Origin of the sequence: Arsenophonus nasoniae (assembly GCF_004768525.1) — a bacterium.
Lineage (GTDB): Bacteria > Pseudomonadota > Gammaproteobacteria > Enterobacterales > Enterobacteriaceae > Arsenophonus > Arsenophonus nasoniae.
This window is the reverse complement of sequence record NZ_CP038617.1, coordinates 57672-115342: the sequence shown is the minus strand read 5'-3', so window position 1 is coordinate 115342 and position 57671 is coordinate 57672. Positions and strand designations below refer to the sequence as shown.

Below are 57671 nucleotides of genomic sequence, written 5' to 3'. Positions count from 1 at the left end.
ATTAACCTACTGCAGAGTATAAAACAGTACTCAACTCATTAACATCCCCGAAGCAGCACCGCTGCGCCGCTCACGCGTAGCGTGCTACGTTCATTTAAATATATGTAGTGGTCTAATAAAACTGTAGAGATTTATAGCTTATAATTAAGCAAAATCTTATAGGTATAAATATGACCCGAAAAGTAAAAGTAACCTTTAGCGGAAAGCAAAAACTGGAATATGCAAAACTCATGGTTGAAGGTGGATATAGCAATATCCAAGTTGAAAAAATATCCGGTGCGGGTAAATCTGCCGTATCACGATGGAAGCAACAATATCTTGCCGAGTTAAATGGGAATACGCCTGTAAAATCAAAAGCGTTAACACCCGAGCAACAGCGCATACAAGAATTAGAAGTTCAACTTAAGCGTGCTCAGAGGGATAATGACATATTAAAAAAAGCCGCGGCTTACTTCATCCTCGACAATCAAAACTCAAAATCGTGAAGCAACTGAAAATCATGTACCCCAATTTTACGGTCACTGAGTTATGCCATCTTTTTGAAGTAAGCAGCAGTAGTTTTTATTATGAAACGAAAATACCGACAGTTGAAAATGAAAGACTGTGTGGCGAAATCAAACGTATTTTTTATACACCGGGTCAAATTTATGGCAAAAGACGTATTCAAGCCGAGTTAAAGGGTTTAGGGCACCAAATTGGCACTTATAAAATATCGAACATCATGAAATTAAATCAATTAGTTGCAATTAGACCAACGAAAAAGCACTACTATCACTCATCGGGTAACGAACATCGATATGCCCCTAATTTGCTTAAACGACAATTTTCCCCTGAACAGCATAATCACTATTATGTCGGGGATATCACGTATATTAGACATCACTATGGGTGGAGCTATTTAGCCTGTGTGTTGGATTTAGCCACCAAAGAAATTATTGGTTATGCCTTATCAACAAAACCGGATTCGAAATTAGTGAAAGAAGCCTTAGATAACGCAATTGAACGGCAATTACCGGATACGACAAGTTTGATGTTCCATTCAGATCAAGGTTGCCAATATTCATCGGAGGAGTTTAGGGCGCACCTCTTTGAACGGAAAATAACTCAAAGCATGAGTCGGCGAGGTAATTGCCTCGATAATGCCGTGATGGAAAGATTTTTTAGGAGTTTAAAGACAGAAAGACTTAACCGTTTATCGTTTATGAATCATCAATCTGTTGTCTGTGAAGTTGAAAATTATATTCAGTTTTACAATTATTATCGACGCCATTCAACGATTGGTTATTTAACGCCACATCAAAAATATCATGAACTAAAAAATGCCGCTTAGATCTTCTACAGAATTTGTTGACCATTACAACTGATCCACTTGGTATTATTCGCACATTTTTGTACGGATAATTTATGTTAACCAAGGAGATATTTGTGGATATTCATGTTCGCTTTGCACAAGGACAAAGCCTTCGAAAAATTGCCAGTGAGTTGGGTATATCCCGTAACACCGTAAAACATCATTTACAACAACAGACAATGCCAACTTATGCTAAAAGAAGTCAACAACCGACTAAATTATCCCCCTTTAAACCTTATTTGCTTCAGCGAATTGAACTGGCTAAACCTGATTGGATCCCTGCAACAGTCTTATTTGATGAGGTAGTTGAAAACGGCTATCAAGGTGGTATTGCTCAATTACGCCGATTTGTTTGTCAATTTAAACCAAGCATTGTTCCCGAAGTAGTCGTCCGTTTTGAAACACAGCCAGGTCAACAAATGCAAATCGACTTCACCAGCATCCGGCGAGGTAAAAAATCGCTGAAAGCGTTTGTTGCAACGCTAGGCTATTCGCGTGCGAGTTATGTAAAGTTCTTTGATAATGAACGAGCAGAATCGTGGCAGCAAGGTTTAAGAGAAGCTTTCGACTACTTTGGTGGTGTACCACAGGAAGTATTGTGTGATAACGCAAAATCCCTCATCATCGAACGGGATGCTTATGCAGAAGGTGATCATAAATTACATGTCGAAATGCTTCAAATGTCGAAAGATTACGGGTTTAAATTGAAGGCTTGCAAGCCCTACAGGGCAAAAACGAAAGGGAAAGTAGAGCGCTTTAACCACTATTTAAAAAATAGCTTTATCGTGCCATTAAACACCGACCTTCGTGCTCATAATCTTTGTAATGGTCAACAAATTCTGTAGAAGATCTAAGCGGCATTTTTTAGTTCATGATATTTTTGATGTGGCGTTAAATAACCAATCGTTGAATGGCGTCGATAATAATTGTAAAACTGAATATAATTTTCAACTTCACAGACAACAGATTGATGATTCATAAACGATAAACGGTTAAGTCTTTCTGTCTTTAAACTCCTAAAAAATCTTTCCATCACGGCATTATCGAGGCAATTACCTCGCCGACTCATGCTTTGAGTTATTTTCCGTTCAAAGAGGTGCGCCCTAAACTCCTCCGATGAATATTGGCAACCTTGATCTGAATGGAACATCAAACTTGTCGTATCCGGTAATTGCCGTTCAATTGCGTTATCTAAGGCTTCTTTCACTAATTTCGAATCCGGTTTTGTTGATAAGGCATAACCAATAATTTCTTTGGTGGCTAAATCCAACACACAGGCTAAATAGCTCCACCCATAGTGATGTCTAATATACGTGATATCCCCGACATAATAGTGATTATGCTGTTCAGGGGAAAATTGTCGTTTAAGCAAATTAGGGGCATATCGATGTTCGTTACCCAATGAGTGATAGTAGTGCTTTTTCGTTGGTCTAATTGCAACTAATTGATTTAATTTCATGATGTTCGATATTTTATAAGTGCCAATTTGGTGCCCTAAACCCTTTAACTCGGCTTGAATACGTCTTTTGCCATAAATTTGACCCGATGTATAAAAAATACGTTTGATTTCGCCACACAGTCTTTCATTTTCAACTGTCGGTATTTTCGTTTCATAATAAAAACTACTGCTGCTTACTTCAAAAAGATGGCATAACTCAGTGACCGTAAAATTGGGGTACATGATTTTCAGTTGCTTCACGATTTTGAGTTTTGATTGTCGAGGATGAAGTAAGCCGCGGCTTTTTTTAATATGTCATTATCCCTCTGAGCACGCTTAAGTTGAACTTCTAATTCTTGTATGCGCTGTTGCTCGGGTGTTAACGCTTTTGATTTTACAGGCGTATTCCCATTTAACTCGGCAAGATATTGTTGCTTCCATCGTGATACGGCAGATTTACCCGCACCGGATATTTTTTCAACTTGGATATTGCTATATCCACCTTCAACCATGAGTTTTGCATATTCCAGTTTTTGCTTTCCGCTAAAGGTTACTTTTACTTTTCGGGTCATATTTATACCTATAAGATTTTGCTTAATTATAAGCTATAAATCTCTACAGTTTTATTAGACCACTACACTTGAACTGGATATTGAAATAGCTAATGCAAAAGTGGGTCCATGGTTACAACGCGTTGCCCATCAGCGAATTCATGGAACAACGTTAGAGAAGCCAGCAGATAGATTAGCTAAGGAAGTTAAGTCTCTTCTACCCTTACCAGCAAGGGTTTGCCAATCTATCCCACAGACTAATACGCTTAATATCCCTATCGTACCGCCCCTTGAATCTGTCAGTTTGCAACACTCAATCAGCGTATACGAAGCATTACTGGGAGGTGAACATGTTATTGCATGAACAAATTGAACACCTGTGTGAGTCATTGAAATTAAATTCTATTCCGACTCATTGGTCATCACTTGCCGAAAAATGCATTGCCCAAGACAAAAGCTACGGAGAGTTTTTACTGTCCCTGTTAAAATGTGAGCAACAACAACGAGATGAACGAACTCGTAATCTTTTGAGTCGGATGGCAGGATTCCCAGCACATAAAGAACTTAATACGTTCGATTTTAAGTTTGCAACGGGGATCCCCAAACAACACATACAGGAATTAAGCGCATTAACGTTTATTGAACGTAATGAAAATGTCGTGTTGCTTGGCCCAAGCGGTGTAGGCAAAACGCATTTAGCTATTGGGTTAGGATTAAAAGCAGTACAGGCCAAGAAGAAAACCCGCTTTACCACGGCAGCTGAACTGATGTTGCAACTCTCAACTGCCAAACGACAAAATAAGCTCAAACAATATCTATCACGTTCGGTGATGGCCCCGAAGTTGTTGATTATCGATGAGATTGGATACCTGCCGTTTGGGCGAGAAGAAGCAAACCTGTTTTTCAATGTGATTGCCAAGCGTTATGAGCATGGCAGTGTCATATTGACGAGTAACCTATCATTTGGGCAATGGCCAAGTGCTTTTGCTGATGACGCAACATTAACTGCCGCTATGCTTGATCGTTTACTTCATCATTCGCATGTACTGCAATTAAGCGGTGAAAGCTACCGATTGAAAGATAAGCGGCGCTCAGGAGCAATAACTGAGTAAAACAGTGGATCAATTTTGATTGATCGGATTTAGATAAAAAGTGGATCAGTTTTCGGTGATCGTTGACAGCAATATCCAAGTTGAAAAAATATCCGGTGCGGGTAAATCTGCCGTATCACGATGGAAGCAACAATATCTTGCCGAGTTAAATGGGAATACGCCTGTAAAATCAAAAGCGTTAACACCCGAGCAACAGCGCATACAAGAATTAGAAGTTCAACTTAAGCGTGCTCAGAGGGATAATGACATATTAAAAAAAGCCGCGGCTTACTTCATCCTCGACAATCAAAACTCAAAATCGTGAAGCAACTGAAAATCATGTACCCCAATTTTACGGTCACTGAGTTATGCCATCTTTTTGAAGTAAGCAGCAGTAGTTTTTATTATGAAACGAAAATACCGACAGTTGAAAATGAAAGACTGTGTGGCGAAATCAAACGTATTTTTTATACATCGGGTCAAATTTATGGCAAAAGACGTATTCAAGCCGAGTTAAAGGGTTTAGGGCACCAAATTGGCACTTATAAAATATCGAACATCATGAAATTAAATCAATTAGTTGCAATTAGACCAACGAAAAAGCACTACTATCACTCATCGGGTAACGAACATCGATATGCCCCTAATTTGCTTAAACGACAATTTTCCCCTGAACAGCATAATCACTATTATGTCGGGGATATCACGTATATTAGACATCACTATGGGTGGAGCTATTTAGCCTGTGTGTTGGATTTAGCCACCAAAGAAATTATTGGTTATGCCTTATCAACAAAACCGGATTCGAAATTAGTGAAAGAAGCCTTAGATAACGCAATTGAACGGCAATTACCGGATACGACAAGTTTGATGTTCCATTCAGATCAAGGTTGCCAATATTCATCGGAGGAGTTTAGGGCGCACCTCTTTGAATGGAAAATAACTCAAAGCATGAGTCGGCGAGGTAATTGCCTCGATAATGCCGTGATGGAAAGATTTTTTAGGAGTTTAAAGACAGAAAGACTTAACCGTTTATCGTTTATGAATCATCAATCTGTTGTCTGTGAAGTTGAAAATTATATTCAGTTTTACAATTATTATCGACGCCATTCAACGATTGGTTATTTAACGCCACATCAAAAATATCATGAACTAAAAAATGCCGCTTAGATCTTCTACAGAATTTGTTGACCATTACAATAAAGGCCTGCTCAAATTGTGCTTCAGTTTTAAAGGTGGTCATACTTACTCCTAGACAAACATTTTGCTCAAGCAGGCCTGCTTGATATTATTGAGTTTAGTGATTTTCTGCTGGTGCTGGTTGATCAGCGCGTCGAGTTTTTGAAAATAATTGCCGATAGCGGCTTGTTCTTTTGAACTCTTTGGAAATATAACGCTTGTGTTCTGTATTGTCTTTTTTGAGATTGATAACACTTTTATACCCTGCATTAATGACAAAAGTTGATCATGGAATGAAGATGAATTTAAGTAGTAGCCTAGATATTTAGAGGCAAAAGACAAGGTAGGTCTAGCCGCAATCGTGTGCAATCCAGAAACAACTAACTGCTCATCTATATTAAGTAACTCTGTGCATTTTCCAACAGTACTATCTTCGGCTGCATCTGCAATGATAATGTCCCCATCCTGCAAGGCAGCATGATTTAGCTTATTGGCTACGCTATCGTTTGTAATAAATGGTAAGCGTTCATGACGTACATCCAGAACTTCACCAAATTTAATTAATACGTCGCCATAGTGAATATTTTTTACCGAGCCAGCGCTGTAATTTAAGTCGGCTCGAGAAAGGGTATTGATTGGTACATTAGCAAAGCAAACGCCAAATAGCTTCACCGTCCACTCCCCACTAAATCCTTTAAACCTGATTTCAGGCATGGTTTCGCCTTGCTTGGGAAACATTTTTTCCAGCATGGCTTTTTTAATGTTGTTGAGTTTGTCATGCTTTTGTTGGTGCTGATTGATTAGGCTATCGAGCTTTTGGAAGTAGTTCCCAACGGCGGCTTGTTCTTCTTTTAAAGGGAACAAAACAGATAAACATCTAAAGTCTTGAACGCCTAGTGATTTGCGTGTTGACCCTGATGTTTTGTTAGCTACAAGATCCTTAAAAACTTTCGTTTGTAGGTAATTTCTCAGATATGCAGGATATACACTTATAGGTTTAACTATTGCCATTGTCGGTGAGTATGTATATTCGCAACCAACATTGTTCGATAAATCAATTATTTTTCCAACAGAAGCGACCCTACCATAAGCAAAATCACCTTTTTCAATGGTATATCTTGCAGAGTGTTCATTATAAACACTGCTGGAGACAATTCTTACGTTTTTCAAATCCACAAGGCCTACATCTGAAATATCACCAATACCGATAAAAGGTATACCATTATCTACTGCATCGGGTGCTCTATGACTTGGATGTGGGTCAATGACGTTTGCAATTTCCGACAGCGTATTTTCCTCCCACTCCCCACCAAACCCCTTAAACCGAACCTCAGGCACTTTATTATCCATACTCATCTTATTCACCCTTCAATAAGTTGGTAAGTTCGGTTAAGCCCTGCATATCAAATTCGTTGCCAGTGAGTTCACTCATCATTTGTGCCAGTTCTTGCTCGGTGGTTTTTATTTCATTCGCCACTTGCGAATAGGTCACGGCGTATTTTTCGGCAAGGGCTTGCACTTGTCTGGTGAGCTGGGTAATTACTGTGTTTGGCATCGCCGCAAGTTCATTGCACAGCGGTGTAATCCATTTCAAGTGCAGTAGATTATTCACTTGTTCATCACTGAAGGCTTCAATGGTGGTTTTGGTTTTTAAGTGCAGGGCAGTAGTGGCATCTTTGATCGTTTTTTTCAGGGCTTTTTCTTCATCAATTAATGTGTTCGCGCGAATGACTTTTGCTTCATAGCTGTCTTCGGCAAATTTAGCTTTAAGATCTTTTTGCTCTTTTAAGAACACTTTGGCAGCTTTACCGACTTCGACATTAGCAAAGCCGTCTTTGCTTTCTTTAACCGTATCTTGTTCTTTTTCTTCTTCACTTAGTGATTCTAGAATTTCTTCCAACTCGTTGGCGATTTCCGCTAGGCGAGTTTCTTGATCTTTCAATGCCTGTAAGTCATCACTCAAATAGGTTTGTTGAACTAAATCAAACGGCAGTATGTGACCTTTCCAACCCTCCTGAACTTCTATGTCTTGGCCATTTTTCTTCTTAATAACCATGTTGGGGTCAACTTGTTTGGTGACGGCAAACTCTTCGGTTTGCATCATTTCTAGATCAGCGCTGATAATTTGCCATTGGTTACTCAAAAATTGATAAGCTTGGTATCTGTCGATTAAGGCTATGGGAGCTAAGCGAGTAAATAACTCGGTACTTAATACCTCCTCTTGCTGGTTACGTGGTACGTTTTCCCAATTTTGAATTAACTGGCGGTTTAGAAGGTCATCAAGGCCATTAAAAGCATGGTGATAGGCGCTGATAAACGCTAGCACTTGAGGGTGCTCACTAATACAGGTGTTAACAGCTTGTTTGTCAATGTGTAGTTCACTGTAAGCGGCGGATTTTGGTGTAAACAGAGCGCCGTGCAATTGCGGAAACGCTTGCCAAAAATTGTGTAGCTCGGCAATTTCGCTATTGGGAATACCGCCGAGCATGGTGGCGTGTAAATCCCAGCTTTCTGCTGTCGCAAAGGAATCCACATAGCGCGATATGTTGAGGTTGTAACCGTTGTCGCGCAGGGTTTGTTTGCTCACCAGTTGCGAGAACTTGTCGATACTTTCGCGGTTAATCACCGCATCAGTAATGCGCTTGATATCACTGGCTTGCAGTTTGTTGTTTTTGCTATCTTTTATAAAATGTTTAGAGGCATCGACCACCAATACATCGTTGTTTTGGCGTTTTTGCTTGAGTGTCAAAATCACCGTGGGAATGCCAGTACCAAAAAAGATATTAGCTGGCAAACCGATAATCGTGTCAATGTGATTCTGTTCAATGAGTTGCTTGCGAATTTCACCTTCTTCACCGCCACGGAACAAAACACCATGAGGTAGTACGATAGCCATAATGCCATCAGGTTTTAGATGGTAGAGATCGTGTAGCAAAAAAGCAAAATCGGCTTTGGTTTTAGGTGCCAGGCCAAAACGTGAATAGCGTGGATCGCTTTCTTTAAAGCTGGGGTCCCAGTTTTGTGAGTAAGGGGGGTTGGACACCACGGCATCGACATGCAAGGCGTAGTATGAGCCTTGCGGGTCGCTGTCATCAAAATAAGGCCAATCGTCTTCTAATGTGTCGCCATTACGGGTTTTAATGTTGCTAGCTTTAATACCACGCATGATGAGGTTCATACGGGTTAGGTTGTAGGTGTTGGCTTTTAACTCTTGAGCGTAATAGGTGATACAGTCTTTATTTTTCGCGTATTTCTCGAATGCCTCACCGATATTGATCAGCAACGATCCAGAGCCGGAAGTGGGGTCGTAAATTTTGATGGTATCTTTGTTTTTTAACTCATGAGCGATGATGTTCGACATAAGTACCGAAACTTCATGAGGCGTGTAAAACTCACCGGCTTTTTTACCTGCATTGGCAGCAAATTTTTCAATCAGGTATTCGTAAATGTAGCCCAGTACGTCATACCCTTGATTGCCATTCATGGGGATGCTTTTGATCAGGTGTAGTAAGTCGCTGACGGCTTTGGTGCGTTTGCCGGCACTTTCACCCAGTTTGCTTAAACCTGTTTCCAGTGTGGTAAAAATGCCTTCAAACAGTTTTTTGTAAGTTGGCGAAATCAAACGGCTAAAGGCCGAGAGCGCATCACGCACGTTAGATTCATCAAATTCGGATGTTGGATCAATCCATGTAGAAAACAGATTATCGTAGGCAATAAAGTAGCCCAAGTTGCTTTGTACGTATTTAACGGTGTCAGCGTCTTTTTCATTGAGCGCTTTGATGTCTTCGGGCGTCATTCCCTGTCTGGTGACAAACTGCACCAACTGGTCGCTTAGATACTTGTAGAAGATAAAGCCGAGTATGTAGTCTTTGTATTCGTTGGCTTCAATTTTAGAGCGCATCTGGTTGGCAGATTCCCATATTTTTTTCGCAAGCTGTTGTTTATTCACTATAATTCCTATTTAGAGCAATTCTTTTTGAAAAGGCTATTTTAGGGTTTGATTGTACGTTTGATAAAAGCTTCTTGCTAGGGTCTGTCAGATCATCGTCAATCCGGAGCAATTGTTAAAAAATTAATGTCATATAGTGAAAAGATTGCTCATTCAATATAGCGCTTTCGTTTGTTATGATGCAATTTGTTATGTAAACAGTGAAAATATGAGATGAGTAAAAACCGCAGTTTGAAAAAGTTAAACATCAAACGCAAAGACAATGCTTTTGTAGCTAAACCGTTTTTGGTATTTGATATTAAGAATCAGCATTCTTCACAATTTTTTGATACTTACGATGAAGCAGCCGATTACTGCATTGATAAGGGATTATCAACATTTCTGGAAGTCGGAGAAGTGAGTTACATTAATTCTAATGAGCTTTCGCTATCTCTCGTTAATTTTTATTTTGTGCCAAAGAATTCATCAACAATCTATGTAATTGATGTTGATGATTTTGAGGAAGTGAGCAAAGAGATAATGGAAGGTAAGGTCTTTTTACCTTGTCCTTCAAACTCTCTTCACTGATATTTTTCTAAGTTAAAAGCGAATATTAAAAGATGAATAAAAAATTCACCCCAACCCCACACGATGCTGTGTTTAAACAATTTCTAAGTGAAAAAGAGACAGCGAAAGATTTCTTTGACATATGGCTACCGGATGAGATTAAAGCACTATGCGACTTAGATAGCCTAAAAGTGGAATCTGGCTCATTTGTCGATAGCGAGATGAAAAACTACCAGAGTGACATTCTCTATTCTGTCAAGACCGGACAGGGGAAAGGCTATATCTACCTATTAATTGAGCACCAGTCTACACCGGATAAGCTCATGGCATGGCGATTGATGCGTTATAGCCTTGCTGCCATGCAGAAGCACCTAGAAGCCGGACACAGGCAATTACCGCTCGTTTTCCCCATTTTATTTTATTGTGGTGAACAAAGTCCTCACCCCTATAGTACGAATTGGTTAGACTGTTTTCACGACAGAAAACTGGCAGAAAGTATCTACACCAATCCCTTTAGGTTAGCCGATGTCACCACACTTGAAGACGGTGAGATTATGCAGCACAAGCGAATAGCATTACTTGAGTTACTCCAAAAGCACATTCGCAGACGGGATATGACGGAGCTTATGAATGAAATTGTGACGCTGTTGTCGTATAATTATTATACCGATAATCAGGTTATCACTATGTTTAACTATCTCATCCAAGAAGGTAACGCCAAAAAGCTAATGGAATTTATCACTGAGATAGCCAAACAATCAGAAAAACACGAAGGAGCACTTATGACTATTGCTCAAGCATTAAGACAGGAAGGTAAAATTGAAGGTCGTCAGGAAGGCTACCAGTTAGGAAAAAATGAAGGCGTTCAAGAAGGTAAACTTGAAGGGATTCAAGAAGGGATGCAAAAGGGTGAAAAACAGGCTTCGATGAAGATAGCGCGCCAAATGCTCGAAAGTGGCATGGACAGGCAATCTGTAATGAAATTTACGGGCTTGAATGATGATGAAATGATTAACCTGTTTAAAGATTAAACGATGACAGAACGCAAGAAATTAACCCTCAATTGCCCAAGAAAAGCTTCACAAGAAGAGCAGACTTCAAGTGCCCCTGTTTACGGTAAAAAGGTATTGGTCAATGCTGCGCCAAAAAAACAGGCAAAAAAGCCTCATCCTCCCAAAGTAGTAAAACAGCAGCCCAAGAAGGTGGTTGAAAAATCTAAACAGGCAGTGAAGGTTAAAACACCAAAACCACCGACACCGCCTAAAAAGCGATTGCCGTTAGAGGAAGCGATTTCCCAGATAACCACGTTTTGGCCTAATCTTTTTCCTGATAGCGGGTTGCGCCCAATGAAAATTGGTATCCAACAGGATATGTGGCAAGAAGTGAAGGAAAAGTCATTACCGATAGCGAGAAGGCGTTTAAGAGCCTGTTTAGGCAGTATTGGTCATCACGCTGATTATCGTGCACTTATCCAGTTAGGTGCTAATCGTTATGACAAATCCGGACAGATATCAGGAATTGTCACCCAAGCCGATGTTGAGGATAATCTGCAACGTTTAGCACGGCGAAATAAAAACAAATGAAAGAATCTGAATTAATTGCTCATGCTGAAAATGCCACTTTGTGGAAAAAATATCCGACACTAACAAATTGGGAAGTCCGTTTTTTAAATAATGTCATCACTTCGTATCGGCAATGGAATAACATTTCACCGAAACAAAAAGCCGCCACATTTAAAATCCTCCAAAGAGTGGGCGAAATCAAATAGGGGTTCTACGCCATATCAAAACTGCAACAGGCGATTTTCAAAAATCAGCCGATTAGTCGTACAATTGCTTTTACTCCTTATGACGGTAACTTCCATGCCTACGGCATAAAAACCATAAGGAGAATTGAGTGGATCAATTTTGATTGATCGTATTTAGCTAAAAAGTGGATCAGTTTTCGGTGATCGTTGACAACGGTAAGCGGGTTTTGCGTACAGCGATATAATGAGATTATTGGCGGTGTGCACCAAAAATAAAAAAAACACCCATAACGGTATATTTTATAAAAATAAAAACCCGATAAAAACCCAAAAAAATAATCGCTACCCATAAAGATCCGTAAAAATACAAATTAAATACTATTTAAGGCTTTTTTATTTATGTTTAACAATTAAAAATACCCATAAAAAGTATAATATTGGTTGAAATAAATCACTTCAGGTATATTATGGGTGTTATTAGTTAAAGGTTAATGCAATAAGGGTATCCTGTGAAAAAGCTATTTTGTGATGATGGTTCCACTGCGGTAAAACTGGCATGGTTCGATGATAACGGTGAACGGCATACGCTGGTCAGCCATAACTCCTTTAAAGAAGGCTGGAACACATCGGGTTTTGGTAGTGATAAAACCTATAACTATCTTGCCGATGGTGAAAAGTACGCTTTTGACACACACAATCCGTCTGCGATTGTGACCACCAATATTGAATATCAGTATGGCGTTGAAAACCGACTGTCAGTGCACCATGCGCTTTTGCAGACAGGACTGGAGCCACAGGACGTTGAGTTGTGGGTAACACTGCCCGTATCGGAATACTTCACCTCAGACATGCAGGAAAACACCGACAACATTCAGCGTAAGTCTGCGAATTTGCAAAAAGATATTACCTTGAATAAAGGACAGCTATTTTCGATAAAAAAAGTCCACGTCCTGCCGGAATCGTTACCTGCGGCGTTGACCTCGCTGGAAGCGGATAACGTTAGGGATCTGGAAACCTCGCTTGTTGTCGATTTAGGTGGAACCACGCTGGACTGCGGCGCGATTGCCGGACGTTACCGGAGCGTGTCACAAGTATCGGGCGAACCCGGATTAGGCGTTACGCTGGTCACAACCGCCTTGATGAATGCGTTAAAACAGGCCGGAAGTCATACTAGTTATTACATTGCCGATCAGTTGGTCAAAAACCGGAACACCAGAGAACTGTTTGAAACCGTGGTCAACGATGCCAGCAAAATTGATACAGTATGCAGCGTGATTGATAGTAGCATTGCTCGTTTATCCGAGCGGGTCATTCAACACCTGCAAGCCTATAAAGGCGTTAACCGAATTTACCTCACTGGTGGCGGTGCAGAACTGATCTATCCGGCGGTCAAAGCCGCTTTCCCGTTACTGAAAGAGAAGGTAAGTATTTTGCCAGATGCACAGCTTGCTCTTGTCACTTCCATTGCCGAAATTAATCGTTAAGGAGTACAGAAAATGAGCGAAGAACGCCGCAAACTCTGGCTGTACCTGTACCCCGATGAACCACACCAGAAAGCCGTCATTGATGCGATTGAGTCTGTCCCTCTGCGCCAGCGCCCTGATTATTTCAGGGACTGTCTGGTAGCTGGGGCTGCCCTGTCCACGCTGGATAAGCGGATTCCGGCATTACTGGCATTATTGCTGGACGGGAAACACGATGCACAGACGCTGAAAAATACCTTGTCTCTGGTTCTGCCTGAAATGGTTACAGATAACCACGGCACGGCATTACAGGCCGTGGCATGGCAGAAGCGTGTCAGGGATGAACTGGCAGCGGGGAACCCGTGGACGGCATGGATGGCTATCACCGAAGATGAATACCGGAAACGGGCGAATCAGCCGGAGGATAACGCCGAAGTTCGCGCCCTCTTAGCCCCTGTAGAGCAAGAAAGTGCAGAATTCGCGTCGTTCCCCGTACAGGAAGAAAAACCGGAGCAAAAAACGGCCTCAGAAACCCTGTCCAACGCAAAAAAAATGTTTGGCGGAGATAAAATTTAAATGAATAAAAAGGATGTCGCGCTAATGGCGGCTCCGCTTATGTTTCCCTACGGGATGTTAGAAGCATAGTGAAAAAAAAGCGTAGCGCTTAAATAAATTGAATTCCGCTTGGAAATAAAATTTATCCATCGTATTAATTTGAAATTTGAAGGACTTCCTTACTGCCCGATGCCAGCTTGCCATACGCCCATTTTTAGGGGACGGCAAGCCTTAAAGTGGCTTTCGCGGCATATCCTCGCCACAAGTGGCTCCGGTATTCCACGTTCCACTTGACCCCAAATGGTCAATGGCTTCGTGGCATCGGGCAGTAAGGGAACGGTGACACGGGGTCACCTCTGTAATGGTCAACAAATTCTGTAGAAGATCTAAGCGGCATTTTTTAGTTCATGATATTTTTGATGTGGCGTTAAATAACCAATCGTTGAATGGCGTCGATAATAATTGTAAAACTGAATATAATTTTCAACTTCACAGACAACAGATTGATGATTCATAAACGATAAACGGTTAAGTCTTTCTGTCTTTAAACTCCTAAAAAATCTTTCCATCACGGCATTATCGAGGCAATTACCTCGCCGACTCATGCTTTGAGTTATTTTCCGTTCAAAGAGGTGCGCCCTAAACTCCTCCGATGAATATTGGCAACCTTGATCTGAATGGAACATCAAACTTGTCGTATCCGGTAATTGCCGTTCAATTGCGTTATCTAAGGCTTCTTTCACTAATTTCGAATCCGGTTTTGTTGATAAGGCATAACCAATAATTTCTTTGGTGGCTAAATCCAACACACAGGCTAAATAGCTCCACCCATAGTGATGTCTAATATACGTGATATCCCCGACATAATAGTGATTATGCTGTTCAGGGGAAAATTGTCGTTTAAGCAAATTAGGGGCATATCGATGTTCGTTACCCGATGAGTGATAGTAGTGCTTTTTCGTTGGTCTAATTGCAACTAATTGATTTAATTTCATGATGTTCGATATTTTATAAGTGCCAATTTGGTGCCCTAAACCCTTTAACTCGGCTTGAATACGTCTTTTGCCATAAATTTGACCCGATGTATAAAAAATACGTTTGATTTCGCCACACAGTCTTTCATTTTCAACTGTCGGTATTTTCGTTTCATAATAAAAACTACTGCTGCTTACTTCAAAAAGATGGCATAACTCAGTGACCGTAAAATTGGGGTACATGATTTTCAGTTGCTTCACGATTTTGAGTTTTGATTGTCGAGGATGAAGTAAGCCGCGGCTTTTTTTAATATGTCATTATCCCTCTGAGCACGCTTAAGTTGAACTTCTAATTCTTGTATGCGCTGTTGCTCGGGTGTTAACGCTTTTGATTTTACAGGCGTATTCCCATTTAACTCGGCAAGATATTGTTGCTTCCATCGTGATACGGCAGATTTACCCGCACCGGATATTTTTTCAACTTGGATATTGCTATATCCACCTTCAACCATGAGTTTTGCATATTCCAGTTTTTGCTTTCCGCTAAAGGTTACTTTTACTTTTCGGGTCATATTTATACCTATAAGATTTTGCTTAATTATAAGCTATAAATCTCTACAGTTTTATTAGACCACTACAGCTGGAATCGGGTTGAAAAATTTGTTGATGCGTGGAAAAAATCCGGCTTCCGTATTGTTGGTCATCTCGTTTTCAAGAAACGTTATACGTCAAAAACTGGTTTTTTAGGGCACAGCCACGAAAATGCTTATCTGCTGGCGAAAGGCCGTCCTGTGATGCCCGTCAAGCCAATGAGAGACGTACAGTCATGGCAATATACAGGCAATCTTTATCATCCAACTCAAAAGCCTGTCAGTAGTTTACAGCCACTCATAGAATCTTTTACGCAACCTCACGCAATTGTACTCGATCCGTTTGCGGGTTCTGGCTCTACCTGTATTGCTGCTGCGCTTTCCGGACGGCGTTATATTGGTATTGAGCTTCTTGCTGAATATCATGCCATTGGTCAACAACGTATTGCTGCTTTGCGTACTCGTCGTGTTGCTTAAAGAGAAAATAAAGGGCGGTCTATCCGCCCAGTTATTTTATTATTTATCTTTTTTAAAATCCGCAAGGCTGATAACGGGTGCTTTCCTTCTTTTCTTTTTGCGTGGTTTTATAACCGGAATATTATTATCATAAATAAACATAACAGGATCATCATTTTTATTCTTAATTTCAATCTTCTCAAAATGAATATTTTCCCCATGAAAATAAAGATTAACGCCTGAAAGAAATTCAATGTCATAAAATTGCAATTCTTCAATCGCCTCACAAATTGCCTTCTTAAGACTTTGTTTATTCCAACGACCCGTAAATTTTATCCTCATTCATTTTTACCGATTTTATTTTCTGATAATGTCGATAAATTTTTCTGGCATAGTGGAAACGATTTTTAATTGAGGTATTGGTATTTCGCATTCCCGCGTTATACATACCAACGGCTAACCAATTTTTACCGTAAGTAGCAAAGTTACGACTTAAAATCATTACCCCAATATGAATATTTAAACAAGGATGATTGATTAAGTCATTTTCAGATAATGTAGGATATTCTTTTTTAATGGCGTTGAAGGTTTTGCTATTAATTTGCATCACCCCTAAATCAAACGAGCCATCTTTATTTTTGTTTTTTGCCTGGGGATTAAAGTTTGATTCTTGTCTGGCAATCGCTCTTAAATAATCGGGGTCAATTTGATAATAACTTCCTGCTTTATCAAAGCAATCGGCAAGCGATAATTTTGAGATAACAAGACAAAATAGCCACAGTAAATTTTTAATTTTCATCACGTCGCTCTTTATTCAAAAACAGAACAATTCGGCATATTGTCGCCCCTATAAAGCAAAAAGATTTTTTAAAGATATTCCAATTATCATTTTCAACTTTATCTCCCTCAATCCGCTTTTTCTACCACTAACTTACATACCACACGCAAAATATATATTTTGTTTTAATTATATGAAATATATTATTTTTTTATTGAATTATATATTTTTATTTATTAAATATAGAATCTATATAGATTCCAATAAGAATCTTTATAGCATCCTTATGTTTTATATAAATATTATATTAAAAGACTCTAATAAGAGTCCCTTGAGATTCTTAAATGATTCTTTTGTTTTTTTAATTAATATACTGATTTTACCGCATAATTAATTTATTTAAAAAGATAGATTCTATATAGACTCTTATTAGAATCTTAAAAGATTCTTTATTAAATTGTATTTTAATGTAAAATAATATTCATTATATAATCATTAAGGTTCTTTTTCATGGAAAAAGTTAAAAACAAATATCGCTTATCTTTACCCATACCTGATTCTATTCTGAAGCAAATAGACGAATTCGTTGAAGATAAACGCACCGATGGTGAACCTAATTCTACTTCAAATCGCACTGTTATTGCGATGGAGATGTTAAAAATTGGTTGCCTTGTTATGCAAAAAAGAAAGGCGAATAAAGACAATGAAGAACCACAAATTACGCTAGATGATAAACTTGCTTTAATTGCTCAATCCGTTTTAAAGATAGAATTTATGGAAAATCTTTTGTTTTATGCAACGAAGAAAAATCAAGAAAAAACTTCATTATATATGTCAGATGAAAATCATAAAAAGTATCTGGAAGAGATAGAATATAAGCTGAGTTATTTTTTTAAACGGAAATAATATCTTTGATAATTTGGATAAAAATTTAAAATAAGGGAGGGGTAAAAGAATGGAAAAATCTATTGAAAAAATCATCTATGCATCAAGATGGTTATTATTTCCTGTCTATATTGGGTTGTCATTTGGATTTATTTTACTCACTTTAAAATTTTTTCAGCAGATAAGTGATGTCATCCCAGAACTTTTTACTATTTCCGAATCTGGATTAATATTAAAAGTTTTATCACTGATTGATATTGCGTTAGTTGGTGGGCTTTTAGTTATGGTTATGTTTTCAGGTTATGAAAACTTTATTTTAAAAATGACCATCGATGATAAACATCAAAAATTAAGTTGGATGGGAAAAATGGATGTTAATTCCATTAAAAATAAAGTGGCCTCATCGATTGTCGCCATTTCTTCAGTTCATCTTTTACGACTTTTTATGGAAGCAGAAAAAGTGGCGGATAATAAAATAATGTGGTGTGTTATTATCCATTTAGCTTTTGTTGTCTCTGCATTTGGTATGGCTTATATTGATAGAATGAGTAAAAATTCTAAAGGCTAATTTTTAATTACAATTCCCCTTGAGATAGTTCATGCAAAATAGTCAATTTCAATCACCGCAATCCCTTGAAGGTGTTGTTGAACGCGTCACTTTTCATAGTGAAGCTTCTGGTTTTTTTGTCATTAGAGCTAAGGTTTCCGGACATAAAGATTTAATTACTGTAACGGGTAATACTGCTTCTATTACTGCAGGGGAATATATTGAATGTATGGGTATCTGGCTTAACGACGTTAATTATGGTCTACAATTTAAAACCAATCATATAAAAACTATTATTCCTACCACTCTGGAAGGCATGGAAAAATATTTAGGTTCAGGGATGGTCAAAGGGATAGGCCCCGTTTTTGCCAAACAACTTATCAAGTCCTTTGGTGCCGATGTTTTTGATATTATTGAACACCACCCTGATAAATTACTTGAAGTTGAAGGCATTGGAAAAAAACGCCAGCAAAAGATTAGTTCTGCCTGGGCAGAACAAAAAGTAATCAGGGAAATTATGGTTTTCTTACAATCTCATGGGGTCGGAACTTCAAGAGCCGTTCGTATATATAAAACCTACGGTGAATCGGCAATTTCTAAAGTACGCGAGAATCCTTATCAACTCTCGATTGATATCTATGGTATTGGGTTTAAAACAGCAGATCAAATCGCACAAAACCTAGGCGTTGATACACAATCTCTGATCCGTGCTCAAGCCGGTATCCGGCATGTTTTACAGGAATTGTCTAATCAGGGACATTGTGCAGAAGAACAAGAAGCATTAATTAATAAAACCCATCGCCTACTGAATATTCATGAAGACATTATACGCCAGGCCATTGAGATTGAATTAACAGAACGCCGGCTGGTTTTACAATCAGTTGAAAATGAAATCTGGGTATTTCTGTCGTCATTGGCTTTTGCTGAACAAGGCGTTGCGGGTCATTTAAAGCGCTTGATTTCTGGAAAACTTCCTTGGGATAATATCGCCCTTGAAAAAACCATTCCTTGGGTTGAGAAAAAAAATAAGATAATGCTATCCGACTCGCAAAAGACCGCTATCGAAAAAACCTTAAACAGCAAGGTGAGTGTCATAACAGGCGGGCCTGGCGTTGGTAAGACTACAGTGATTAACAGTATCCTAGATATTATAAAAACTAAAGGAATAAAACCGACGCTTTGTGCGCCAACTGGACGGGCTGCTAAACGATTGAGTGAATCAACCAGAGAAAATGCCACTACGATTCATCGTCTTCTGGATTTTGATCCCTCACAATTTGATTTTAAACACAATGCTGATAACCCTATTGATACTGAATTACTGGTTGTTGACGAATCCTCAATGATTGACATTGTATTGATGAATAAATTGTTACGGGCATTACCTGACCATTCAGCGTTGCTGTTGGTGGGGGATATCGATCAGCTACCATCGGTAGGACCAGGGAATGTCTTATCTGATGTTATTCACAGTCAGCAAATCCCTGTTAGTCGATTAACCGAAATATTCCGGCAATCAGCTTGTTCTAAGATTATCACCAGTGCTCATGCTATTAATATGGGACGTTTCCCTGAAATTGTAAAAAAAGGTGAGGAAAGTGATTTTTTCTTTATTCATTCTGAAGATATTGAAGATATCAAAAATAAACTTCTAAATATTATCTTACATCGATTACCGATGCGGTTTGGATTTGATCCTGTCAGGGATATCCAAGTATTAACTGCAATGAATAGGGGCGGAATTGGTACGCATAGTATTAATGACATGTTACAATCTCAGCTTAATAATAATGACATTTCCTCGAAGGTGACACGTTATGGCCGGACGCTTTCTTTGGGTGATAAAGTTATTCAATTAGTGAATAATTATGATAAAGATGTTTTTAATGGTGATATCGGAATTATTACGTTAATTGATACGGTTGAATCGGAAATGATCATCGATTTTGATGGCAGAACAATCCGGTATGATTTTAATGAGCTTGATGAGATATCCTTAGCTTATGCAACAACCATTCATAAGAGCCAGGGCTCTGAATATCCTTGTGTTGTGATTCCGATAGCCATGCAGAACTATCTTATGCTTGAACGGAATTTGATTTATACCGGGGTCACCAGAGGTAAAAAAATGGTGGTTATCATTGGACAAAAGAAAGCACTTAGTCTCGCTATCAACAAACAGAACTCGATTAAACGAAAAACATGGTTATTAGCACGGTTAAAAATCGCGTTCAATGAATCATAGTACTGTTTTCAAAGAAGATTCTTTAATAAAATCGTATTACCCCTCATTTAGAAAAAATGCCGCCGATATAGAGGGATGCTGGATTATCTGACAATTATTCCTAATAATATTCCAACAGCACTAAAATCAGCATCACTAAATGTTGTGTTGGCAATACCAACATTTCCAAGTATAGGTAATAAGAATACAGGCAGGAAGGTAATTAATAAACCTTGAGCAAAAGCGCCTAAAATAGCCCCTCGACGTCCACCAGTTGCATTCCCGAATACTCCCGCTGCTGCGCCAACAAAAAAATGAGGAACGACCCCTGGAATAATCACAGTCATATTAAGTGTATACAAGATGAACATACCAATAACACCTGCTGTGAAACTACTTAAGAATCCAATAAGAACAGCGTTTGGCGCATAAGGGAAAACAACCGGACAGTCTAATGCAGGTTTTGCATTTGGTACTAGTTTATCTGAGATCCCTTTAAATGCTGGCACAATTTCAGCTATCAGCATACGAACACCTTGTAGAATAATATAAACCCCGGCAGCGAACGTAATAGATTGCATTAGTGATAACATAAATCCACTTTTCCCTTCGCTTATTTCTCTGACCTGTTCATCTCCGGCAAATAAACAGGTAATAAGAAAAATAATGGCCATAGTAAAAGATATGGCAACGGGTGTATCGCGTAAAAATAGTAGACTTTTAGGTACATTCATTTCTTCTGTAGAATGGGCTTTATTCCCAAATTTACTACCAATAAAACCCGCTAATACATAAGAAATAGTTGAAAAGTGACCAATAGCAACATCATCGGATCCTGTGATTTTTTTCACATATGAATAAGCGATGGCAGGGAAGAACACCATACAAAAACCGACTACTAAGGAACCAATCATCACCAACATAGACCCTTCAAAACCAGCCGTCGCCAGAATAACCGCAACCATCATTGACATGAATAAGGTATGGTGACCCGTTAAGAAAATAAATTTCCAAGGCGTAAAACGAGCAATGAAAATATTAATAACCATAGAGAAAAACATGATCATCGCCATTTCTTTACCAAAAGATTTTTGTGCGATAGAAACAATGGCTTCATTATTCGGTACAACGCCATGAATATTAAATGCAAGTTGGAATATTGCTGAAAAATAACCTAATGAATTAACAACTAACCCTGCCCCAGCACCCAGAATAACAAACCCCATAATGGTTTTTACGGTACCTTTAATACATTCAGTGACGGTTTTTTTTGTATGATTAATCCAATTAATGCGATAGAACCGACCAGAATAGCTGGTTCAGATAACACATCTTGCATCAGGAAACGAAAAAATGTCATATTGCCCCCTACAGCACCCCTAGTTCAATCAATGCAGCTGATATACGTTCTTTCATTGCAGTTTTATCTATCATATTGTTTAACGAGACAATTTTTCCATTCACATCTTGTGCAACCAATTGTTCTGCAATATCAGCCGTACCGACAAAAATATCGCTTTGAGTTCCTTTTGCTGATCCTAAATCAACATGATCAACATTAGCTTCGATGCCAAGGTCTTTCAGGATCGTTTTAATGCTCATTTCCATCATCAGACTAGTACCTAAGCCATTTCCACAAACTACGGTGATTTTCATCATACTATCCTTATTTTTAGTCTATTAGTTAGTATTTGCTGATGACAGATAAAATATCCTCTATATTATCTGCATTCATTAACTTCTCTACGTCATGTTGATTATCAAAAAGCTCTGAAAGTTGAGCGATAGCGTCAATATGACTATTGCTGTCTGTTGCTGCAAGAACAAAAAGTAATTTGATGGGATCATTTTCATTTACATCGAAATTAACCCCATTTTTGATTACAGTTAGTCCTAAAGAAAGTTTATTTACGCCATCTTCCGGTCTGGCATGAGGCATAGCGATGCCAGGTCCTACAACATAATATGGCCCAATAGATTTGTGAGATTGAATAATTGCTTCCACGTATTGGGGTTCAATTGAACCATTATCAATTAATGGCTGACAGGATTTGATTACTGCATCACCCCAATCTTTTGTATTTTGGAGCACTTGAACAACATCAGAGGTTAATAATGTTTTTAGCATCTCTTTTCTCCCGAAGATGCAGACTTCATTTGTTTAGAAATTAGGTTTTAGTAACCTCAATATTATGCGAGCAAAGGACTGTATTATTAGTTAACTATCGATCATTTATACAATATCTGTCAAATCAGCTTTTAGCTACTACACATTAACGCAATGAGTTAATCACCGTACTCTTTTTCTTTAATTTTTTGTTTTTCTTCATGATGCAAAATATTGACTTCATCGTTATCTAATCGTTTAGATTCTTTATCGGAGTCTACCTCATCTATCGATAGATTGTCTTCGGTTGGCAAGGAAAATTCATCGGCATTCATCAATCTTTCAGCATCAACATTCTCAGGTAATTTGCTCTCTTCATCTTTAAGTAATGTATCATTGATGTCAAGGTTTAACGCTTTGTCCATATCAATGGAAAGACTTTCTTCTACTGTAGTTGCCAATTCGTTAAATTTCTCTTTTTCCTGCGTAATTTCTACTACGATGGTAGTATCAGTTTCTTTTTGTTGTAGTACGCCTGGTAACTGATTAGTCTGATAGGTTTTGGGTTCGACACTTTCATCGCCCTTCTGGAGGATAATGTACTTACCCTCTTTAGCACCCTGATAGCGGGCTCTTTCAAAATCAATATTGCCCGTATAAATCCCCACCGGCAAATGGTAGTTGCCGCGGTGAATACCATTTTCATTAACAACCGGCAATAATATTTCAGGGGGTTTATTGAGTGTGCTTAATCTTCCTGCCTCTGCGATTATGGTGTCTACTTTTTTCGCTAATGCGGTTTGGGTGATAACTTTACTCTGTTCCCACAAGGTTTTTTCACTCACTGCGCGTTGGTCATCCTGACGTTTGATAAAATCATGAGCTGAAAAGCGCTCACCGCTATGGGTTTCAATGTGCTTTATCCATTTTTCGGCATCGTCCAGATAAACCTGAACATGGGCTTTACTACGTGAGAATTCGACATAGGTATTATCCAGCGCGGCCAGTTTCGCTTTGTTGTCACTCGCCCCATCATACACAATCACATAAGGCACGGATGCACCTTGTGAAGCATAAGCGGTAACGGCATAGGTATAATCAAGATGCCGGTCGCTCATCTCTTGATTGGGTTGATAGGTTAATGTCTTGCCATTAAAATCAAGTAACAAGGTATCGCCTTCAATTTTTTTCACTATCCCTATCTCATTATTTGCCGCCATGCGTTCTTTATCGGTAACGGTTAGCCTGATTTTTTCACCTGGACTGACGGTTATCGTATTCGCTTGATACAGTGTAACGGTATCCGGATTAAGGGTCATAACTGACAGATAATGCTCCTGCTGATTGTCGGACTGATAAAGTGAAAGGGTGCCATCTGATGACGTTTCGTTAATGTGATAATAGGTTTGATTGATTTTAGCAATGTTTCCGGTGTTTATTTGCCAAAAATCCACGGTTTTGAGGTCAGCGGCAGCGTGATTAATGCGTTGCAAGGTGGGGATAGTCAGGCTTTGCTTGTCATCCGGATAAAGTGTTTGGTGAATCGCTTCATTAATCGCGGCTCGGTCACGGTTTAATGGCGTGACAATCAGGGTATTATCCTGTGCGTCTTTTGTTCTACTAGTGAAATCTTTTACAATTGTGGTTATTTTTTTCTCCTGCGTTTTCCCTTTAAGGTCAACCACTGAATGGGTGGGGGTATCGCTACTTTTTATCCGCGTAATGGTATCTGGCGGTACGCTGTTAATGACGGCTAGCGATTGTTTGATGTTGCCCGCTATTACCGCTTCGATTGCCGGTTTTAATTCCGGATTTTGTCGAACAATTTCCCGCATCACTACGGTGTCTGCGGCACTGCGCTCTAGCGTTACTTTAAATGGTACGCCACTTTCAAAAGACTTAAGTTGTTGCCGGTCGCCTGACAGTACAATACGCCCTGATTTTTCAGTAATGGTTTTTAGTAAATTAGCATAAGTTTTATTGCCTATCATTGAGCTTTCATCAATGATAAACAGGGTATTTTTAAAGTTGGTTTCGGTATTATTTTCATTCAGAAAACTGGCAATGGTTTGTGATGGAATACCGGCTTCTTTAAGTTCTACCACTGCTTTGTGGGTGGGTGCGAGTCCCATTAGCGTGATGTCGGGTCGATTCTGTTTGAGGGATTTTGCCACGGTTTTAAACTGGGTGGTTTTCCCCACTCCCGCATAACCCTGAATGGCGATAATCTGGTCAGAGGAACGCAAGACTTTCTCTGCGGCTTTTTGTTGTCCTTGTGTGAGTCCAGTGGTATCAATAGGCAAATTTTGTTTAATCAGGGGTAACTGGGTATTTTTACCTTTTAAAATCTGTTTAAGTATGAGTGATTCTCTCTCAAAGGTTGATTTTTCAATAAAATTCCCCATCAGTGTGTTAAAACTGCCATCAATAGCGATAAAATCGCCTTGTTTTAACTGTTTTTCAAACTGAGCGGCAATCTGTTCAATGGGTGTATGAGGTAATAACTGAACCGCTTTTGTGATGGCTGCTGCACCATTAAAAAAGACCTTTGAACCGGTTACTTTATCGATAGCAATCTCGATGGCTTTTTGTATATCAGATTGCGGATTTTGTTTTGCGGTCTGGGTATTTATTACCTTATAAAAGTCGATTTTTTCTGCACTGATGGTTTCCATTTTTACATCGTTAAAGGCCATTTTTTTATCAATGGTGGCTTTATCGTGTCCGGTGATGGCAATAACTGTTTTCCCACTGCGCTTAATCTGATTAATCTTGCTATCGTTGAGTTCTCGGTCATTGGTGATAGCAATCACCGTTTTGGTTTTTGATAAGCTCTTTCCTAACGATTCGCAATAATGGTACGCTAATGGGACTTCGGTTTTCGGTGAAAAGGAAAAGGTCTTGCCGTTATTATCTTCAAGGATGACTTTATCCCGAAACAAAAAATTTCCTTTTCTTATCTGGCTAACGGTAAAAGCTTTGCCAGCAGGAATATTGTCACCAAATCGCCCCTCTGATTTTACTTTATCGCCCATCCGCAGTTCTAGGGTTTCGGTCTTATACAGCTGATAGTGATTTGATATTTTATTGATAGGGAGTTGCGTATAACAGCCATCACTATTTAATAAAACAAGGGTGTTGGTCTTTTTGTCGATGTCCTTAATTAAAAAGGTTTTCTTCTGCTCGCCGTTTATTTTTTCTAATTGATTGCCGACCTGATAGGTATTGCGGTTGTTACTGTTTGAGGCATCGAGAAACACCGATTTTCGCGTTGAGATGGTGACAGATTCCGATGGCAACAATCCTTTTTCTATTAATGTGTTACGAACTTTATGCGTTATTTCGGCATTCAGTTTATTACTCGCTGTCTGAATGATAGCCTCCTTGTTGGTGGCGTGTAACCGAGAATAATAGTTTGCCGCGAGCGGTGCTCTGTCTCTTTTGTCCACTTTTTCGACAAAATAAAGCTGTTTGCTGGTATTAACCTGATGACAGTTAATTGTTGGGATAGTGAGGTTACTGGCAATCTCTTTCGTCAATCCTGTCTGTGACCCCACGCCACTATCAAAAATAATCGCGGTGGCTCCGTGGTGGTTTACGGTTTGCAGCAGGGCTTTCATCTTATCCAGCCCTATCTTTTCATTCTGTTCGATGTCTTTTAAGGTCATTACATTCATGTCATTTTTAAGCTCGGCAACCAAATTTTTTTTGGTTGTCACATTTGGCACGACAATAATATGGCGCTGTCGATTTTCCTTCGCCAGCGTCTGAATCTGGGAAAGCGTGCTAAGATGGTGATTTGCGTCGCCTTTTACATTGACAAAATTTACCGCTGCATTATTTTTTACCAGACTGGTTATCAATGGGTTGGTTTGTGTTGAGTTTAATCCACTTTCTTTGGCGTTTAAGCCAGTTATTAGCTGTGCTACGGCGTTTTCTGCTTTTAACTGATGGGCGGTTGTAAAGGCAGTACCTTCTCTATTAACGGGAATTAAATCGCCCTTATCCAAAAACTTTCCGATTTCTGCTCTTAAGCGGTTTATCATGCCCGATTCATAAGGTATCTGATTAATCACCTGCGTTAAGAGTTTGTCATAGGTGAATCTATGGTGATGAATTTCCAGTGACTGAATAGCATTTTTAACGGCTTGTTGCAGCGTGATGTGTTGCTGACGGTCGATTTTTTCATGTATCACCGGTTTAATGATGGCATTTTTATCAAATCCGGTGGCTTGTAACTTTTGTTTCCATTCCTGACGGACGGTTTCAATATTGGAGAAATCTTTTTTCTGGCGGGTGTCTAAAGTGGCTACCATTTTTTGTTTTGCGGTTGCCTTTTCCCCAACCGCTGCAATGATTTCCTTGCGACGACTGGAGAAAATATCGGTGGGTACGCCTTTTATTTCCGATTGGCCGTTTTGACCGGCTGCAACAAACTGATAGCCCTGTCCGGTTAATTCCTCTTTCAAGAACATAAGCACGCCTTTGGCGTGAGCATCGCGGCAAAGGCGCTCTATTTCTAGGCAATTCCCTTCTCGTCTTTTATACTCTGCTCTATGTACATCCCCAGACCTGCAAAACTGCTATTTCAATACGATGACGGATGGAACCTTTTCATCGAAAATAATCACGTGGATGAATGGCAACTACTCTCTGTCGAAAAGATGCTCGCCTGCAGCACCTGCGCTATGGGCGTTCGCCGTTATTGCTGTTCTTCACCTGAATGCTCTCATTCACGCTTCTTTTGTCAAACCTGTAAATCCAAAGCCTGCAGTGCGTGTGGCCTCAAAGGCACCGAACAGTGGATTGCCCAGCAGCGCCATATTTTGCCGGATTGCGAATGGCAACATATTACCCTCACTATGCCTCACCTGCTTTGGCCTTTTTTTAACAATAACTGGTGCTTGCTCAACCAACTCTTTCGCTGTGCAACCCGCGCCATGCTCAAACACGCCAAGCGCCAAGGCCTCGAAATTGGCATTTTTTGTGCGCTGCATACTTACGGTCGCCAACTCAATCAACATCCGCATATTCATTTATCCGTCACGCGTGGGGGATTCACTCAATATGACACCTGGAAACCGATTTTCTTTAAAAAGAAAGACGTTGAAAAGGTCTGGCGCAGTGCGGTCATTCGACTCCTTAGGGATAACTATTTTCAGTTACAACCCAATAAATTACCTGGCTTCGGGCACATTCGCAATTATCAGACCTAGTGCCGTTACCTCAATGCCCAGTTTCAACGTTATTGGAAAGTACATTTTGCCAAAAAGACACGCGGGGCCTGGCATAATGTGAAATATCTGGGCCGTTATCTTAAACGTCCCCCTATCTCCGCTTCTCAATTGAAACACTACAGCGGCGGCACCGTGGTTCATCATTACTATGACCACCACAGCCAACAATACAGACGACAGACCTTATCCCAAGAAGAAATGATACGGCGTTATGTCAGTCATATCCCTGCGCGACATTTTAAGATGATCCGTTATTACGGTTTTTTAGCCAATCGCAAACGCGGGTGCTTATTACCGAAGGTGTATGAGGCGTTAGACATGATATCTCCTAATGTGCCTGAAAAACCTGGGTTTGGGGCCCTTATCAAAGGTTTTTTAAATACTGACCCGTACCAATGTATTTTATGTGGAAACCGATTGCGGTTTATGAGTGCGGAAAAAGGAATACACGCCGTCACTTTACTGTCAGAAAGGCGGGATAAAATGGTCAAAAAACGATGGTTACAAACCGCAGCCTAGGAGTAGTGTGCCTATTATTAGGCTTTTAGATGATAATTTAACCGAATTACTGTTCTCATGGTTAATCAACGAGAAAACTGTCAGAATTTAATAGAAATATTGAGTTCAAAACACCTCTATTAATGCCTTACTGTATTGATTGAGATTCCTAACCATGAACTTATTCGACTGTGGAGTTCAACTAAATCTTTCGTAAAAGCTCTCATTTGTTCAGAAACTTGCCGAATTTTGTCTGCTAAATCATTAGTATTTTTTGCGTAATTTTGCGCATTGGTTGTTTGAAGTTCTCCTGTCAATTTATCTAGTTCTACTAATTTTGTGTCGTTAGCCGATTGTATTTGTGTAATACCTTGAGTGCTTTGACCTAAACTATTTCCAATTTGTCCTCCAATTTGAGCTGAGCCCAAATATTTACCCGCTCCGATTCCTGCCAGACCAACTACTCCTGCAGCTATTTGTCCCCATACTGACCATTTTGCTGCAGAATTTGCGTTATCTATTCCTTCACGTTTTTTATCCATTGAGGCAACTTGGATATTCCATCCTAGTTCTTGCTGTTTCTGGTTAAATTCTTGCAAGGTGTTACGGAGTTTTTTTAGCATTTCAGTTAGCATCATCATCAGTTCGTTGATTTGAGAAATGCTTTCCATACCATCACTGTATGACGATGTATTATATTGAGTTATTGAATTTGTATCGTGTAAGGTTGATTGAATATTATCCATTATTATTTTCCTTTTCATGAGAAATATTGAAACAAAATATATGATAATTTTGCTTGTACTTGGTTAACTTAAACTTCTTTATCTTCTAATATTCAAAAGCGATCAATCAGTTAAATACCGGAATTGTTTAGTATAAATTAAATAGGGTATAACCGATGAAGTCAGGGTTATTTTCTGTAAATGCAATTTCCATTTACATTAGTCATTTGTTAATTAAATGTTACGTAATTAAGAGTGCATGACTCTTTAATTATGTACTAAAATTATGTACTCTTGTGCCAATTTGGCATTATTTTACTTAATTTTTTCTTTATTAATTCATTTTTTTAACATTTGCACATTTTAGTTTTGGTATGCTTTTTATACTTTTACTCAATTTTGATGTCGATAATAACTTTTATTTTGGTTGTTTTTTTTCTCTTTTATCTATCGCATTATGAACCATATCTTTTTTTGCCTCTTCTAGGTATTTTTCTACCATAAAATGTACCACATCAGTCCATTTGACTATTTTTCCTGTTTTTATTGATACATCTAATGCCGCTCTTTCGATTTTCATGTGTGTTGCTTCTGTGAAAGCAATTTGTTTTCTGCTCATTTTTTCTCCTATTTTTTAGTCTTTATATTATGTCGACATGTTTACTATTTTTCATGTTTACAAATTTACTTAATTACTTGTCTGTTTTGGTTTATATCTAAAAATAATAATTTCGACATGTTTAAATGTTGACATATTGAAATATAGTTAGCTGAAAGCAGAACAGGACTTTATTCATGATTGATCTTCTTGAGCTTCAGATTCCATTTAAAGATGAGTATGTGATGAGAACGTCTCGTGATAAGGATCATGGCGGAGGATCTATCGATTTTATGCAGATTGCTAAATTAAGCGGTATTCGGCTATCTGCTCGCGATGTGGAATTTGAAATAAAAGGCGATTTATCTGTTCAGGGATTAGCGCATCCTTTTGAATCGTTACCAACGCATTTTGCCAGTTTGGGCATGAAGATTTATCAGGGAACTCATTTGATTTTCCCGCGCGTCAATCTTAAGGCTTCACCTGCCAAGCTCTTACAGGGGCATAATGTGTTTGGTTCAACCAATATTGCATTATGTGGTCTGGAGTTAATCACTAATTTAGCGGCTTCTATGCCACATCTTTTTAATTTGTTAGACGTAACGAATACCGAAGTTTCTGAGCTTCATACAACGTTATCAGTAAGATTACCGACGGAAAGTATTTGTAAACAGGTGATTGCCTATTTCAAAAATATCAGTCATGGACAAACCAAAGCCACGAAATCAAACGATTATGAATCAACCGTCTATTTTAACCGTGGCTCTAAACATAGGGAATTGTGTATTTATTATAAAGCGTTTGAACTGGCAAAACGTTTGGGTGAAATACAAAGAAAATTACGCGTTAATCCCAATGATGAGGTGTTGCTTAATCAGTTTGCCATTTTAAATGATAAACGCCTGACGGATTTTGCCAATAACCTGTTGAGGTTAGAAGGGCGATTGAAAAAACGGTTTTTAAAAGATAATCAGATCCCGATTAATTTTTCGGCGCTTTGTCTTTATCAACAACACTATGAACGTGATGGGGCTAATTTAATTTACGATCTGTGGATGAAAAGTTTTGATGATTTGCTGACGGCATTGAGGGGAATGGAAATGAATATTTATGATGATGAACATATTTTTGAACGATTAAAATCACATTATTATTCTACTACGCCAAAAGGCAACATTTCATACTCTAAAGCGCAACGGATATTTGGTTTTTATCGTCGTTTAGTGAATGAGGGTTATTTAAATGTTTTTAATTCTCTGGCAAAAAGAACATTTTATAATAATTTAATCTTATTAACCGATATTGGCATCAGTAAATCACAATTACAAAATCTCACGGGCGACAAATCTAACGTCATTCCTTTTTATAAAGTTATCAATATTGATTTTGCACAACAGCGTCCTGACTGGTATGTCGAGCCTGTGAGTGTTTTTGAACGTCAAAATAATATTTATTCATTTAAACAAGTTGCAAACGCTTAAATCAAGAAAGGTGAACCATTATGGCTGCATTGCCCTTATATCAAACGGTAATTAGTGGAAAAGTGACCCGTGTCAGTACGTCTAATGATGGACATGTTTATACCACCGTTATTTTACCCGCACCTGACCCTTATTCTAAACCGCCTATAGTCAAAATTCGTTCTAAACGGCGTGTGGGGGCGATTGATTCAGAAGTGAATGAATTGGTTTGCCGTATTTCCGGTTTTGAGCGTTCGTTTAGATATCACGATAAGCAGACAGGGCAACCCTTAACGGGTCATAACGTTGAAATGTTTCTCGATCTAGTGGAATAGGTAATGGCTATGGCTGCTCAGGAAAATAATATTGTTGGTAAGATTTGCTCAAAAGTCATGAATGACTGCCAAGTAATTGAACTGACGGTAAAAGAGTTGCCATATCAGGAACTCCTTAATATTGATTATTCAGTCGCGGCACAATTTTGGGGGATTCCTTTTACCACGGTAATTGGTCTTTGGTTATTTTCCAAGGGTCTGGGTGCAGTAATTAATATGATGAAAGGTGTTTAATTATGTTGACTAAATTAAGTTTAAATAAGTTTTTTAACAAACTTAATCTGCGCACTTTATATTTAAGTGTAGGTATTGGTTTATTCGGTGCTTTTAGTTCTGCAATGTCATTTGCCGAAGCAGCGACAGGGACAAGTACGGCTATTGATTACACGCAATTAACGAACTCCCTTAATTTCAATTCTGTCATGACGGGTATTTTAGCGGTTGCAGGTGGTCTTATTGCCGTTTATGCAGGCATGGCGGGCGTTAAGTGGGTTTTGCGTATGGTACGGGGTGCGTAACAAGGAGAGGGGCAAATTAATGCCCCTTTATATCGATGCTGACAATCGGATTTTATTTTCTGTGTTTTTTGTGGGGGCTGTTATGCGCCTGGGCAGTCATACAAGGGTTGGATTGATATTGTTGTTTTTAACGTCTTATGCTTATGCTGAAACGTGGGAGACTTTGGATAAAAGTACGTTTGATATCGATGTTATTTCTAAATCAAAAGATGTTAAGAGTGAAGACGGAACGCTTAAACGTGTTGAATATATTGATTTAACTATGCAGCAGCAGGCTTGTAGTGAGGCTAAACAATCTGCTCATAATTTATTCGATAATATGAAATCTATTTATGCTGAAGTTTACCCTGATTCACAATTTAAATTTGAGGTTAGCGAGTGTTTTTATGATGGTTCTCCGACTGAGAAAATTGTTGATTCTTACGGTGATAGTTTTTGGTTAAAAGCATCCGTTATCGGTGAGATTAAAAGGACGGTTTCTGATACTGAAAATAATAATAAGGATTTACAAACGCCGGAAGAAGTTTGCATGAATAAAAGTTCGATATCGGGTTCATTTTATACAAAAAAAGTGGGTAGTAATTATTATGCCAATGTTGATGGTTGTGAATATATTGCTAATGATGATGTATTGCTCTGTGGTGAAAAGTCGGGCACTTGTTATGCTAAATGGAATCCGACAGGAAAAACGGTAGAAGATGGAAATGGAAAAGATAATGAGAAAGAAAAAAGTGATAATAAAATTTCGGGGCAATCACCAAATGTCAATAAGGTTTTAGAATCATCTTCAGATTTCCCGCCTGTTCAACACGTTTATAATCCGGTTTCGGGGCAATCTGATTTTATTTCACCCAGTGAAAGAGAATGTGCTGATATTGTCTATCCAACGTATCAGAATGTGACAAGTTATGACGATTCGGGCAATCCTGTTGTTCGTAAAGAGCCATTCAAATTTTATAATACCTTTAATTTTATGGGGAATAATTATTTACAAAAATATGGTTGTTTATATGTGCGGACATCAGAAGGGTACAAGCCGAGTACATCTCGTGCCGTTTATGAGGCTTTTGATACAGGTAAATTAAATGATTGTACTTGGAAAAGTGGTTTTACCGAGGTTCATAACTGCTCTTATCGTGGGGAGCGTCCAAAAACACAGACAGATTCAACTAAATATTCGGGTAGTACGGGCATAAATGATGCAATTCCTTCTAATGAAGGCAATGCTAATAGTAAATCTGGCGCCAGTAGTTTAGGCAGTGCGGTTAATATTTTTCCTTCATCAGGAACCCGTCAAGCGGGTGTCAGTTCATCTTCAGGCGTTGCTTCACATTCTGGTCAATCTTCTGGCTCAACAGGTAACGGGCAAGGAACCGATTTATCACATCCCGATAATAATGAGCCGGATTTAGATTCACCGACGGCAGAATCAATATTATCGCCATTGCAGCATCTTTTTCCATTTTTGGAAAATTTCAATTTGCCGGAACGGACAGCGTCATGCCCAGTAGCGACTTTTGAGGTGTTTGAGCAGCGTTTTGTCATTGATGCTCATTGTACCTTGTTTGAAAGCATTCGTGGGTTGTTAACCCTGTTTTCAATGATTATCTGGTCATTTCTGGGATTACGGATTGTATTGTCTTCTTAAGGGGATTAAGTGATGTATGCCTTGATTGTGTCTGCATTTAATTTTTTATTAGGGTTTGTTTTTAGAACGCTGACCATTAAATTTATCGTATTTTCAGCGCTGTTTTTAGTGGTCACTGAATTTGTTCCTGTTTTGTTAGCTTTATTACCCACGTCAACGAATTTACCGGAGTTGATTGGTCAACTTCCTGATAGTGTCTGGTATTTTATGAATTTGTTTGCGGTGATAACGGGGATTAAGATTGTGATTTCGGCTTATCTGACCCGCTTTATTGTGCGCCGTATTCCGGTGATAGGGTGATGTATGGCGATTTCAGCTTATGTCGGTATCCCAAGAAGCGGTAAATCCTATGAAGTGGTTTGCAATGTTATTATTCCCGCTTTTATGAAAGGTCGCCGGATTGTGACGAATATCTACGGTATTTCAGCAGAAAAAATCAGGATTTATTGTCTTGATAAAAAGAAAGCCGATGAGTCTCAATTAGGTGAAATTATCTGCGTTGATAATGAACAGGTTAAAGAGGCTGATTTTTTCCCATTTAAAACACAAACGGGTATTGCAGAAGACACTTTTTGTCAGGCGGGTGATTTGATTTGCATTGATGAAGCGTGGCGAATTTGGGAAAACAACAGGATACCGCAACAACATCGCTCATTTATAGCTGAGCATGGTCATTTTGTTAATACAGAAGGTTTTACCTGTGATTTAGTGGTATTAAATCAGTCGGTGGCTAATTTACCGTGTTTTATCAAAGATAGGATTGAGACGACTTACAGAATGACCAAACTGGTGGCGTTAGGGTTACGAAATCGCTATCGGGTCGATGTTTATTCAGGGATTAAACTGTTTAAAAATAATCGCACTTCATCCTATCAGTGCAGTTATGACAAGGCGATTTTTCCACTTTATCATTCTTATGAAGGGGGGCAAGGACAAGAGCAGGTGGTGGATAAACGTCAGAGTATTTTTAATCAATCTAAATTCTGGTTATTAACATCAGGATTGTTGTTACTGGTTATTGTTTCCGTTTATTTTCTTTATCAATTCTTTAGTGGTAACGGGATTACGCCCAAAAATCGGCCTATCTCTGAATCAGTTGATAAATCAGTGACTACTCAAAAATCACATCAAAATTCGTCGGCGCAAAATTTATCCGGTCAATGGCGTATTGCGGGCAAAATTAGTCAGCGAGGGCAAGCATGGGTGGTATTACTTAATCAGCAGGGGCAAATCCGGCTTGAGCCGTTATCTCAATTTCGTTTTTATGGTTTGCGGATGACGGGCAACATTGATGGTGACGTTGTCACAACCTATTCGGGAGGCATGAAATGAAAAGGGCATGGATAGGGGTGTTGTTAGCGGTAAGTCCGTTATTAATGGCTAAAGGCGTGATGATGGAACTGGATAACGTGCCTTTACCGCAAGCGTTGAATGTCTTGTATAGGTATGTTTTTGAGCGTCCTTTCATGCTATCACCAGAATTAATCAATGACCCTCGTAAAGTGACCTTTCGTATTACGCCAGAAATTGATGAACGGGCTTTCATTAAGCGCTATCTAAATAATTTACAGATTGCCATTCATGAACGTAATGGGATTGATTATTTAGTTTCCTTTACGCCAAAAACACCCACAGTAGTCATGGAAACCTATGTTTATCAGCCACGTTATCGCTCAGTAGAGTATTTATCGGATTTATTACGCAGCCAGTTTGACGGTAATTTTAATTCGCCTCGTAGTGGTATTTCAGTGGGGCAAATCGCACCCGAAAAGACCGGGGCGGGGACGGCTTCGGATTTTCTGAACCGGACAGGCGATGTACTGGTTTATTATGGTACTAAAGCCGATATTGCCCGATTAAAAGTATTGTTACCTAAAATTGATATTGTGACGGATGAGGTTATTGTTTCTGCCTATGTTTTTGAAGTGCAAACTGCTGAACGTAACGGGTCAGGTTTGGCATTGGCGGCCAAACTGGTTTCAGGTAAATTTAATATTGGTATCGGTAAAGAAGCCGGATTTGATAATTTTGTTCGTTTTAATTTAGGTTCATTAGATGCGTTATATGAATTATTTCGTACGGATAGCCGTTTTCATGTGGTGAGTTCACCTAGATTAAGAGTGAAGAATGGAGCTCAAGCATCATTTTCTGTTGGTTCTGATGTGCCTGTATTAGGTAAGGTGAGTTATTCTGATAATAAGCCTGTGCAGTCAATAGAATATCGTTCCAGTGGGGTTATATTAAATGTACGTCCGCAAATCCGGCAACAGGGTGTAGATTTAACCATTGACCAGTAGTTATCAAATTTTGCCAAAACTGAAACAGGTGTCAATAACAGTCCAACATTGATTAAACGTCAGGTCAATACGCAAGTGAGCGTTGCTGATGGCGATATTATTTTGTTAGGCGGTTTGGCTGAGAATAAAGTGACTGAAGTCGATACCGGATTTTCATTTTTGCCGAAGGGCTGGTTTACGGGGGCGTCGGCAGAAAATAATAAAACTGATATTTTAGTGATTTTGCAGGTGAAGAAGGTTCAGCGATGAAGGCAGGCAGCGTACCACAGCATTAGCGAGGAACGCGGCCTGTCTGAAGAGGCGAACCGACGTAGCCGGTAAGAAAATAAAACGTCGGTTTGTTGTATTACATGTTGTTTGTTAAGCGTTAAGTTGTTTTTTAGCGCTGTATAGCCAGACTTCCGATCTGACTATACAGCTATCACATAAACCTGACTGGAGGTCTATATGACTGTGTTCGATCCTACTCAATATCCGGAATTACGCAATCTTTTTCCTGAATTAACGCCAGTACAGTTTGAAACGGCATTGTTATTTGCTTTTGGCATTCCACAAAAAGAAATCTCAGTGTTGCGTTCAGTGGCGTATAAAGTGGTGAGACAGACGATAACAGAATCCAGAATGAAATTTGAGCCAGCCTCATTAACGGGATTATTAACGGTATTTCATGTTCGATTGGTGTTATTTGCCTTGTATGATTGCCAGCAACGCATTTGTAAGACATAAAAAAGGCGGTCAATCTAGGTGTTTAACGCACCTAGGGTATTTTATTCGATGAGATAATATCGATGCGGTATTAGGTTATAACTTCTAAAATTAATCGTAAATACCGCCACTTCTGATTTTGAGTCGCATCACACCATATCAGGGAAACCCGCTACTTTATGGCGGGCTTTTTTTATTTCTGCTTCCCCACAATTAAAAAATCACAGAACAGCTATAGGTTATTATCGGTTGGTATATACAATGGTGTTGCAGTATGTAAATCGGAGGGGCTGTGACTATACCACAATCGTAAGCTTTACGTATAATACCTGATATTGAATATCAATAAGTATAATTAAGATATAAATTGACTTAAATTAATAGGGCTATTATTTCATGAATAATATAAATGTTTTTTCATCTATTTCTTCACCAGAGCGACAAGAGCTCAGTATTATTAATAATGCTCCTGTGATTAAATCACCGTTACCGCAATCTCCTATACCGAATGAAATATTATTAAATATGGTAGGTGAGAAAAAAACCGGGAAAATCACCTATCAGCAGGCAGACGAGGCTTTAGGAAGGGTGTTAACTGTTTTCCACAACACAGAGAATCTGACTCTAAAAAATATCGAGAAAGTGTCAATTAACGATTTATTTTTACTCTCATCAACTCTTAGTTTAAAGATATTCGGTGATACTGCTAATTCAGTCGCTAAGGCTAGTAAATTGATGACGGATACTCAAGCGTTTTTACGTGATCAAAACGTTAAGGCATTTCAAGAAGAATTGGCAAAAAAAATTGAGCAATCCGAAAAAAATAAATGGCTAGTTCTTTTCGATTGGATAGTTGGTGTGGCTGAAATAGCTTATGGCGCGGTGTTGACTTGTCTTGGACAACCCGCAGGTCCAGTTTATATCGCCGCGGGTGTGGCAGGTATAGTCAAAGCTATTGCTGAAACAGCAATATATTTTGGTATAGGTGATAAAGAAATGTGGCAAAAAGTTGCTGATGCAGCATTTTACGTGCAAACAGTACTTGAAGTTGGTGCAGTTATTTTAGATGTTTGCAAAGCTGGAGCATTAGTAACGTTGGGTAGAGGGATCATGAAAGGAACACAAATTATTTTAAAAGAGATGATCCCCCAATTAACTCAAGCAGTTTTAAAGAACTCAATAAAGGAAGGTTTTAAAGCAATGAAGGCACTCGCTGAGAAATTTTATGAGATGTTTGTTCGTGAAATAATGCCTTATATTACAAAACTTAAATCACCTAAAAACGCTATAGAAGCAGGTGCTACCATTTTGAATGGCGTGACTAATGGTGGTCTAGCTATTGCTAAAGGAAGTATTTATTTAGATAAAGCTGGACTTCAAAAAGAGATTGAAGAGTTAATGCTTGAGCAGAATTTCTTTGAATTTTGTTTTGACTGGTATGATAAAATGAAAGAACAGCAACAAAAAACGCTTAAAAATCTTGTAGATAAGCAAGCCGATAGTTTGGAAGGCGCTAGTAAAAACATAAGTGAGACAGGGATGTTACAGGCACGTATTGCTAGCTCGATTGTTTAGTAATTTAGTTTTCTTAGTAACAAATATTTTTAAAATGTCCGTCAGGACATGGAAGGCGGCAGATTGAAATCACAAAGATAACTGAATGGAAAACCGCCGAAGCCAGGGGGGACTTATCGGGTAGCAATGAACGTAGCACGCTACGCGTGAGCGGCGCAGCGGTGCTGCTTCGGGGATGTTAATGAGTTGAGTACTGTTTTATACTCTGCAGTAGGTTAATTTTTTTCAGGGATTCATCTCGATGGCTCGCAATAAATCTCCCAGAAAGCGTAAACCGGTTAAATCAGGCAGGCTGCCCGTCACTTCACGTGCCACAGCGCCTGTTTATCCGAAACGTTTTATGATCTCTCTCCCACCCGAAAATGATGATGACAGACCGCCTGAATTTTTTTATGACACCCTAAAAGAAGCCATACGCCACTGCGTCCGACTCGGCCCCCAATTTTTTCTCGACGCGCAGTATTACCCGCCGCTAGTCACGATTATCAGGGGTTTTGAACAACGCCAAGACCAAGCCGATGACGCTGGATACGACTACACTGAGGGGGGAATAACTGAAAGTCTGCCTGCCGATGAATTCATCACCTATACGGAGCTAGGAATAATCCCTGTTTCCTTTGAACCCTGGGATAAACACACCGATAACTGGGCTGACGAATCTGACAATTTCTGTTTCTTTGGCAAGATGCCCATAAGGTAATTGAGTCAGATGTATATCCCTCGTCCTGCTAAACTACTTTTCACCATTGATGACGGTTGGAATAAATTCCTCGAAAAATACGGCGATAGCGTTAGTTCGTGGACGAGTTTATCTGTGGAGCGCATGCTTGCCTGCGGCACTTGTGCCATGGGTGTCCGGCGCTATTGTTGCGCTTCGTCTGATTGTTCTCACAGCCGTTTTTTCTGCCAAAGCTGTAAGTCAAAAGCCTGCAGTTCATGTGGCTTTAAAGCCACCGAGCAGTGGTTAGCACAGCAGGTTCATATTTTACCCGACTGCGACTGGCAACACATTACTTTCACCATGCCACATCTCCTTTGGCCTTTTTTTAACAATAACTGGCCGCTACTTAATGCTCTGTTTCGGGCAGCCACTCGAGCTATGCTGCAGTTGGCTCGCAAACAGGGTATCGAAATTGGTATTTTCTGTGCCTTGCATACTTATGGCCGGCAACTCAATCAACATCCGCATGTTCATGTTTCCGTCACTCGAGGGGGTTTGGATAGTAAACATAGTGTATGGCGAAAGCTGTTTTTCAAAAAAAAGGATGTCGAAGAAATCTGGCGAGGGGCTGTTATCCGACTACTGCGTCACAGTTATGATTTAATTAACCCTGGCCTTCTTCCCGGTCTTGGCCATATCCGTGACAAAAAACATTGGCGGCGTTACTTGAGGGCGCAGTACGGACGTTATTGGAAAGTGCACTTTGCTAAAAAAACGAAAGTGGCATGGCATAGTGTTAAGTACCTCGGTCGCTACCTTAAACGCCCACCGGTATCTGCGTCAAAACTGCGGCATTACCGAGGGGGTGCCGTTGTTCATCACTACCATGACCACCGAACTGGCCAGCATCGGCAGCAGACTCTGCCGCAGGAAGAGATGATTAGACGCTATATAAGCCATATTCCGGCCAGGCATTTTAAAATGGTGCGTTACTCTGGTTTTTTGTCGAATCGTAAACGGGGAAAACTATTGCCGAAAGTGTATAAGGCACTTGAGATGACGGCACGTAAAAAACCGGAGAACCCAGGTTTTTCTGTGCTGATGAAAGGATTTCTGCGTACCGATCCGTACAAATGTATTCTGTGTGGCGACAGGCTGCTTTTCACCGGGGCGCAAATGGGTAAAAAAGCAACGGAATTGTTGTCAGAAAGACTGCATAACCTGGAGAAAAAGCGATGGTTACGCAGCTAAACGCAGGATCAATGTGTCTAAAATAAGGAAATCAGGTTAGAAATTACACTCTCTGAGGAAATGTTAACTGGCACTAAACACAATAAATCGATCCCCATCTCCTTTTTGCAATAAGGGATGGCTTTTGCTACTCACTTTAAAAGCGATTCAATTTCCTAACCATGAACTAAAAAATGCCGCTTAGATCTTCTACAGAATTTGTTGACCATTACACCTGCTCTGACGACCGGAAAATCATACGAACCCAGTAGGTCAGGCGTAACTTTTATCTGTGTTGCTAACCATTGAACGGCCTGTGGGTCAATAATCTCATTGTGGTGTTCATGGAAACGTCCATGAATATCAATGAATTTAAGTTGTGTGGCAAATCCTAAACGATCTTTATCTGTCATGCCAGACAATAATGTGCTTTCTTCCGCAGTGAGTGTCCAAAAATCTAGAATGGTTTGATCGTAGCATGAAGACATCACTATCCCCCTGGGCTGTTTTATATGGATGTATCATATCAGTATTGAGATAAGTTTTAGGAGATGAACCGGTGATTTTTCATACGAGAAATTTGTTTAAAAATCAAATGGCTTCAAATTGTAGCTTCGCTTCCACTGGGTCTATATGGTGGTGTAGGAGGAAGCTATCTGTGAATATTCCCCATCCCGATCTTAGGTTTAAACAAATATTATCATTTGTAATTCATATATACTTACATTTATAAGAAATAATATTATTTAATATATATATATATATATATATTATAAATAATACGTTTAGAAAGTGTTTTTCTTTAAAATTAAACATCATTTAAATTAACTCTGATGTTATAGTTTAACAGAATAATATAGATTATGTATTTTAGAGAGAGCGACGTATTTTTATTAGATATTTAAGATATGAAACATATGTTATGAATATATAATTCAACTAAATTATAAATTAATTACCTTGTTTGATTTTTGTTAGTTTAAAGTTTATTGTGTTAAATAATATTTAAATATTAATCTACAGAGAAATTTTTGATGAAATTTATTAAAATCACTAATGATATATAAAATATAAAAAATACTAATTTTGTTAATTAGTTAGGTTAAAAAATAAAACACGATATAGATAAATTTATTTAACAAAAATATAAAAACTAATTAAATTTTTCATGGAAATTCAATGTTTAAAAAATTTATTTCATCCAAGAAAGTAATTTCTTATATTTTATTATTAATTCATCTTTTTTTAGTTGCTTTATTACCTATATCTTCTGCCGTAAAAGCGATTGAAAATGCTGAAATGGCAGATACTATCTCAGGTATTCAATCCTTAATGAATGATGCAAACGAGAGTAATAATATCATTACTGAAGATAATACTGCATCATCATCTCAGGGGGAAACTTCTCTATTTCCTTCTGAACGTTTAAGTTCAGGACATTATCCGTTAGAAATGCCACCAAGTCTTGAAACTAAAGGCAATAGTGCCAATACGATTAATACTATTTTACCTAATTTAGGTGGAGCGGAAACACCACCTGAAGATAATACAGATCAAACTTTAGCTTCAATTGCCAGCCAGGTTGGTAATATTTTAGCAAATAGAAATGCAGTTGATGCTTCAATCGGTTATGCAAAAAATATTGGCGAAGGTTTGGTTAACCAGCGACTTAATGATTGGTTAAATCAGTACGGTACTGCCCGTATTTCTATCGGTACTGATAGAAAATTTTCGGGTGATTTTTTATTACCTGTTATTGATAGCATAAATAGTCTGCTTTTTACCCAATTGGGATTAAGAACCAATAAAGACAGAAATACTTTAAATTTAGGTTTAGGTTATCGCCAATATTGGGGTAATTGGATGTATGGCATTAATACCTTCTATGATTATGATTATAGCGGTGGCAATGCCCGATTAGGTCTTGGCGGCGAAGCTTGGACTGATTATTTAAAATTGGCCGCCAATGGTTATTTTGGTTTAACTGACTGGCACCAATCGAAAATAGCGGTAATGGATGATTATGATGAGCGTCCGGCAACGGGCTTTGATGTTCGCGCCGAAGCCTATTTACCGACTTACCCTAAACTGGGTGGTAGTATTAAATATGAAAAATATTTTGGCAAAGGTGTCCATCTTGGTACCGGTGTCGATCCAGATAAATTAAAAGACGATCCTTACGCCTTGACATTAGGCATAAATTACACGCCAATACCATTAATCACCCTGAAAGGAGAGCATGCGGCCGGTGATCGTAATGACACTATGGTTGGCATGGATATTATTTATCGCTTTGGCGTACCATTATCGCAACAGTTAGATCCTGATGCTGTTGATGTTATGCGTAGTTTGGTTGGCAATAAGTATGATTTTGTCGATCGAAATTATGATATTGTTATGCAATATCGGAAACAGGAATTAATTAATATTTCGTTACCAGTCGAAATGAGAGCGGAAGCAAAAGAAACGATTATTATTCCTGCCACTGTTAATAAAACCAAATATGGTTTGAAAAAAATCAACTGGACAGTCTCGCCTAGTTTTATTGCCAATGGTGGCAGTTATCAGGTTATTTCACCGACTCAACTAGAAATTATCTTACCGGCTTATGTTTATAAAACACAAAAGAATACCGCGCAAGAATATCAAATTAGTGCGGTGGGGATAGATAATAATGACAATGAATCAAACAGAGCGACGACCACAATACGGGTAAAACCTTCCAGAAATGTGGTTAATGATTTGATTGTCGAGCCTAATTCCGTTTTACCGGCTAATGATCGCGATCATTTTACCACCACCGCGGTGATCACCAATGAACATGGACAGCCCTTGAGTCATCAAGTAATTACTTTCCGCGTTGATGGCTTAAAACAACAGGATGGCAAATTGGGGGCAACATTGTCTAATGGTTCCCAGAGTGCTACCAATGGGGATGGGATAACAGCAACCACTGATAGCCAAGGAAAAGCGGTAATTTATATAACCAGTAAAGTAGCTGGAGAAGGCAAGATCACCGCAACGATGGAAAACGGCAACTATAAAAATGGGCCGCTCAAATTTAGCGCTGATCGAAATTCAGCTCAGATTGCCAAGTTAAATGTTACTAAGGATAAAGCATTAGCTGATGGTAAAGAGAAGAATATGCTATATGCATTGGTGACCGATCAAAATGGTAACGCGGTAGAAAATATAGCGGTTAATCTTACAGCAACCGATGGCGCAGTCATTGAGAATGGAGCAACGGCAAATACTAACCAACGCGGAGAACTGATCTTTGGTGTTACCAGTACCAAAGCGGGTAGCAGCGAAGTCACTGCCGAAATTAATGGTAGTCAAAAAACCCAGTCAGTTGCTTTTGTCACCGGTCACCCGAGCGCAGAAAAATCATTATTGACATTACAACCGGCAACGATTGTTGCCAATGGTAAAACCGCCGCTAACTTGAAACTGGAATTGAAAGATGCGCAAGGCAATCCTATTTCTGGTGATAAAGTGGACTTTACCACGAGTTTGACCAATAGTCAGATCAAAAATACTAAAGAGGTAGGCAATGGGGTTTATACCGCTGAACTGACAGGTATTACTGCCGGAGAAAGCACCGTTGGCGTTAAAATTAATGGTTCAGTATTGAAAAATAAAACTGCAAAAGTGTTATTAACTGCAGATAGTGACAACCCAAGCCCCACTAAATCTAAACTGGAAGCCAAACCGGATAAGATTATGGCTGATGGTAAAGCTGTTTCAACATTGAAACTGACGCTGCAAGATGTCAATGGTAATTTAATTTCAGGTCAAAGCGTGAAATTTAACACCACGTTAGCTAACAGTAGTGCAACCCCAGTAACGGAAAGCGAACCTGGTATATATACTGCTCCACTAACCGGAACTAAAGCCGGTAAGACTGAAATCAGTGTTGAAGTCGCAGGTAAGCTACTAACAGTGAGCCCGGTAATAGTAATTTTAACCGCTGATAGTGGTAATGTGAGTGGTGAGAAATCTAAATTAACCGCTGCTCCTAGTACTGTTGTTGCTAATGGTGTCGAGACTTCCACTCTGACTTTGGTGCTAAAAGATATTAATGATAACTTACTTGGCGGTCAGCAAGTTAATTTTACTAGTAATTTAGCGAAAAGTCAGACAAGTGGAACAAAAGAGACCAGCGAAGGTGTTTATAGCGCAACGCTGACGGGTACTCAGGCTGGAGAAGCAGTAATTGGTGTTGAGGTTAATGGTAATGTACTAAATATGACCGCGGTGACGAAAGTCACTTTGATCGCAGATAATACTAAACCTGGAGCGGATAAATCTAAACTTGAAGCTACTCCTAACCGCATTGTGGCTAATGGAACGGAATCTTCGGTCATAAAACTTACCTTAAAGGATATTAATGGTAATGCGATTGTTGGCCATAAAGATCAGGTCAAATTTACTACTAGTCTGACAAATAGCAAAGTTGGTGACACCGTAGAGGAAAGTAATGGCGTTTATTCGGCTAAACTAACAGGGACGACGGCAGGTGAAAGTAAGATTGGTGTTGAAGTCAATGGTGCTGTATTAACTGTCAGCCCAGTTGTGGTTACATTGACGGCTGATAGTAGCAAACCTGGCGCTGATAAATCCACACTGGAAGCTAATCCTACTCGTATTGTGGCCGATGGATCGGCATTCTCAACAGTAAAACTAACCTTACAGGATGTTAATGGTAATGCCATTTCTGGTCTGAAAGATAAAGTGAAATTTAGTACCACCCTGACAAATAGCAAAATTGGTGACACCGTAGAGGAAAATAATGGCGTTTACACCGCAAAACTGACAGGAACAACGGCGGGAGAAACTACCCTTGGTGTTGAAGTCAACGGTCAACCATTAATTGTCAGTCAAGTGGTAAAAGTCACTTTGAGTGCCGATGATAGTAAACCGAGTGCCGATAAGTCTAAATTGGCGGCCAACCCTAGCAGTATCGTTGCTGATGGCAAAATATCTTCAACAATAACGTTGGAATTGAAGGACGTTAACGGTAACCCACTTGCCGAGCAAGGGGTAGTGTTTACCCCTAGTCTACCGGGTAGCGAGATCGGCAAGGTGACTGAAAAGGGTAATGGAATTTATGAAGCATCTTTAGTTGGAACTAAAGCCGGACAAGCTACTATTAGTGTTGGTGTTAATGGTAAACCTCTGGTTGGCAAGACCGCTACCGTGACCTTAACCGCCGATAATAGCAAACCCAGTAAGGATAAATCTAAATTAGAAGCCGATCCGATAGAAATTGTTGCTGACGGTCAAGCTAGCTCGACGATAAAATTGACCTTGCTGGATGTCAATGATAACCCGCTGGCAGGTCAAAAAGTCGAGTTCACGAGTGACTTGAAAAATAGTCATGTTAGTGATGCGGTTAAGGATGAGGGTAACGGTATTTATACTGCCACATTAACCGGTACCACTGCGGGTCAAGCGTCTATTGAAGTTAAAGTTAATGGTGCAGTATTGCAGATTAAAAATAGTGCTAAAGTAACCTTAACCGCCGATAACAAGCACCCCGGTAAGGACAACTCTAAATTAGAAGCCGATCCAACAACCATTGTTGCTGACGGTAATACTAGCTCGACAATAAAATTGACCTTGCTGGATGTGAATGATAATCCGCTGGTAGGCCAAGTAGTTAAGTTTAAGAGTAGCTTAAAAAATAGTCATGTGAGTGATGCGGTTAAGGATGAGGGTAACGGTATTTATACTGCCACATTAACCGGTACCACTGCGGGTCAAGCGTCTATTGAAGTTAAAGTTAATGACGTTGTGTTGCCAGTTAAAAATGCGGCTAAAGTAACCTTAACTGCCGATAGCAGTAATCCAAGTTTAGACAAATCCAAGCTAACTGCCGAGCCTATTACTATTGTCGCAGATGGTAAAGAGAGCGCGACTTTGAAGCTAACCTTAATCGATATTAAAGATAACCCAATTACCGGTTACCTGGATAAAGTATCCTTTAGTATAGATCCAACAAACAGTAAAGTTACAGTGTCAGAAATCACCGAGGAAACACCAGGGGTTTATACCGCAAAATTAACTGGTACGCAGGTGGGGGATATCAGCATAACGGCTAAATTTAATGACTTGGAGGTAAACCTTGCACCGGTAACTGTGACGTTAACGGCTGATAATAAAACCGCAAGATTAAAACAGGTGACATTAGATGGTGATAATACCAGCAAAGTTGCTAATGGTAGGGATGCATTCACTTTTATCGCAGTGGTAAAAGATGCGAATGACAATTTGGTACCTAATGTAGAGGTTACATGGCAACAAGATAAAGGTGCCGATGCTACATTACCACAACCAGCAAAGAGTAAAACCGACGCTAAAGGAGAGGCTAAAATTGATTTAACCAGCACAACTAAAGCCGTTGATAATATTCAGGTAAGTGCAAAATTAGCCGATGAAAATGTAGAAAAAGCAGATAAAACAGTAAGTTTTGTTGGTGATACAGCAACTGCTAGGATTCAAATTAAATCATTAAAGAAAAATAATATTATACCAGCGGATACACAATCAGAGTATCCATTTGAAATTAGTGTGACTGATAAAAATGATAATATTTTGAAAAATTATACTCTAGATATGTTAGTTCCAGATTTATCGATTAATGAAAAACTTACAACCGATAATCAAGGCAAAGTTAAGTTTTCACCGAAAAGTGAAATACCGGGTAAGTTCGATGGCACAGTAACTTCGTCTACGAATAATGCGGTGTCTGGCAAGTTTAAAGTTCAGTATACCATTATAACATTGTCATCAGATAATTAATAATCACTCGTTGAGTGTGAAATAGATATGGAGTTATCAATGAAAAAAATAGCACTTATTATGTCAATGCTGTTTTTCTATACTGGCAGCGCGTTAGCACTGGAATGCAAGGTTTTAGGTGAAACGAATGATCCTTATCGTGAGACTAAAATTGTAGATAATGTTTTGCTCCCTAAGGATTCTAATAACGGAGAAAAAATTTGGGTATCTGAACTATTTACTAGAAATGTGGAATGTACTTCTTATATATCCGAACCAGTCTATTTTTATTATTTCCCAGAAGTGGATATATCAGTTATTCCAAAAGGAATGAAATTTGGCATAACCTATAATGGTAAAGACACCGATTTGGATGCCAGTATACCAGAAAAACAAAGAAGGCTCAAAACCGATATAGAAGTGCAAGCTAGTAATCCCAAAAGAGGGACAATTGCAGTAAAGGTTTACATAAAGAAAGAGGGTACATTTGATATAAATAATAGTGTTAAAATATTAAATATTTTTCAGCTTGATGGTGAAAAAGGTTTAAATAATACCCCAAAAGGAAATTATCGATTTAGTTTATCTGGATTAAATAATATTACTCAAATAGATTGTAGTTCTAGCTATTATTGGAAAAAATTTAATCTTAATATCAATAACGATATAACATTAAACCCTCAGTCAGTAAGCAATATTGGCGGCCTAAATTTAACGTGTCAGGCTCATAATAACCTTAATCTTGATAATAAACGCGTTACTCTAGAAGTTTATTCAGACAGCACAAAATCTAGCGAGGTTTTCACTACCAATTTAACCGGATTAAATTTTACGTTTAATATTGCTGGTCAGGAACTGAAACCGAATAACAAAAAACTAATTACAATACCACTTGATGCTAGCGGTAAAAATAATATTAATATCGATGGGCTATTTAAATTAAATTATCAGGAAACTGGTCAGGATTGGCTCTATAACCCTAATACCTTAACTTTTTCGCCAGAAAAAATTAGTATCAAATCAACTTTAAAGTTAATTGAATAAAGACGGTTCATGTATAAGAAATTAATACCCGAAATGGTTACTAATTAACCTGCATTATAATGAAATGATTTTTGATTTTTCGCTGATTTTCCGTAAATTATTTTTAATGTTGAGATAAGGGAGGAGAATACACGGCAAAAAACGGTTAATTATTAATCATTTGTAAGCTAAGGATAGATCTACCCTGTCGTAAATTTTTATCGCCACCGCAACCGTGCCAGGTCATCGTGACGAGCCATAAGCTCTTTAAGCTTCAATCCAAAATTCATTCCCGCGAAAAGTGTAATGGTCAACAAATTCTGTAGAAGATCTAAGCGGCATTTTTTAGTTCATGATATTTTTGATGTGGCGTTAAATAACCAATCGTTGAATGGCGTCGATAATAATTGTAAAACTGAATATAATTTTCAACTTCACAGACAACAGATTGATGATTCATAAACGATAAACGGTTAAGTCTTTCTGTCTTTAAACTCCTAAAAAATCTTTCCATCACGGCATTATCGAGGCAATTACCTCGCCGACTCATGCTTTGAGTTATTTTCCGTTCAAAGAGGTGCGCCCTAAACTCCTCCGATGAATATTGGCAACCTTGATCTGAATGGAACATCAAACTTGTCGTATCCGGTAATTGCCGTTCAATTGCGTTATCTAAGGCTTCTTTCACTAATTTCGAATCCGGTTTTGTTGATAAGGCATAACCAATAATTTCTTTGGTGGCTAAATCCAACACACAGGCTAAATAGCTCCACCCATAGTGATGTCTAATATACGTGATATCCCCGACATAATAGTGATTATGCTGTTCAGGGGAAAATTGTCGTTTAAGCAAATTAGGGGCATATCGATGTTCGTTACCCGATGAGTGATAGTAGTGCTTTTTCGTTGGTCTAATTGCAACTAATTGATTTAATTTCATGATGTTCGATATTTTATAAGTGCCAATTTGGTGCCCTAAACCCTTTAACTCGGCTTGAATACGTCTTTTGCCATAAATTTGACCCGATGTATAAAAAATACGTTTGATTTCGCCACACAGTCTTTCATTTTCAACTGTCGGTATTTTCGTTTCATAATAAAAACTACTGCTGCTTACTTCAAAAAGATGGCATAACTCAGTGACCGTAAAATTGGGGTACATGATTTTCAGTTGCTTCACGATTTTGAGTTTTGATTGTCGAGGATGAAGTAAGCCGCGGCTTTTTTTAATATGTCATTATCCCTCTGAGCACGCTTAAGTTGAACTTCTAATTCTTGTATGCGCTGTTGCTCGGGTGTTAACGCTTTTGATTTTACAGGCGTATTCCCATTTAACTCGGCAAGATATTGTTGCTTCCATCGTGATACGGCAGATTTACCCGCACCGGATATTTTTTCAACTTGGATATTGCTATATCCACCTTCAACCATGAGTTTTGCATATTCCAGTTTTTGCTTTCCGCTAAAGGTTACTTTTACTTTTCGGGTCATATTTATACCTATAAGATTTTGCTTAATTATAAGCTATAAATCTCTACAGTTTTATTAGACCACTACAGGTTAGGGGTGGTTGAAGAGGTCACACTGCCCAAACTGACCCGCAAAATGGAAGGCTACCGCGGCGGTGGCATGAATGGCGAAGCGCAGATTGACTTAGGACTTGACGGCGGTGCGCTGGATATGGAATTCACGTTAGGGGGTCTTGATGCGCAGCTTTATAAACAATGGGGGATAACCACCCTTGCGGGTGTCCCGCTGCGTTTTTGTGGCGCGTATCAGCGCGACGATACGGGGGAAGTGACCGCGGTTGAAATCGTTACCCGCGGTCGATTTTCTGAAATTGACCCCGGCAGTGCCAAGTCCGGCGATAACACCCAAACCAAACTGAGCTTTAAAGCCACCTATTTTAAGCTGCTGTGGGACGGTCAGGAACTGATTGAAATTGATGTGATTAATTTAATTGAAAAAGTGGCCGGCGTTGATCGCCTTGAAAAACAACGCGCCGCATTAGGACTTTAACCCAGGACTTTACCATGAAAAAAACACCCACTACCCGAATCATCAACCTGGAAGAACCCCTCGCACGCGGTGAAACACCGATTAATCAGGTGACACTACGCAAACCGCACGTCGGCGACCTGCGGGGAGTCCAGTTAAGTCCGCTGATGCAGATGGATGTTGATGCGGTGATGAAAGTCTTACCCCGCATTATGACCCCAAGCTTAAACGAGCAGGAAATGCGACAAATGAGTCCGGGTGATTTTTTCAATCTCGCCAATGAGCTTGGGCTTTTTTTGTTGCCGAAATCGGTGACGGCCGACTTCCCGACACCTTAACCGTCGAAGCCCTGGAAGCCGATATTGCGGTCATTTTTCACTGGCCCCCGTCTGAAACGGGCCAATTATCCTTATCGGATTTGCTGATGTGGCGGCATCAGGCCTATTTACGAAGTGGGGCGCATGAGTAAAGCATTACGTTTACAAGTGGTCTTAGGCGCCATCGATAGGCTCAGTGGCCCGTTTGAGAAAGCCAAAACCGCCAATACCCGACTGGCGAAACAGCTTAAAAGCACGCGTGAGCATTTGACGCAACTCAATCAGGCGAGTCAAAAACTGCCCCAATTACAGACGCTCAGTGGCAAAATCAATACGCTCGGTCAGGCGCTGGAAAAAGCGCGCCTGAAAGGCAAAATGATGGGCCTTGAGATGGCGGGCCTCCAAAATCCCACCCAAAAACAAACCGCCGCACTGGAAAAACAGTGGGCCAGCGTGGCGAAACTTGCGCGTCAGTATCAGGGCTTTCTTACCCAACAGCAAAAAATCCGGTCGTCGTTTGATAAAATGGGGATAGCCGTCAATCACGCAGACCAGGCCACCGCCCATATCCGGCAAGAAACCCAGAAATATACCCAGGCGTTAAAAAGCCAGGAAGGCCAGCTTGCCAAAATATCAGCCCGCGAAAAACACCTCACCACCGCCCGAAACCGTTATCAACAGCGTATGAACCGCCGAAGCAATCTACTGTCTCATGGGGCGGGCATGGTCGCCACCGGTGCCGCCACCGCCATGGCGGTAAAACCTAACCTCAATGAAGCGGCGATTTATCAAAAAGAAGCGATTTCCTTTAAAGCACTTGGCGGTGGGGAGACGATGCTGGCGGATGCCGAAAAGTTTGCCAAAGGCATCCATATTTTTGGTAACAGCACCACCGAAAACCTGAAAGTGATTAAAGAGGCTTACTCCGTTTTACGCGATTATCATGAAACTGAACTGGTCTCGCCGACGTTGCTTAAGCTTCAATTCGCTACTAAATTTATGTCGTCACATGGCGTAAGCGAATCCGCTGCCCAGGCGCTACGTGACCAGTCACCCGCGGTGCTCAAAATTGCCGAGTTACGTAATGAAATCAACACGCCAGCGCAATTTAAACGCTCGGTTGATATGACGGCAAAATCGATGACCGCCAGTGGGGGGATGGTCTTGCCGGAAGACTACCTGGCGATGCTCAAAACGGGTGGTACCGCCGTCAAACAGCTAGACAATGCAGCGTTTTATTTTGGCACATCCCATCTTATCCAGCAGTTAGGGGGTGACCGAACCGGCACCGCGTTAAACAGTGCCTATCAGAATCTAGTGAAAGGCAAAACAACCCAGGCTGCGATGGAAAACCTGATGGGACTCGGTCTCTTGAAAAAAGGATCGGTCAAATACGGCAAAACCGGTCACGTCACCAAGATGAATAACGATGCATTGGTGAATGTAGAACTCTACAAACGCGACCCTTTTCGCTATCTGATGGACGAAATTGTGCCGCGTATTCGAAAGAAATACCCGCAATTAACCGAATCGCAAATGGAAACCCAAATTGCCCAACTATTTTCCAGCCGTACCGGCTCGGATGTATTTGTGACGATGTACCGGGAACACGCCAACATTGAGAAACAAATCAAGGCCGGCAATGCCGCTTATGGCCTTGAGCCGCTGATTGCCGAAGGGAAAAAAACCGCCCAGGGGCAACAGATTGAACTCGAAGCCAAAAAAGCCGATTTATACCGTGAGATGGGTAATAACCTGTTGCCGCTCTATACTCAGGGGCTTGAGATGCTGAACCAGCAATTAAGCAAATTAACCGATTTTTTCAAATCTCACCCCACCATGACCCGTTATTTTGGCGTGGCACTGGCGGGATTTGCGGCACTGATTACCATCGGCGGCGTTATGGCATTAGCCATGGCGGCACTGACGGGGCCATTAGCCGCCGTCAGACTGGGTTTAAGCCTGTTAAGTGCAGGCTTGCTCCGCTTAACCGCCGTGGCATTATCCAACCCGATGGTGTTAGTTATCACGGCAATTGCCGTCGCCGCACTGCTGATTTATCGCTATTGGGATAACATCGTCCCCTTTTTCAAAAATTTGTGGGAAAAAACGGTTCGGTTTTTTGCCGACGGCTATCAAAAAATCAAGAACAGTATTAAAAATTTTGGCAGTGAACTGATTGATAACCTGAAAAACGGCGTAATGGAAAAATGGCAACAGTTAAAATCGTTGTTTTCCGAGATTAAAAACACCGTCACCGATTTATTACCCGACTGGATGGTCTCTGAGGAAACCAAAACCTTACGCACGACCCAATCCTTGACGGTATTAAATGCCGGCATCAAAGGTGCAGGGCTGTTTGATACGGGGGGCGTTATTCGCCGCGGAGGTGCAGGCATTGTCGGCGAGAAAGGCCCAGAAATTGTTACCGGCCCTGCCCATGTAGTCAGTCGCCGCCATACGGCGGCCTTTGCCGCTGCCGCGCTGACACTAAGCCATGCGTATGCCAACCAACCCATCCACCCTTTTGTGGCCGATAAAACCGACGCGGCGGTGATCCGGACACCGCACACAACAGCACCGTCAAACGTTCACATTACGATTAATGCCGCCCCCGCCCAGTCGGCGCACGATATCGCACAGGAAGTGAGCCGCCAACTCCTTAAGCTTCAACGTCAACAACAGGCGCAACTACGGGGACGGTTTAGCGACAACCCGGAGGAATATTAATATGCCGATGGCCACATTAGGATTGTTTGTGTTTCAACTTAAAACCGCCCCCTATCAGACCCTGCAAATCAATCGGCGCTGGCGCTATGGGTTCAACAGCCGATTAGGTATCCGACCTGCCTTTCAGTTTATTGGCCTGGATAATGACGATATCACCCTATCCGGGTCACTTTATCCGGAACTGACCGGCGGCAGATTATCCCTGATGACGCTCGAAGCGATGGCGGAAAGCGGTAAAGCCTGGCCCTTTCTGGACGGTGAAGGCAATATTTACGGCATGTTCGTGATAGAAGAAATCAGCCAAAGCAAAAGTCTTTTTTTTGCCGATGGCGCACCCCGTAAGATTGAATTCACCCTTAAGTTAAAACGGGTCGATGATTCCCTCTCCGCGATGTTTGGTGATTTAAATGAACAGATGAAGGGTCTTTTCTAATGCGCTTTTTCAACACGGAAAATATCCCCGCGTTTGCGCTAACGGCGGGCAGCAAAAATATTAATTCGCTGATTGAAGGCCGATTGATGTCACTGACGCTGACCGATAATCGGGGATTTGAAGCCGACCAGCTAGACATTGAACTGGATGATAGTGACGGCAAACTGGCCTTGCCGCGACGTGGGGAAACGCTGACCCTGGCACTGGGCTGGAAAAACGAAAGTCTCATCCCGAAGGGGAAATTTATTGTCGATGAAATCGAATACAGTGGCACGCCTGACCGTCTGACCTTACGCGCCCGAAGTGCGGATTTTCGCGCAACCCTCAATACGCGACGGGAAGCCTCTTATCACCATAAAACCCTGGAAGACATTGTGACCACGCTGGCAAGTCGCAATCAGTTAACTCCCTGTATTGACGCGACGTTTAAACCTATCCGGATTGCGCATATCGACCAGACAAACGAATCGGACGGCGCGTTTTTAACCCGGCTCGGCCAGCAGGAAGGCGCACTGGCGACGGTGAAAAATGACCAGCTGTTATTTTTGCAACAGGGAAAAAGTCAAACCGCCTCGGGCAAAAGGATACCGACGATGACCTTAAGTCGAAAAGACGGGGATAATTATTCGTTTTCACTGGCAGACCGCAGTGCCTATACGGGGGTGATTGCCAGTTGGCTAGATACCCAGCAGCCTGAAAAAAAACACACCGTTAAGATTGCGCGAAAAAAGCCTTCTGCGTCAACCAAAAACAAGCAGGGAGATTATTTTATCGGTGAGGACGGCAATGTACTCGTGCTCTCACACACCTACGCCAATCGGGCTAATGCGGCACGGGCAGCAAAAGCGACCTGGGCAAAAATTCAGCGCGGTATCGCCCGTTTTTCGATTCATTTAGCCAAAGGACGCGCCGATATTTATCCGGAAACCCCGATTAACGTCAGGGGCTTTAAACCGCAAATTGATAACGCCGAGTGGATTGTGGTGAAAGTGACCCACAATCTCAATGACAAAGGCTTTACTACCGCGCTTGAAATGGAAGTAAAAATCACCGATTTGGAGATGAAAAGTCACTAACTTGCTGGTAAAATAGCTGAAAAAAGGAGAATGTCATCATGATGAATTGCCCCCTTTGTGGTCATGCCGCCCATACTAGAACTTCCCAACAAATTTCAGAAAACACCCGCGAACGTTACAACCAGTGTCAGAACATTAATTGTGGGGCGACCTTTGTCAGCCATGAGAGCTTAACGCGATTTATTGCAAAGCCAGGCAAGATTGACCCCGTCACCCCACATTGTACTGGGCAACAAATGTCACTCGCTGTTTAGTCAGAAGTCAAAAACGTCTATAACGCATTTTAAGCGACGATAAAATTTTGGCTGTACAAATTTACGTTTTTATCGAGAAAAGCGCTTAGAATGGATTACAGGCGTTTTTAGAGGGGGTTATGGCGGGTATTTCTGTTTTAATTTTCAAAAATTATTAGATTTAACGATTTTTGGTTTCTGATAGGTAATTTTTGCTGTTCAAAATCGTTCGTTTTCGTACATCCTACAAAACGCCTGTACAAAAATAGGTTAAATTAATTTCGTACATCCTGTATAATAAGTACATCTATTTCGTACAGGAGAAATAAATATGTCACGGGTTTTTGCCTACTGCCGAGTATCCACCTTAGAACAGACCACCGAAAATCAACGCCGAGAAATTGAAGCAGCCGGATTTAACATTAAACCGCATCGAATTGTCGAAGAGAATGTTAGCGGTTCGGTGGCTGCTAATGAAAGAAATGGATTTGTCAGATTAACAGACAGATTAGAAGCAGAAGACGTTCTTGTGGTAACCAAATTAGACCGACTCGGGCGAAATGCCATGGATATTCGCAAAACCGTTGAAAACCTAGCCTCCTTAGGTGTTAAAGTTCACTGTCTTGCATTAGGTGGCGTCGATCTCACCAGCCCAGCCGGAAAAATGACAATGCAGGTGATTTCTGCTGTTGCTGAATTTGAACGGGATTTGCTAATTGAGCGCACTCAGGCAGGAATAGTCAGAGCAAAAGCACAGGGTAAAAAGCTCGGCAGACCTCGATCACTGGACGACAAACAAAGAGAAGAAGTGATATTGCATTTAAAAAACGGTCAAAGCATCAGTTCTCTTGCAAAAATCTTTAATACAACCAGACAAACGATCATGCGAATAAGGGATGCGGAATTTGCTACGGCAAAATATGGGGTTCCGGCGTAGAACCCCTAGCAAAAGAATTTGGCGCATCACGCGAAACCATTTATCGGTATTTGCGGACTGGCTAGGATTGAGGTAGTAGCCTATGAACTTCAGGTCGTGGTTTCTGAGATGCTTGCCAAAGTTCATATTGAGTTTGCATTTCGATCCACATTTCAGCACTTGTACCAATTGCGCTTTCTAGTCTTAAAGCCATATCAGCAGAAATACCTGAATTACCATTCAATATACGAGAAAGAGAGACTCTAGTAACACCTAATGCTTTTGCTGCCTCAGTCACTGAAACGTGGCTTAAATATTCACGTAAAACGATTCCTGGATGAGAAGGGTTATACATTCTAGTCATAATTACCTCAATGATAGTCTTGATAATCAACAAGGATCACGTCCTCACCTTCAAATTTAAACGTTAATCTCCAATTTCCATTAACAGATATTGCCCAGTGACCTTTTAGCGATTCTCCTTTTAATGGATGCAACTTCCAGCTTGGGGCTGACATATCAGAAGGTTTTTTTGCGACGTTTAAGGCGGTTAATTGCACTCGTAACTTTACAGCATGTTTAGCTTGAATCCCTGAAGTTACACCTGTTTTAAAAAATCGCTCAATCCCTTTGTGACGAAAATTCTTAATCATACATCACCTTGTAAAATGTATATATACACTATACAAAATGGTGATAAAAAAATCAATATAAGAGGTTGTATGTTCCTTTCTCTTAAACGAAAAAAATCACCCCAAAAACTCGCCGATGGCGGATTGGATAACTTGATGCGTGAGGTGAATGCGATAGGGGCGTCCACGACGACATTACCCTCTAGTTTTGCTGCACTTGGCATAACAGGTGCGGGCTATTTTGAAACCGACAAAGGCTTGGCGTGGCTCTATGAGCGTGTGTCAATTGTGCGGAAATATATCAACAAAACGTCAGGCGACTGTATCAAGCACTGGCGTACCGTGCGTTTTACGGGCGATGATGAAGCACGAACCGAACAACTGAATGATGTGTTCACGGGCGAAGAAAAGCGCCTTAACATCAAAAAGCACGCAGAACTGGCGTTAAAACTGGCTTCGCTCTACGGCGGTAGTCTGTTAATCGCGGTGACCGACGAAGAAAATCTGGAAAAGCCGCTCAATGTGAACAACGAACAGTTAAAAGGCTTTTTGGTCGTCCGGCAAGGCGAGTATCGCATTCGCAAAATCGCTACCAACATTTTTAGTCCGTACTTTAACAAGCCATTGTTGTTTGAGTTAGAAAGCGCCGAGAAAATACTTGTTCATCACTCCCGTTGTTGTTTGACGGTCGTTAATCAAATTACCAATAGCACCGTTAGAGCGAATGAAAAAGCCAATGATGGTAAAAGCGATATTTTGGCGTTTATCTCTGATTTACTCGGTTATCTTTACGTCAACGATGAAGTGCTTGGCATGTTGCGTGAGATGAAATCCGATATTTTCTTGCTGAAAGATTTGAACACGGGGATCACCAACGGAAGAGGCAAAGAAATTATCGACTGGCTGCAATTGGTATTGCAAGCCAAGAAAAGACACAACGTGTTGATGCTGGATGCAGACAGCCAGTATGAGCAAAAAGAGTTGTCGCTGGCAAATGTTTCAGACATCTGGACAAAAGCGCAAGACCGATTGGCGATTGCGATGGACAGACCGAAAACGATTTTGTTTGGCGATGGGGCAGCCGGATTTTCCACCGGACAGGAAGATTTGCAATCTTACTACGACACCATTTTCGAAATTCAAGAATCCCGTTTGCGCCCGATTATTAACTTCTTCGACAAATTCATTTGTGCCAAGCATGGCATTAGCGAAACGGAAGTCGCCTTTGAATTTGTCCAAATCAAAACGGAAAACAAAGCCGAGTCTGCCACTAATCTGAATACCGTGACCACGGCATTAATGTTGTTGCTGGAACACGGCGTGATTGAGCCACAAGACGCGCTCAATGAGTTAAACCGTCGTGAACTGGTTGACGTGAAAAACGTACCGGAAGTGACGATGATGGCAAACCTACTCAGTGAGGAGGATGACCGTGAATTTACCACCCAAGGGAAAATTAACGGGGAGGGAGTGTAAGCCGATTAATCCGAGTAAGCGCGCAGAAGTCTATTATGCCGCCTCAGTTAAACATCTTATTTCACTTTTTAAGCTCGTGGTTAAGCAAGAAATTGCCAGAGAAAATCAACAAAAAAATCTTGGCGATGCCAGCCCC

General features: G+C 40.1%; 52 protein-coding genes and 5 pseudogenes (1 of these 57 only partly in view). 41 read left to right on the top strand and 16 right to left on the bottom strand.

The genetic code is table 11. The features are described 5' to 3' along the window. Window positions 1-170 precede the first annotated feature (170 nt). Both ArsFIN_RS22625 and istA read left to right on the top strand, forming a co-directional pair. A protein-coding gene (locus ArsFIN_RS22625; RefSeq protein WP_135678769.1) for an IS3 family transposase occupies window positions 171-1330 on the top strand; the annotation gives its coding sequence in 2 pieces (ribosomal slippage) (window positions 171-450 and window positions 450-1330; 1161 coding nt in all). 74 nt (window positions 1331-1404) lie between these two features. Beyond that, window positions 1405-2196: an IS21 family transposase gene (istA, locus tag ArsFIN_RS22620; RefSeq protein ID WP_246067542.1), complete on the top strand. Its 792-nt coding sequence runs from the start codon at window positions 1405-1407 to the stop codon at window positions 2194-2196. A gap of 5 nt (window positions 2197-2201) precedes the next feature. Here the strand turns inward: istA and ArsFIN_RS22615 are convergent. After that, window positions 2202-3361 (bottom strand): IS3 family transposase gene (locus ArsFIN_RS22615; RefSeq protein ID WP_135677716.1). Its coding sequence is split into 2 segments (ribosomal slippage): window positions 2202-3082 and window positions 3082-3361, totalling 1161 coding nucleotides; the frame shifts between segments, so codons are not numbered across the junction. 100 nt (window positions 3362-3461) lie between these two features. On the opposite strand from ArsFIN_RS22615, the gene ArsFIN_RS22610 reads away from it, so the two are divergent. From ArsFIN_RS22610 to ArsFIN_RS22600, 3 genes and pseudogenes are all read left to right on the top strand, one after another. Then, window positions 3462-3704: an RNA methyltransferase gene (locus tag ArsFIN_RS22610; RefSeq protein ID WP_210409133.1), complete on the top strand. Its 243-nt coding sequence runs from the start codon at window positions 3462-3464 to the stop codon at window positions 3702-3704. After that, a complete protein-coding gene (gene istB / locus ArsFIN_RS22605) occupies window positions 3691-4452 on the top strand; it encodes an IS21-like element helper ATPase IstB (protein WP_135677409.1) in 762 nt (253 codons plus the stop codon). The genes ArsFIN_RS22610 and istB overlap by 14 nt, the downstream gene beginning before the upstream one ends. A 67-nt stretch (window positions 4453-4519) precedes the next feature. After that, a pseudogene (locus ArsFIN_RS22600) lies at window positions 4520-5601 on the top strand (IS3 family transposase); the annotation flags it as partial. Window positions 5602-5682: 81 nt separating this feature from the next. Here the strand turns inward: ArsFIN_RS22600 and ArsFIN_RS22595 are convergent. Further along, complete coding sequence (locus ArsFIN_RS22595) at window positions 5683-6966, bottom strand: restriction endonuclease subunit S (protein ID WP_135678765.1); 1284 nt, start codon at window positions 6964-6966, stop codon at window positions 5683-5685. A 1-nt stretch (window position 6967) separates the two neighbouring features. After that, window positions 6968-9559 (bottom strand): type I restriction-modification system subunit M, encoded by a 2592-nt coding sequence (locus ArsFIN_RS22590; RefSeq protein WP_135678763.1) that lies wholly within the window; start codon window positions 9557-9559, stop codon window positions 6968-6970. Between the two features lie 231 nt (window positions 9560-9790). On the opposite strand from ArsFIN_RS22590, the gene ArsFIN_RS22585 reads away from it, so the two are divergent. The 6 genes from ArsFIN_RS22585 to ArsFIN_RS22560 all read left to right on the top strand — a co-directional run bounded on the left by ArsFIN_RS22585 (window position 9791) and on the right by ArsFIN_RS22560 (window position 13891). After that, entirely contained in the window at window positions 9791-10126 is a 336-nt protein-coding gene (locus ArsFIN_RS22585; RefSeq protein ID WP_167876760.1) for a hypothetical protein, read from the top strand. 32 nt (window positions 10127-10158) lie between these two features. Then, window positions 10159-11136, top strand: coding sequence for an Rpn family recombination-promoting nuclease/putative transposase (locus ArsFIN_RS22580; RefSeq protein WP_135678759.1), 978 nt, complete (start codon window positions 10159-10161; stop codon window positions 11134-11136). Window positions 11137-11139: 3 nt separating this feature from the next. Next, window positions 11140-11688: a ProQ/FINO family protein gene (locus ArsFIN_RS22575; protein ID WP_026824295.1), complete on the top strand. Its 549-nt coding sequence runs from the start codon at window positions 11140-11142 to the stop codon at window positions 11686-11688. Then, window positions 11685-11873 carry a hypothetical protein gene (locus tag ArsFIN_RS22570; RefSeq protein WP_135678757.1) on the top strand — a complete coding sequence of 63 codons (189 nt, stop codon included), beginning with the start codon at window positions 11685-11687 and terminating at the stop codon, window positions 11871-11873. Before ArsFIN_RS22575 ends, ArsFIN_RS22570 begins: the two co-directional genes overlap by 4 nt. A gap of 488 nt (window positions 11874-12361) precedes the next feature. Beyond that, window positions 12362-13336: a plasmid segregation protein ParM domain-containing protein gene (parM, locus tag ArsFIN_RS22565; protein WP_026824293.1), complete on the top strand. Its 975-nt coding sequence runs from the start codon at window positions 12362-12364 to the stop codon at window positions 13334-13336. Between the two features lie 12 nt (window positions 13337-13348). Then, complete coding sequence (locus ArsFIN_RS22560) at window positions 13349-13891, top strand: plasmid partitioning/stability family protein (RefSeq protein ID WP_026824292.1); 543 nt, start codon at window positions 13349-13351, stop codon at window positions 13889-13891. Between the two features lie 365 nt (window positions 13892-14256). Here ArsFIN_RS22560 and ArsFIN_RS22555 read toward each other — a convergent pair. After that, window positions 14257-15416, bottom strand: a protein-coding gene (locus ArsFIN_RS22555) for an IS3 family transposase (protein WP_135677411.1) whose coding sequence is annotated in 2 segments (ribosomal slippage) — window positions 14257-15137 and window positions 15137-15416 — 1161 coding nt in all. Because the reading frame shifts where the segments join, the coding sequence is not laid out codon by codon here. A gap of 63 nt (window positions 15417-15479) precedes the next feature. Between ArsFIN_RS22555 and ArsFIN_RS22550 the strand changes: the two are divergent. Then, a pseudogene (locus ArsFIN_RS22550) lies at window positions 15480-15911 on the top strand (DNA methyltransferase); the annotation flags it as partial. 39 nt (window positions 15912-15950) lie between these two features. Here the strand turns inward: ArsFIN_RS22550 and ArsFIN_RS22545 are convergent. Both ArsFIN_RS22545 and ArsFIN_RS22540 read right to left on the bottom strand, forming a co-directional pair. Next, a complete protein-coding gene (locus ArsFIN_RS22545) occupies window positions 15951-16232 on the bottom strand; it encodes a hypothetical protein (protein ID WP_026823642.1) in 282 nt (93 codons plus the stop codon). Beyond that, window positions 16201-16689: a lytic transglycosylase domain-containing protein gene (locus ArsFIN_RS22540; RefSeq protein WP_135678755.1), complete on the bottom strand. Its 489-nt coding sequence runs from the start codon at window positions 16687-16689 to the stop codon at window positions 16201-16203. The genes ArsFIN_RS22545 and ArsFIN_RS22540 overlap by 32 nt, the downstream gene beginning before the upstream one ends. Window positions 16690-17178: 489 nt before the next feature. Here ArsFIN_RS22540 and ArsFIN_RS22535 point away from each other — a divergent pair, with 489 nt between their 5' ends. Genes ArsFIN_RS22535 through recD2 form a run of 3 tightly spaced genes read left to right on the top strand, consistent with a single transcriptional unit; the run spans window position 17179 to window position 20345 of the window. Beyond that, window positions 17179-17574, top strand: a complete 396-nt coding sequence (locus tag ArsFIN_RS22535) for a hypothetical protein (RefSeq protein ID WP_026823641.1) — start codon at window positions 17179-17181, stop codon at window positions 17572-17574. A gap of 49 nt (window positions 17575-17623) precedes the next feature. After that, on the top strand, window positions 17624-18121 hold the full coding sequence (locus tag ArsFIN_RS22530) for a TIGR00645 family protein (protein WP_026823640.1): 498 nt from the start codon (window positions 17624-17626) through the stop codon (window positions 18119-18121). 31 nt (window positions 18122-18152) lie between these two features. Next, window positions 18153-20345 carry an SF1B family DNA helicase RecD2 gene (gene recD2 / locus ArsFIN_RS22525; RefSeq protein WP_026823639.1) on the top strand — a complete coding sequence of 731 codons (2193 nt, stop codon included), beginning with the start codon at window positions 18153-18155 and terminating at the stop codon, window positions 20343-20345. Window positions 20346-20428: 83 nt separating this feature from the next. Here the strand turns inward: recD2 and ArsFIN_RS22520 are convergent. The 4 genes and pseudogenes from ArsFIN_RS22520 to ArsFIN_RS22505 all read right to left on the bottom strand — a co-directional run bounded on the left by ArsFIN_RS22520 (window position 20429) and on the right by ArsFIN_RS22505 (window position 26906). Beyond that, window positions 20429-21684: pseudogene (locus ArsFIN_RS22520) on the bottom strand (PTS ascorbate transporter subunit IIC). 8 nt (window positions 21685-21692) lie between these two features. Continuing rightward, the gene (locus ArsFIN_RS22515) at window positions 21693-21980 is read right to left on the bottom strand and encodes a PTS sugar transporter subunit IIB (protein WP_026823638.1); all 288 of its coding nucleotides are present in this window, start codon (window positions 21978-21980) and stop codon (window positions 21693-21695) included. Window positions 21981-22008: 28 nt separating this feature from the next. Further along, the gene (locus ArsFIN_RS22510) at window positions 22009-22452 is read right to left on the bottom strand and encodes a PTS sugar transporter subunit IIA (protein ID WP_026823637.1); all 444 of its coding nucleotides are present in this window, start codon (window positions 22450-22452) and stop codon (window positions 22009-22011) included. 158 nt (window positions 22453-22610) lie between these two features. Continuing rightward, window positions 22611-26906, bottom strand: a complete 4296-nt coding sequence (locus ArsFIN_RS22505; protein ID WP_026823636.1) for an AAA family ATPase — start codon at window positions 26904-26906, stop codon at window positions 22611-22613. Between the two features lie 81 nt (window positions 26907-26987). On the opposite strand from ArsFIN_RS22505, the pseudogene ArsFIN_RS22500 reads away from it, so the two are divergent. Further along, window positions 26988-28187 (top strand): annotated as a pseudogene (locus ArsFIN_RS22500) (IS91 family transposase). Window positions 28188-28306: 119 nt separating this feature from the next. Here the strand turns inward: ArsFIN_RS22500 and sseD are convergent. Together sseD and ArsFIN_RS22490 are read right to left on the bottom strand one after the other, a co-directional pair. Beyond that, entirely contained in the window at window positions 28307-28912 is a 606-nt protein-coding gene (gene sseD / locus ArsFIN_RS22495; RefSeq protein WP_167876759.1) for a type III secretion system translocon protein SseD, read from the bottom strand. 397 nt (window positions 28913-29309) lie between these two features. After that, window positions 29310-29510, bottom strand: a complete 201-nt coding sequence (locus tag ArsFIN_RS22490) for a hypothetical protein (RefSeq protein WP_026823782.1) — start codon at window positions 29508-29510, stop codon at window positions 29310-29312. 176 nt (window positions 29511-29686) lie between these two features. On the opposite strand from ArsFIN_RS22490, the gene ArsFIN_RS22485 reads away from it, so the two are divergent. The 12 genes and pseudogenes from ArsFIN_RS22485 to ArsFIN_RS22430 all read left to right on the top strand — a co-directional run bounded on the left by ArsFIN_RS22485 (window position 29687) and on the right by ArsFIN_RS22430 (window position 39939). After that, window positions 29687-30970 (top strand): phage/plasmid replication protein, II/X family, encoded by a 1284-nt coding sequence (locus ArsFIN_RS22485; protein ID WP_026823781.1) that lies wholly within the window; start codon window positions 29687-29689, stop codon window positions 30968-30970. Window positions 30971-30990: 20 nt separating this feature from the next. Continuing rightward, on the top strand, window positions 30991-31284 hold the full coding sequence (locus ArsFIN_RS22480; protein ID WP_026823780.1) for a hypothetical protein: 294 nt from the start codon (window positions 30991-30993) through the stop codon (window positions 31282-31284). A gap of 9 nt (window positions 31285-31293) precedes the next feature. Beyond that, the gene (locus tag ArsFIN_RS22475) at window positions 31294-31518 is read left to right on the top strand and encodes a hypothetical protein (RefSeq protein ID WP_135677691.1); all 225 of its coding nucleotides are present in this window, start codon (window positions 31294-31296) and stop codon (window positions 31516-31518) included. Between the two features lie 2 nt (window positions 31519-31520). After that, window positions 31521-31802: a major capsid protein gene (locus ArsFIN_RS27865; RefSeq protein WP_246067177.1), complete on the top strand. Its 282-nt coding sequence runs from the start codon at window positions 31521-31523 to the stop codon at window positions 31800-31802. A gap of 19 nt (window positions 31803-31821) precedes the next feature. Then, the gene (locus ArsFIN_RS22465; RefSeq protein ID WP_026823778.1) at window positions 31822-33450 is read left to right on the top strand and encodes a hypothetical protein; all 1629 of its coding nucleotides are present in this window, start codon (window positions 31822-31824) and stop codon (window positions 33448-33450) included. A 12-nt stretch (window positions 33451-33462) separates the two neighbouring features. Next, on the top strand, window positions 33463-33750 hold the full coding sequence (locus tag ArsFIN_RS22460; RefSeq protein WP_135677690.1) for a DUF2523 family protein: 288 nt from the start codon (window positions 33463-33465) through the stop codon (window positions 33748-33750). A gap of 3 nt (window positions 33751-33753) precedes the next feature. Then, window positions 33754-34782, top strand: coding sequence for a zonular occludens toxin family protein (locus tag ArsFIN_RS22455; RefSeq protein ID WP_026823776.1), 1029 nt, complete (start codon window positions 33754-33756; stop codon window positions 34780-34782). Further along, a pseudogene (locus ArsFIN_RS22450) lies at window positions 34779-35996 on the top strand (type II secretion system protein GspD). The gene ArsFIN_RS22455 and the pseudogene ArsFIN_RS22450 overlap by 4 nt, the downstream one beginning before the upstream one ends. 198 nt (window positions 35997-36194) lie before the next feature. After that, window positions 36195-36473, top strand: coding sequence for a hypothetical protein (locus ArsFIN_RS22445; RefSeq protein ID WP_026823775.1), 279 nt, complete (start codon window positions 36195-36197; stop codon window positions 36471-36473). A 375-nt stretch (window positions 36474-36848) separates the two neighbouring features. Then, window positions 36849-38027: a type III secretion system translocon subunit SctE gene (gene sctE, locus ArsFIN_RS22440; protein ID WP_026824125.1), complete on the top strand. Its 1179-nt coding sequence runs from the start codon at window positions 36849-36851 to the stop codon at window positions 38025-38027. Window positions 38028-38268: 241 nt separating this feature from the next. After that, window positions 38269-38727, top strand: a complete 459-nt coding sequence (locus tag ArsFIN_RS22435; RefSeq protein ID WP_135678751.1) for a hypothetical protein — start codon at window positions 38269-38271, stop codon at window positions 38725-38727. A 9-nt stretch (window positions 38728-38736) separates the two neighbouring features. Further along, on the top strand, window positions 38737-39939 hold the full coding sequence (locus ArsFIN_RS22430) for an IS91 family transposase (RefSeq protein ID WP_135678749.1): 1203 nt from the start codon (window positions 38737-38739) through the stop codon (window positions 39937-39939). Between the two features lie 155 nt (window positions 39940-40094). On the opposite strand, the gene ArsFIN_RS22425 is transcribed toward ArsFIN_RS22430, so the two are convergent. Next, complete coding sequence (locus ArsFIN_RS22425; RefSeq protein ID WP_026823755.1) at window positions 40095-40406, bottom strand: DUF4158 domain-containing protein; 312 nt, start codon at window positions 40404-40406, stop codon at window positions 40095-40097. A 691-nt stretch (window positions 40407-41097) separates the two neighbouring features. Here ArsFIN_RS22425 and ArsFIN_RS22420 point away from each other — a divergent pair. Continuing rightward, the gene (locus ArsFIN_RS22420; RefSeq protein WP_051297138.1) at window positions 41098-46722 is read left to right on the top strand and encodes an inverse autotransporter beta-barrel domain-containing protein; all 5625 of its coding nucleotides are present in this window, start codon (window positions 41098-41100) and stop codon (window positions 46720-46722) included. Window positions 46723-46761: 39 nt separating this feature from the next. Continuing rightward, window positions 46762-47745: a hypothetical protein gene (locus ArsFIN_RS22415; protein ID WP_026823756.1), complete on the top strand. Its 984-nt coding sequence runs from the start codon at window positions 46762-46764 to the stop codon at window positions 47743-47745. 310 nt (window positions 47746-48055) lie between these two features. On the opposite strand, the gene ArsFIN_RS22410 is transcribed toward ArsFIN_RS22415, so the two are convergent. Beyond that, window positions 48056-49215 (bottom strand): IS3 family transposase gene (locus ArsFIN_RS22410; RefSeq protein WP_135677411.1). Its coding sequence is split into 2 segments (ribosomal slippage): window positions 48056-48936 and window positions 48936-49215, totalling 1161 coding nucleotides; the frame shifts between segments, so codons are not numbered across the junction. A gap of 39 nt (window positions 49216-49254) precedes the next feature. Between ArsFIN_RS22410 and ArsFIN_RS22405 the strand changes: the two genes are divergently transcribed. From ArsFIN_RS22405 to ArsFIN_RS28980, 9 genes are all read left to right on the top strand, one after another. After that, window positions 49255-49743: a phage major tail tube protein gene (locus ArsFIN_RS22405; protein ID WP_276489440.1), complete on the top strand. Its 489-nt coding sequence runs from the start codon at window positions 49255-49257 to the stop codon at window positions 49741-49743. Between the two features lie 14 nt (window positions 49744-49757). Continuing rightward, window positions 49758-50060 carry a phage tail assembly protein gene (locus tag ArsFIN_RS22400; RefSeq protein WP_051297216.1) on the top strand — a complete coding sequence of 101 codons (303 nt, stop codon included), beginning with the start codon at window positions 49758-49760 and terminating at the stop codon, window positions 50058-50060. Next, window positions 50030-50191, top strand: coding sequence for a GpE family phage tail protein (locus ArsFIN_RS28435; RefSeq protein ID WP_135678778.1), 162 nt, complete (start codon window positions 50030-50032; stop codon window positions 50189-50191). The genes ArsFIN_RS22400 and ArsFIN_RS28435 overlap by 31 nt, the downstream gene beginning before the upstream one ends. Further along, window positions 50184-52769, top strand: coding sequence for a phage tail tape measure protein (locus ArsFIN_RS22390; protein ID WP_026824245.1), 2586 nt, complete (start codon window positions 50184-50186; stop codon window positions 52767-52769). Before ArsFIN_RS28435 ends, ArsFIN_RS22390 begins: the two co-directional genes overlap by 8 nt. Window position 52770: 1 nt before the next feature. Further along, complete coding sequence (locus ArsFIN_RS22385) at window positions 52771-53202, top strand: phage tail protein (protein WP_026824244.1); 432 nt, start codon at window positions 52771-52773, stop codon at window positions 53200-53202. Beyond that, entirely contained in the window at window positions 53202-54278 is a 1077-nt protein-coding gene (locus ArsFIN_RS22380) for a phage late control D family protein (RefSeq protein ID WP_026824243.1), read from the top strand. Before ArsFIN_RS22385 ends, ArsFIN_RS22380 begins: the two co-directional genes overlap by 1 nt. Window positions 54279-54316: 38 nt before the next feature. Beyond that, the gene (locus ArsFIN_RS22375) at window positions 54317-54532 is read left to right on the top strand and encodes an ogr/Delta-like zinc finger family protein (protein WP_026824242.1); all 216 of its coding nucleotides are present in this window, start codon (window positions 54317-54319) and stop codon (window positions 54530-54532) included. A gap of 310 nt (window positions 54533-54842) precedes the next feature. Further along, complete coding sequence (locus tag ArsFIN_RS22370) at window positions 54843-55448, top strand: recombinase family protein (protein ID WP_135678475.1); 606 nt, start codon at window positions 54843-54845, stop codon at window positions 55446-55448. After that, entirely contained in the window at window positions 55415-55513 is a 99-nt protein-coding gene (locus tag ArsFIN_RS28980) for a helix-turn-helix domain-containing protein (protein ID WP_135678616.1), read from the top strand. Before ArsFIN_RS22370 ends, ArsFIN_RS28980 begins: the two co-directional genes overlap by 34 nt. On the opposite strand, the gene ArsFIN_RS22360 is transcribed toward ArsFIN_RS28980, so the two are convergent. Both ArsFIN_RS22360 and ArsFIN_RS22355 read right to left on the bottom strand, forming a co-directional pair. Beyond that, window positions 55510-55791, bottom strand: a complete 282-nt coding sequence (locus ArsFIN_RS22360; RefSeq protein WP_135678477.1) for a HigA family addiction module antitoxin — start codon at window positions 55789-55791, stop codon at window positions 55510-55512. The genes ArsFIN_RS28980 and ArsFIN_RS22360 overlap by 4 nt on opposite strands. Before the next feature lie 7 nt (window positions 55792-55798). Beyond that, window positions 55799-56080: a type II toxin-antitoxin system RelE/ParE family toxin gene (locus ArsFIN_RS22355; protein WP_135678479.1), complete on the bottom strand. Its 282-nt coding sequence runs from the start codon at window positions 56078-56080 to the stop codon at window positions 55799-55801. 15 nt (window positions 56081-56095) lie between these two features. Here ArsFIN_RS22355 and ArsFIN_RS22350 point away from each other — a divergent pair, with 15 nt between their 5' ends. Continuing rightward, on the top strand, window positions 56096-57535 hold the full coding sequence (locus ArsFIN_RS22350) for an anti-CBASS protein Acb1 family protein (protein ID WP_135678481.1): 1440 nt from the start codon (window positions 56096-56098) through the stop codon (window positions 57533-57535). After that, window positions 57492-57671 carry the 5' end (the start) of a phage head morphogenesis protein gene (locus tag ArsFIN_RS22345; RefSeq protein ID WP_167876731.1) on the top strand. Its footprint extends 699 nt past the window's final position, so 180 of the gene's 879 nt are visible here — the first part of the coding sequence; its start codon is at window positions 57492-57494; its stop codon lies off the right edge, out of view. The genes ArsFIN_RS22350 and ArsFIN_RS22345 overlap by 44 nt, the downstream gene beginning before the upstream one ends.

Coding starts and splice junctions, on each gene's coding strand:
- istA (WP_246067542.1), top strand. CDS start 1,405: ATGTTAACCAAGGAGATATTTGTGGATATTCATGTTCGCTTTGCACAA.
- istB (WP_135677409.1), top strand. CDS start 3,691: ATGTTATTGCATGAACAAATTGAACACCTGTGTGAGTCATTGAAATTA.
- ArsFIN_RS22595 (WP_135678765.1), bottom strand. CDS start 6,966: ATGAGTATGGATAATAAAGTGCCTGAGGTTCGGTTTAAGGGGTTTGGT.
- ArsFIN_RS22580 (WP_135678759.1), top strand. CDS start 10,159: ATGAATAAAAAATTCACCCCAACCCCACACGATGCTGTGTTTAAACAA.
- ArsFIN_RS22575 (WP_026824295.1), top strand. CDS start 11,140: ATGACAGAACGCAAGAAATTAACCCTCAATTGCCCAAGAAAAGCTTCA.
- ArsFIN_RS22570 (WP_135678757.1), top strand. CDS start 11,685: ATGAAAGAATCTGAATTAATTGCTCATGCTGAAAATGCCACTTTGTGG.
- ArsFIN_RS22560 (WP_026824292.1), top strand. CDS start 13,349: ATGAGCGAAGAACGCCGCAAACTCTGGCTGTACCTGTACCCCGATGAA.
- ArsFIN_RS22545 (WP_026823642.1), bottom strand. CDS start 16,232: ATGAGGATAAAATTTACGGGTCGTTGGAATAAACAAAGTCTTAAGAAG.
- ArsFIN_RS22540 (WP_135678755.1), bottom strand. CDS start 16,689: ATGAAAATTAAAAATTTACTGTGGCTATTTTGTCTTGTTATCTCAAAA.
- ArsFIN_RS22535 (WP_026823641.1), top strand. CDS start 17,179: ATGGAAAAAGTTAAAAACAAATATCGCTTATCTTTACCCATACCTGAT.
- ArsFIN_RS22530 (WP_026823640.1), top strand. CDS start 17,624: ATGGAAAAATCTATTGAAAAAATCATCTATGCATCAAGATGGTTATTA.
- recD2 (WP_026823639.1), top strand. CDS start 18,153: ATGCAAAATAGTCAATTTCAATCACCGCAATCCCTTGAAGGTGTTGTT.
- ArsFIN_RS22515 (WP_026823638.1), bottom strand. CDS start 21,980: ATGAAAATCACCGTAGTTTGTGGAAATGGCTTAGGTACTAGTCTGATG.
- ArsFIN_RS22510 (WP_026823637.1), bottom strand. CDS start 22,452: ATGCTAAAAACATTATTAACCTCTGATGTTGTTCAAGTGCTCCAAAAT.
- ArsFIN_RS22505 (WP_026823636.1), bottom strand. CDS start 26,906: ATGTTCTTGAAAGAGGAATTAACCGGACAGGGCTATCAGTTTGTTGCA.
- sseD (WP_167876759.1), bottom strand. CDS start 28,912: ATGGATAATATTCAATCAACCTTACACGATACAAATTCAATAACTCAA.
- ArsFIN_RS22490 (WP_026823782.1), bottom strand. CDS start 29,510: ATGAGCAGAAAACAAATTGCTTTCACAGAAGCAACACACATGAAAATC.
- ArsFIN_RS22485 (WP_026823781.1), top strand. CDS start 29,687: ATGATTGATCTTCTTGAGCTTCAGATTCCATTTAAAGATGAGTATGTG.
- ArsFIN_RS22480 (WP_026823780.1), top strand. CDS start 30,991: ATGGCTGCATTGCCCTTATATCAAACGGTAATTAGTGGAAAAGTGACC.
- ArsFIN_RS22475 (WP_135677691.1), top strand. CDS start 31,294: ATGGCTGCTCAGGAAAATAATATTGTTGGTAAGATTTGCTCAAAAGTC.
- ArsFIN_RS27865 (WP_246067177.1), top strand. CDS start 31,521: ATGTTGACTAAATTAAGTTTAAATAAGTTTTTTAACAAACTTAATCTG.
- ArsFIN_RS22465 (WP_026823778.1), top strand. CDS start 31,822: ATGCCCCTTTATATCGATGCTGACAATCGGATTTTATTTTCTGTGTTT.
- ArsFIN_RS22460 (WP_135677690.1), top strand. CDS start 33,463: ATGTATGCCTTGATTGTGTCTGCATTTAATTTTTTATTAGGGTTTGTT.
- ArsFIN_RS22455 (WP_026823776.1), top strand. CDS start 33,754: ATGGCGATTTCAGCTTATGTCGGTATCCCAAGAAGCGGTAAATCCTAT.
- ArsFIN_RS22445 (WP_026823775.1), top strand. CDS start 36,195: ATGACTGTGTTCGATCCTACTCAATATCCGGAATTACGCAATCTTTTT.
- sctE (WP_026824125.1), top strand. CDS start 36,849: ATGAATAATATAAATGTTTTTTCATCTATTTCTTCACCAGAGCGACAA.
- ArsFIN_RS22435 (WP_135678751.1), top strand. CDS start 38,269: ATGGCTCGCAATAAATCTCCCAGAAAGCGTAAACCGGTTAAATCAGGC.
- ArsFIN_RS22430 (WP_135678749.1), top strand. CDS start 38,737: ATGTATATCCCTCGTCCTGCTAAACTACTTTTCACCATTGATGACGGT.
- ArsFIN_RS22425 (WP_026823755.1), bottom strand. CDS start 40,406: ATGTCTTCATGCTACGATCAAACCATTCTAGATTTTTGGACACTCACT.
- ArsFIN_RS22420 (WP_051297138.1), top strand. CDS start 41,098: ATGTTTAAAAAATTTATTTCATCCAAGAAAGTAATTTCTTATATTTTA.
- ArsFIN_RS22415 (WP_026823756.1), top strand. CDS start 46,762: ATGAAAAAAATAGCACTTATTATGTCAATGCTGTTTTTCTATACTGGC.
- ArsFIN_RS22400 (WP_051297216.1), top strand. CDS start 49,758: ATGAAAAAAACACCCACTACCCGAATCATCAACCTGGAAGAACCCCTC.
- ArsFIN_RS22390 (WP_026824245.1), top strand. CDS start 50,184: ATGAGTAAAGCATTACGTTTACAAGTGGTCTTAGGCGCCATCGATAGG.
- ArsFIN_RS22385 (WP_026824244.1), top strand. CDS start 52,771: ATGCCGATGGCCACATTAGGATTGTTTGTGTTTCAACTTAAAACCGCC.
- ArsFIN_RS22380 (WP_026824243.1), top strand. CDS start 53,202: ATGCGCTTTTTCAACACGGAAAATATCCCCGCGTTTGCGCTAACGGCG.
- ArsFIN_RS22375 (WP_026824242.1), top strand. CDS start 54,317: ATGATGAATTGCCCCCTTTGTGGTCATGCCGCCCATACTAGAACTTCC.
- ArsFIN_RS22370 (WP_135678475.1), top strand. CDS start 54,843: ATGTCACGGGTTTTTGCCTACTGCCGAGTATCCACCTTAGAACAGACC.
- ArsFIN_RS22360 (WP_135678477.1), bottom strand. CDS start 55,791: ATGACTAGAATGTATAACCCTTCTCATCCAGGAATCGTTTTACGTGAA.
- ArsFIN_RS22355 (WP_135678479.1), bottom strand. CDS start 56,080: ATGATTAAGAATTTTCGTCACAAAGGGATTGAGCGATTTTTTAAAACA.
- ArsFIN_RS22350 (WP_135678481.1), top strand. CDS start 56,096: ATGTATATATACACTATACAAAATGGTGATAAAAAAATCAATATAAGA.